At 75.0% G+C, this 57,671-nt stretch carries 33 protein-coding genes (1 of these 33 running past the window's edge); 16 read left to right on the top strand and 17 right to left on the bottom strand.

Going from position 1 to position 57,671, the window contains the following annotated elements; genetic code table 11:
- The 7 genes from Sfr03f_RS26440 to Sfr03f_RS26410 all read left to right on the top strand — a co-directional run.
- Nucleotides 1-1,569 carry the 3' end of a non-ribosomal peptide synthetase gene (locus Sfr03f_RS26440; protein ID WP_108956696.1) on the top strand. Its footprint begins 17,265 nt before the window's first position, so only the last 1,569 of its 18,834 coding nucleotides appear in the window; its start codon lies off the left edge, out of view; it ends in the stop codon at nucleotides 1,567-1,569.
- A 14-nt stretch (nucleotides 1,570-1,583) separates the two neighbouring features.
- On the top strand, nucleotides 1,584-21,773 hold the full coding sequence (locus Sfr03f_RS26435; RefSeq protein ID WP_108956695.1) for a non-ribosomal peptide synthetase: 20,190 nt from the start codon (nucleotides 1,584-1,586) through the stop codon (nucleotides 21,771-21,773).
- Nucleotides 21,774-21,872: 99 nt separating this feature from the next.
- On the top strand, nucleotides 21,873-22,076 hold the full coding sequence (locus tag Sfr03f_RS26430) for an MbtH family protein (RefSeq protein ID WP_042166983.1): 204 nt from the start codon (nucleotides 21,873-21,875) through the stop codon (nucleotides 22,074-22,076).
- Nucleotides 22,077-22,185: 109 nt separating this feature from the next.
- Nucleotides 22,186-22,719, top strand: a complete 534-nt coding sequence (locus tag Sfr03f_RS26425) for a GNAT family N-acetyltransferase (RefSeq protein WP_108956694.1) — start codon at nucleotides 22,186-22,188, stop codon at nucleotides 22,717-22,719.
- 95 nt (nucleotides 22,720-22,814) lie between these two features.
- On the top strand, nucleotides 22,815-23,606 hold the full coding sequence (locus Sfr03f_RS26420; protein ID WP_108956693.1) for a thioesterase II family protein: 792 nt from the start codon (nucleotides 22,815-22,817) through the stop codon (nucleotides 23,604-23,606).
- Nucleotides 23,607-23,735: 129 nt separating this feature from the next.
- Nucleotides 23,736-24,785, top strand: coding sequence for an LLM class flavin-dependent oxidoreductase (locus Sfr03f_RS26415; protein ID WP_108956692.1), 1,050 nt, complete (start codon nucleotides 23,736-23,738; stop codon nucleotides 24,783-24,785).
- Nucleotides 24,786-24,872: 87 nt separating this feature from the next.
- Nucleotides 24,873-25,928: an SLC5/6 family protein gene (locus tag Sfr03f_RS26410; RefSeq protein ID WP_108956691.1), complete on the top strand. Its 1,056-nt coding sequence runs from the start codon at nucleotides 24,873-24,875 to the stop codon at nucleotides 25,926-25,928.
- Nucleotides 25,929-26,168: 240 nt separating this feature from the next.
- On the opposite strand, the gene Sfr03f_RS26405 is transcribed toward Sfr03f_RS26410, so the two are convergent.
- Genes Sfr03f_RS26405 through Sfr03f_RS26390 form a run of 4 tightly spaced genes read right to left on the bottom strand, consistent with a single transcriptional unit; the run spans nucleotide 26,169 to nucleotide 29,913 of the window.
- The gene (locus tag Sfr03f_RS26405; protein WP_108956690.1) at nucleotides 26,169-27,566 is read right to left on the bottom strand and encodes an NAD(P)/FAD-dependent oxidoreductase; all 1,398 of its coding nucleotides are present in this window, start codon (nucleotides 27,564-27,566) and stop codon (nucleotides 26,169-26,171) included.
- Nucleotides 27,563-28,702: an MAB_1171c family putative transporter gene (locus Sfr03f_RS26400; RefSeq protein ID WP_108956689.1), complete on the bottom strand. Its 1,140-nt coding sequence runs from the start codon at nucleotides 28,700-28,702 to the stop codon at nucleotides 27,563-27,565. The genes Sfr03f_RS26405 and Sfr03f_RS26400 overlap by 4 nt, the downstream gene beginning before the upstream one ends.
- A gap of 27 nt (nucleotides 28,703-28,729) precedes the next feature.
- On the bottom strand, nucleotides 28,730-29,302 hold the full coding sequence (locus Sfr03f_RS26395) for a toxin-antitoxin system, toxin component (protein WP_372514398.1): 573 nt from the start codon (nucleotides 29,300-29,302) through the stop codon (nucleotides 28,730-28,732).
- Nucleotides 29,299-29,913, bottom strand: coding sequence for a hypothetical protein (locus Sfr03f_RS26390; RefSeq protein ID WP_159105740.1), 615 nt, complete (start codon nucleotides 29,911-29,913; stop codon nucleotides 29,299-29,301). The genes Sfr03f_RS26395 and Sfr03f_RS26390 overlap by 4 nt, the downstream gene beginning before the upstream one ends.
- A 93-nt stretch (nucleotides 29,914-30,006) precedes the next feature.
- On the opposite strand from Sfr03f_RS26390, the gene Sfr03f_RS26385 reads away from it, so the two are divergent.
- Nucleotides 30,007-30,837 (top strand): barstar family protein, encoded by an 831-nt coding sequence (locus Sfr03f_RS26385; RefSeq protein WP_245967773.1) that lies wholly within the window; start codon nucleotides 30,007-30,009, stop codon nucleotides 30,835-30,837.
- A gap of 34 nt (nucleotides 30,838-30,871) precedes the next feature.
- Here the strand turns inward: Sfr03f_RS26385 and Sfr03f_RS26380 are convergent, their stop codons facing one another.
- A complete protein-coding gene (locus Sfr03f_RS26380) occupies nucleotides 30,872-31,570 on the bottom strand; it encodes a hypothetical protein (RefSeq protein WP_108956686.1) in 699 nt (232 codons plus the stop codon).
- A 526-nt stretch (nucleotides 31,571-32,096) separates the two neighbouring features.
- On the opposite strand from Sfr03f_RS26380, the gene Sfr03f_RS26375 reads away from it, so the two are divergent.
- Nucleotides 32,097-33,494 carry a glycoside hydrolase family 43 protein gene (locus Sfr03f_RS26375; protein ID WP_108956685.1) on the top strand — a complete coding sequence of 466 codons (1,398 nt, stop codon included), beginning with the start codon at nucleotides 32,097-32,099 and terminating at the stop codon, nucleotides 33,492-33,494.
- A 112-nt stretch (nucleotides 33,495-33,606) separates the two neighbouring features.
- Nucleotides 33,607-35,937, top strand: coding sequence for a beta-L-arabinofuranosidase domain-containing protein (locus Sfr03f_RS26370; RefSeq protein ID WP_108956684.1), 2,331 nt, complete (start codon nucleotides 33,607-33,609; stop codon nucleotides 35,935-35,937).
- A gap of 255 nt (nucleotides 35,938-36,192) precedes the next feature.
- On the opposite strand, the gene Sfr03f_RS26365 is transcribed toward Sfr03f_RS26370, so the two are convergent.
- The gene (locus Sfr03f_RS26365; protein ID WP_108956683.1) at nucleotides 36,193-37,116 is read right to left on the bottom strand and encodes a GNAT family protein; all 924 of its coding nucleotides are present in this window, start codon (nucleotides 37,114-37,116) and stop codon (nucleotides 36,193-36,195) included.
- Between the two features lie 430 nt (nucleotides 37,117-37,546).
- Here Sfr03f_RS26365 and Sfr03f_RS26360 point away from each other — a divergent pair, with 430 nt between their 5' ends.
- Nucleotides 37,547-38,089, top strand: a complete 543-nt coding sequence (locus tag Sfr03f_RS26360; RefSeq protein WP_108956682.1) for a hypothetical protein — start codon at nucleotides 37,547-37,549, stop codon at nucleotides 38,087-38,089.
- 52 nt (nucleotides 38,090-38,141) lie between these two features.
- On the opposite strand, the gene Sfr03f_RS26355 is transcribed toward Sfr03f_RS26360, so the two are convergent.
- The 5 genes from Sfr03f_RS26355 to Sfr03f_RS26335 form a co-directional block, all read right to left on the bottom strand.
- Nucleotides 38,142-38,966 (bottom strand): DUF1684 domain-containing protein, encoded by an 825-nt coding sequence (locus tag Sfr03f_RS26355; RefSeq protein WP_108956681.1) that lies wholly within the window; start codon nucleotides 38,964-38,966, stop codon nucleotides 38,142-38,144.
- A gap of 135 nt (nucleotides 38,967-39,101) precedes the next feature.
- Entirely contained in the window at nucleotides 39,102-40,025 is a 924-nt protein-coding gene (locus Sfr03f_RS26350) for an LLM class F420-dependent oxidoreductase (RefSeq protein WP_108956680.1), read from the bottom strand.
- Nucleotides 40,026-40,215: 190 nt separating this feature from the next.
- A complete protein-coding gene (exaC, locus tag Sfr03f_RS26345; protein WP_108956679.1) occupies nucleotides 40,216-41,739 on the bottom strand; it encodes an acetaldehyde dehydrogenase ExaC in 1,524 nt (507 codons plus the stop codon).
- Between the two features lie 62 nt (nucleotides 41,740-41,801).
- Nucleotides 41,802-43,112 (bottom strand): GAF domain-containing protein, encoded by a 1,311-nt coding sequence (locus Sfr03f_RS26340; protein WP_108956678.1) that lies wholly within the window; start codon nucleotides 43,110-43,112, stop codon nucleotides 41,802-41,804.
- 153 nt (nucleotides 43,113-43,265) lie between these two features.
- A complete protein-coding gene (locus Sfr03f_RS26335; protein ID WP_159105739.1) occupies nucleotides 43,266-45,170 on the bottom strand; it encodes a hypothetical protein in 1,905 nt (634 codons plus the stop codon).
- A 22-nt stretch (nucleotides 45,171-45,192) separates the two neighbouring features.
- On the opposite strand from Sfr03f_RS26335, the gene rpmG reads away from it, so the two are divergent.
- Nucleotides 45,193-45,357, top strand: coding sequence for a 50S ribosomal protein L33 (gene rpmG / locus Sfr03f_RS26330; RefSeq protein ID WP_108956676.1), 165 nt, complete (start codon nucleotides 45,193-45,195; stop codon nucleotides 45,355-45,357).
- Nucleotides 45,358-45,451: 94 nt separating this feature from the next.
- Here rpmG and Sfr03f_RS26325 read toward each other — a convergent pair whose 3' ends face one another.
- Both Sfr03f_RS26325 and xylB read right to left on the bottom strand, forming a co-directional pair.
- Nucleotides 45,452-46,639, bottom strand: a complete 1,188-nt coding sequence (locus Sfr03f_RS26325; protein WP_108956675.1) for an ROK family transcriptional regulator — start codon at nucleotides 46,637-46,639, stop codon at nucleotides 45,452-45,454.
- Nucleotides 46,640-46,744: 105 nt separating this feature from the next.
- Complete coding sequence (xylB, locus tag Sfr03f_RS26320) at nucleotides 46,745-48,172, bottom strand: xylulokinase (protein WP_108956674.1); 1,428 nt, start codon at nucleotides 48,170-48,172, stop codon at nucleotides 46,745-46,747.
- A gap of 210 nt (nucleotides 48,173-48,382) precedes the next feature.
- On the opposite strand from xylB, the gene xylA reads away from it, so the two are divergent.
- Together xylA and Sfr03f_RS26310 are read left to right on the top strand one after the other, a co-directional pair.
- Entirely contained in the window at nucleotides 48,383-49,549 is a 1,167-nt protein-coding gene (xylA, locus tag Sfr03f_RS26315; protein ID WP_108956673.1) for a xylose isomerase, read from the top strand.
- 241 nt (nucleotides 49,550-49,790) lie between these two features.
- Nucleotides 49,791-49,970 (top strand): tail-anchor membrane protein, encoded by a 180-nt coding sequence (locus tag Sfr03f_RS26310; protein ID WP_108956672.1) that lies wholly within the window; start codon nucleotides 49,791-49,793, stop codon nucleotides 49,968-49,970.
- A 10-nt stretch (nucleotides 49,971-49,980) separates the two neighbouring features.
- On the opposite strand, the gene Sfr03f_RS26305 is transcribed toward Sfr03f_RS26310, so the two are convergent.
- From Sfr03f_RS26305 to Sfr03f_RS26290, 4 genes are all read right to left on the bottom strand, one after another.
- Nucleotides 49,981-51,366 carry a tannase/feruloyl esterase family alpha/beta hydrolase gene (locus Sfr03f_RS26305; protein WP_108956671.1) on the bottom strand — a complete coding sequence of 462 codons (1,386 nt, stop codon included), beginning with the start codon at nucleotides 51,364-51,366 and terminating at the stop codon, nucleotides 49,981-49,983.
- Between the two features lie 644 nt (nucleotides 51,367-52,010).
- The gene (locus Sfr03f_RS26300; protein ID WP_170145165.1) at nucleotides 52,011-52,937 is read right to left on the bottom strand and encodes a hypothetical protein; all 927 of its coding nucleotides are present in this window, start codon (nucleotides 52,935-52,937) and stop codon (nucleotides 52,011-52,013) included.
- Nucleotides 52,938-53,021: 84 nt separating this feature from the next.
- Entirely contained in the window at nucleotides 53,022-53,294 is a 273-nt protein-coding gene (locus Sfr03f_RS26295) for a hypothetical protein (RefSeq protein WP_290429711.1), read from the bottom strand.
- Nucleotides 53,295-53,456: 162 nt separating this feature from the next.
- Nucleotides 53,457-54,077 carry a class I SAM-dependent methyltransferase gene (locus Sfr03f_RS26290; protein ID WP_108956891.1) on the bottom strand — a complete coding sequence of 207 codons (621 nt, stop codon included), beginning with the start codon at nucleotides 54,075-54,077 and terminating at the stop codon, nucleotides 53,457-53,459.
- Nucleotides 54,078-54,238: 161 nt separating this feature from the next.
- Here Sfr03f_RS26290 and Sfr03f_RS26285 point away from each other — a divergent pair, with 161 nt between their 5' ends.
- Nucleotides 54,239-55,060: an MHYT domain-containing protein gene (locus tag Sfr03f_RS26285; protein ID WP_108956670.1), complete on the top strand. Its 822-nt coding sequence runs from the start codon at nucleotides 54,239-54,241 to the stop codon at nucleotides 55,058-55,060.
- Nucleotides 55,044-57,671, top strand: a 2,628-nt coding sequence (locus tag Sfr03f_RS26280; RefSeq protein ID WP_108956669.1) for a sensor histidine kinase, incomplete at its 3' end; no start/stop codon positions are given. The genes Sfr03f_RS26285 and Sfr03f_RS26280, both read left to right, overlap by 17 nt.

The following is a 57,671-nucleotide window of genomic DNA, read 5'->3' as shown; positions in this document are numbered from 1 at the left end:
CTGCCGGTCGACCCCGGCTACCCCGAGGAGCGCATCGCGCTGATGCTGCGCGACGCGGCGCCCGCCGTCACCCTCGACGAGGCCGAGGTGGAAGCGCTGCTCGCCGCCGGGCCGTCGGGGTTCCCCCCGGACGAGGCGCCCGGGGGAGGCGCCCGGGACCACCGGCCCACCGACGCCGACCGCGCACGCCCCCTCGACCTCGCCGACCCGGCGTACGTCATCTACACCTCCGGCTCCACCGGCACCCCCAAGGGCGTCGTGGTCACCCACCGCGGCCTCGCCGCGTTCTCCGCCGCCGAGGCCGCCCACTACCGGGTCGAGGCGGGCGACCGGGTGCTCGCCTTCTCCACGCCCAGCTTCGACGCGGCCGTCCTGGAGCTGTGCATGTCCCTGCCGCACGGCGCCCGGCTCGTCGTCCCGCGGCCCGGGCCGCTGCTCGGCGGCGAGCTCGCCGAGGTGCTGCGCGGGGAGCGGATCACCCACACGCTGCTGCCGCCGGCCGCACTGGCCACCCTGCCGCCGGACGCACCCGGCACGCTGCCCGACCTGCGGACCCTGGTGGTCGGCGCCGACGCCTGCCGCGCCGAACTGGTCACCCGCTGGGCACCGCACCACCGGATGATCAACTCCTACGGGCCGACCGAGGCCACCGTGGTGGCCACCTGGTCCTCTCCGCTGGAGCCCGACGGCTCCGCCCCGCCCGTCGGCCGCCGCCTGCCCGGCACCCGCGCCTACGTGCTGGACGCGCGGCTGCGCCCCGTCCCGGACGGGACGCCCGGCGAACTGTGGCTGGCCGGCGACGCGCTGGCGCGGGGCTACCTGGGCCGGCCGGGCCTGACCGCCGCCCGCTTCACCGCCGACCCGTTCGGCCCGCCGGGCAGCCGCATGTACCGCACCGGCGACCTGGTGCGGCGCGACGCCCGCGGCGAACTCCACCACCTCGGGCGTACCGACCACCAGCTGAAACTGCGGGGCCACCGCATCGAGGCGGGCGAGGTCGAGGCCACCCTGGTGCGCCACCCCGCCGTCCTGGACGCCGTGGTGAGCGTCCGGGAGGACGAGCCGGGACTGCCGCGGCTGGTCGCCCACGTGCTCACCGCCCCCGGGACCGAACCGCCCGGCGCCGCCGCCCTGCGGGCGCACGCCGCCCGGACGCTGCCCGGCCCCATGGTGCCGTCCGCGTTCGTGGTCATGGACAGCTTCCCGCTGACGGAGAACGGCAAGACCGACCGGTCCGCGCTGCCCGCGCCCGCGCCCGCGCCCGCGGCCGAGGAGACGGCCGGGCGGATCGCCCCGCGCACCCCCACCGAGGAGGCGCTCGCCGCCGTCTGGGAGGAGGTCCTGCAGGCGCCGGTCGGCGCCGAGGACGACTACTTCCTGCTCGGTGGCGACTCCCTGCGGGCCCTGCGGATCGTCTCCCGCGCCAACGACGCCTTCGGCGTCACGCTCACCCCCCGTGACGTCCTGGTCTCCCGCACCGTCGCCGCGCTGGCGGAGCTGGTGGAGGAGCAGGTGCTCAGCGAACTCGAGGCCGCCGCCCGTGGCGCCGGCGAATCCCACGAACGGTGAAGGACCGGACGACGATGACGTCTTCGAAGCGAAACCGCGCCGAGGCCCTGCCCGAGGACCTCAAGGAGGCCCTGCGCCGCCGGCTGGCCGGCCGTGCCACGGCCGCACCCGGTACCGCCGCCCGGCCGGAGCTGCCCCGGGCCGACCGCGACCGACCGCTGCCGCTGTCCTACGCCCAGCAGCGCCTGTGGTTCCTGGACCGGCTGCGTCCCGGCGACGCCCGCTACAACAGCGCCGTCGCCCTGCGCCTCACCGGTCCGCTCGACCAGGACGCCCTGCGCCGTGCCCTCGACCTGGTGGCCGCCCGGCACGAGGCGCTGCGCACCACCTTCGAGGAGGGCGAGGACGGCCGCCCCGTGCAGCGGGTCCACGAGCCGTCACCCGTCGCGCTGACGGTCCGTGAGAGCGCCCCGGCGCAGACGGACGCCCTGCTGCGGGCCGAGTACGCCCGCCCCTTCGACCTGCGCACCGGGCCGCTGCTGCGCGCGCTGCTGCTCCGCGAGGCGGCCGAGGAGCACGTCCTGCTGCTCACCGCCCACCACGTGGTCACCGACGGCTGGTCCACGGGTGTCGTCCTGGAGGAGATCTGCGCCGCCTACGAGGCCCTGGCGCACGGCGAGCCGGTGGAGCTGCCGCCGGTGGCGACGCAGTACCCGGACTTCGCCGCCCGGCAGCGCGACCAGCTCTCCGGCGACCGCCTGCAGCGTGAACTCGACTTGTGGGCGCAGAAGTTGCGCGGGGCGGTGGCGCCCGCGCTGCCGCTGGACCGGCCACGCCGCGGTGAGGAGTCCGGAGCGGGCGCGGTGCACCGGTTCACCGTGCCCGCGGACGTCACCGCACGGCTCCGCGCCCTCGCCGCGCAGCAGCACACCACCCTGTTCACCGCCCTGACCGCGGCCGGCCAGGCGTTGCTGGCCCGCTGGTCCGGGCAGGACGACATCACCATCGGCTCCCTCACCCCCGGCCGCCCCCGCACCGAGCTGGAGCGGACCGTCGGCTTCTTCGCCAACACCGTGGTCCTGCGCACCCCGGTCGACGCGTCCGGGTCCTTCCGCGACCTGCTGGCGGCCGCCGCGGACACCGTCAACGACGCCTTCACGCGCGCCGACACACCGTTCGAGCGGATCGTGGAGGCCGTCGGCGCGCCCCGGGAGGCGGGCCGCAACCCGCTGTTCGACGTGATGGTCCTGCTGCACCCGGCCCCGCCCACCGCTCCCGCCCTGCGCGGCCTCGCCACCACCCCGGTCGCCGTGGCCCGGCAGGCCGCCACCTTCGACCTGAGCATCGAGTTCGTGCCGGACGGCGAGGCCCTGACCGGCCTCCTCGAGTACCGCACCGACCTGTTCGACGCGGACACCGCCCGCCGCGCCGCCGACCAGCTCGGGCGGCTGCTCGCGGGCGTCGCCGCCGAACCCGACCGGCCCCTCGGCGCGCTCCCGCTGCTCTCCGGGGCCGAACTGCACCAGGTCACCCAGGACTGGAACGACACCGCCCGCCCGGTCCCCGACACCCTGCTGCCCGAGCTGTTCGAGGCACGGGCGGCCCGCACCCCGCACGCCACCGCGCTGGTGGCCGGCGGCGAGCGCCTCGACCACGCCGCCCTCGACGCCCGCGCCGACCGGCTGGCCCGCCACCTGGCCGCCCGCGGCGCCGGCCCCGAGCGGCTGGTCGCCCTGCGGCTGCCCCGCACCGCCGACATGGTCACCGCGATCCTCGCCGTGTGGAAGACCGGGGCCGCCTACCTGCCGCTCGACCCCGCCCTGCCCGAGGACCGCGTCCGGTACCTCCTCGACGACGCCCGCCCGGCCCTCGTCCTCGACGAACCGGCGGTCCGCGCCGCCCTCGCCGACGGAGACGCCCGCGATGGAGACGCCTCCGACGGAGTCACCCGCGACGACGCCGCCCACGACGACGCCGCCGCCCCGCACACCGGGCCCGCCGCCCCCACCCGGCCCGTCACCCCGGACCCCGACCGCCTCGCCTACGTCGTCTACACCTCCGGATCCACCGGCCGCCCCAAGGGCGTGGCCGTCACCCACCGCTCCGTGGCGAACCTGCTCGCCGCGCACCGCGAGGGCTTCGTCGCCGACGCCGGTGGAGGGCCGCTGAACGTGGCGCTCACCGCGTCTTTCTCCTTCGACACCTCCCTCGAGGGCGTGCTGCTGATGGCCGACGGCCACCCGCTGCACCTCGTCGACGAGACGACCCGCCTGGACCCGGCGGCGCTGGTGGAGTACGTCGTCGAGCACCGCGTCGACTTCCTCGACCTCACCCCCTCCTACCTCCGCCAGCTGCTGCCCGCCGGGCTCCTCACCGACCCGCGCCACCACCCGCGCGTGCTGATGATCGGCGGGGAGGCCCTGGACGCCGGCCTGTGGCGCGAGCTGGCGGCGCGGCAGGACGTCGCCGCGTACAACTTCTACGGCCCCACCGAGTGCACCGTGGACGCGCTCGCCTGCCGCGTCGAGGGCGGCGACCGTCCCCTGGTGGGCCGCCCGCTGCCCAACGTGCGGGCCTACGTCCTGGACGACCGGCTGCGCCCGGTGCCGCCCGGCGTCGGCGGCGAGCTGTACCTGGCGGGCGCGCAGGTGGCCCGCGGCTACGCCGGACGGCCCGGCCTGACCGCCGCGCGCTTCGTCGCCGACCCGTACGGGGCGCCGGGCACCCGCATGTACCGCACCGGCGACCTGGCCCGCTGGACCGCCGACGGCCGCATCGACCACCTCGGCCGGGTCGACGACCAGGTGAAGGTGCGCGGCCACCGCATCGAGCCCGGCGAGATCGAGGCCGCCCTGCTCGCCCTGCCGGAGCTGACCGCCGCCGCCGTGGTCGCCGCCGCCGACGACCGGGGCCACACCCGGCTCGCCGCCTACGTCGTCCCCGCGCCCTCGGCCACCGCCCCCGCCGGGCCCGCGCTGCGCGAGGCGCTGCGCCGGGTGCTCCCGGAGCACATGGTGCCCTCGTCGTTCACCGTCCTGGACGCGCTGCCCCTGACCACCAGCGGCAAGCTCGACAAACGCGCGCTGCCCGCGCCGGACTTCGGCGCCGGCCGCGACGGGCGCGAGCACGTCGCCCCCCGCACCGACGCCGAACGCGCCCTCGCCGGGATCTGGGCCGAGGTGCTGGGCGTGGACCGGGTCGGCGTGAGCGACAACTTCTTCGAGCTGGGCGGCGACTCCATCCTCGGCATCCAGGTCGTCTCCCGCGCCCGCGCGGCAGGGCACGACCTGCACTCGCAGGACGTCTTCCGCCACCAGACCGTCGCCGACCTCGCCGTCGCCGCGGCGGGCCGCAGGCCGGCCGCGCCCGCCCCCCGGCCGGCGCCGGTGAGCGGACCGGCCCCGCTGACGCCCGTGCAGGAGTGGTTCCTCGCCACCCACGGCCCGCTGCGCCACTTCAGCATGTCGGTCCTCCTCGACCTGCCGTACGACCTCGACGAGGCCGCACTGGAACGCGCGGTGGAGGCGGTGGCCGCCCGCCACCCGGCGCTGCGCACCCGCTTCGAGCGCACCGGCGACACCTGGCGGCAGCACCCCGGCGAGGGCCCGGCCACCGGCCTGCTCACCCGGCACGACACGGGCCGGGCGTCCGACGCGCGGGCCGCCCGCGAGGAGGCCGCCGACGCGGCCCGCGCCGCCCTCGACCCGCTGACCGGCGCCCTGTTCCGCGCCGCCCTGCTGCTGCCCGCCCCGGGCGGGCGCCCCCAGCTGTTCCTGACCGCCCACCACCTCGCCGTGGACGGCGTCTCCTGGCGCGTCCTGCTCGCCGCGCTGGAACAGGCCTACCGGCAGGCGGCCGCCGGCGGGACGGTCCGCCTGGAACCGGAGGCGACCGGGCACGCCGCCTGGGCCGCGCACCTGTCCGGCCTGGTGCGGGCCGGCGCCTTCGACGACGACCTGCCGCACTGGACGGCACAGGCCGCCGAGGAGCGGACCCCGCTGCCCGTGGACCGCCCGGGCACCCCGCGAGCCGCCTCGGTGCGCACCGTCCGCACCCGGGTCGACCACGCCACCACCGAGGCGCTGCTGCGCCGGGTGCCCGGCGTCTACCGCACCCAGGTCAACGACGTCCTGCTCAGCGCCCTGGGCCGGGTGCTCGCCGACTGGACGGGCTCCGGACGCGTCACCGTCGCCCTGGAGGGCCACGGCCGCGAACAGGTGAGCTCGGGGGAGGACGGCGCACCGCTCGACCTCTCCGGGACGGTGGGCTGGTTCACCAGCCAGTACCCCGTCACCCTCACCCCCGCGGGACCGGCCGGCGCGCCCGACTGGGGCGCCACCCTGAAGGCGGTCAAGGAGGAACTGCGCGCCGTGCCCCGGCGCGGTCTGAGCCACGAGGCACTGGCCCGCCTGGCCCCGCCCGCCCACACCGCCGCCCGCGCCCTGCGACGCAGCCCGCTGCCCGAGGTGTCCTTCACCTACCACGGGCAGTGGGAGACGCCCGGCTCCGGCGACTTCGCCCAGGCCGACGGCACCCTGGGCCGGGAGGTCGCCGGCGACGAGCCCCTGGACCACCTCCTCGACGTCTCGGCCGCCGTCACCGACGGCGCCCTGGAGATCACCTGGCACTACAGCGAGGACGTCCACGACGAGCGCACCGTGCGCGGCCTCGCCGACGGCATGACGGACGCGCTGGCCGCGATCGCCGACCACTGCGCCCGCCCCGGCGCCGGCGGCCGCACCCCCTCCGACTTCCCGCTCGCCGGCCTCGACCAGGCCGCCGTGGACCGGCTGGTGGGCGACGGACGCGGCGTGGAGGACATCTGGCCCCTGACCCCGCTGCAGGAGGGCATGCTCTTCCACCGCCTGGCCGGCGACGCCGACGACGTCTACGTGGACCAGGCGGCGCTGCTGCTGCGCGGGGTCGCCGACCCGAAGGCCTTCGCCCTCGCCTGGCAGCGGGTGACCGACCGCACCCCCGCGCTGCGCACCTCGGTGGTCTGGGAGGACGTGCCCCGGCCGCTGCAGATCGTGCACCGGGACGTCGAGGTGCCCATCGCCCACCTGGACTGGCGGGACACCGCCCCCGCCGACCGCGAGCGGCTGCTGCGCGAGTGGTGTGAGCGGGACCTGGCCCGCGGCGTGGACCTCGCCACCGCCCCGCTGATGCGGCTGACCATGATCCGGCTGCCGGACGCCGAACTGCGCCTGGTGTGGACCTCCCACCACCTGATCCTGGACGGCTGGAGCCTGGCCCAGGTGCTCACCGAGGTGTGCGAGGAGTACGCCGCCCTCACCACCGGCGCCGAGAGCCGGCCGCCGGTGCGCCGCCCGTTCGGGGACTACGTGCGCCTGCTCGCCGAGCAGGACGCCGGCGCCGCCCGCGACCACTGGCGCGGCGTGCTCGCCGGCTTCGCCACGCCGACCCCGCTGCCCGCCGACCGCCCGCAGGACCGCACCCGGCAGGCCCGCTCGGCCGCCGTGCACACCACCGCCCTGTCCGAGGACCTCTCCGAACGGCTGGCCCGCACCGCCCGCACCGCCGGACTCACCCTGGGAACCGTCGTGCAGGGCGCCTGGGCGCTGCTGCTCTCCCGGTACGCCGCCGAGGACGACGTGGTGTTCGGCACCACCGTCTCCGGCCGCCCCGACGACCTGCCCGGCGCGGAGTCGATGGTCGGCATGTTCATCAACACCCTCCCCACCCGGGTGCGGGTGGACCCGCGCCGCCCCGCCGCGGACTGGCTGCGCACCCTCCAGCAGGAGCAGGCCGAGGCGCGCCGGTACGCCGCCGTGTCCCTGGCGGAGCTGACCTCGCTGAGCGACGTGCCGCCGGGCAGCCCGCTGTTCCACTCCATGGTGGCCTTCGAGAACTACCCCTTCGACGAGGCCCGCACGGCCACCTCGGGCGTACGCCTGGCCGAGGTCGACTCCCGGGACGCCACCAACTACCCGCTGGTGCTGCGCGCCTACCAGGGCGGGCGGATCGGATTCGACGTCGCCCACGACCCCGGCCTGTTCGACGAGGCGACCGTGCGCGCGCTGGCCGGCCGGCTGCGCCTGCTGCTGGCCTCCATGGCGGACGGCCTGGACCGTCCGCTGCGCGACCTGCCGTGGACGACGCCCGAGGAGCGCCGGAGCCTGATCGCCGGGGCGGACGGCGGCGGGCGGCAGCGCCCCGCCGAGACCCTGGTGGACCTGTTCGAGGCACAGGCCGCCCGCACCCCCGACGCGCCCGCCGTCACCTGGGCGGGCGAGCACCTGGACTACGCGACCCTCGACGCCCGCGCCGGCCGCCTCGCCCACCGCCTCGCCGAGGCCGGGGCCCGCCCGGAGACCTTCGTCGCCCTCGCCCTGCCCCGCGGCGCCGACCAGGTCGTGGCGATCCTCGCGGTGCTGAAGACCGGCGCCGCCTACCTGCCCGTGGACCCCCAGGTCCCCGACGAGCGGCTGACCGCCGTCCTCGACGACGCCCGGCCGGTGACGCTGGTGACCACCACGCACATCGCGCCCCGCGCCGAGGGCGCCGGCGTGCCCGTGCTGCCGCTGGACGACCCCCGGGTCGCCGCCGACCTCGCCGGCCGCCCCGCCACGGGCCCCGGCGACCGCGCCGCGCGCCCGCTGCCGGACCACCCCGCCTACGCCATCTACACCTCCGGCTCCACCGGCCGCCCCAAGGGCGTCGTCGTGCCGCACGCCAACGTGGTGCGCCTGTTCACCCGCACCGCCCACTGGTTCGGCTTCGGCGCGGACGACGTGTGGACGCTGTTCCACTCCTACGCCTTCGACTTCTCGGTGTGGGAGCTGTGGGGCGCGCTGCTGCACGGCGGCCGGCTCGTCGTCGTCCCCGACGACGTGGCCCGCTCGCCCGAGGACTTCCTGCGGCTCCTCGCCGACGAGCGGGTCACCGTCCTCAACCAGACGCCCTCCGCGTTCCACCCCCTGGTGCGCGCCGACGCCCAGGACCCCGCGACCGGCGACCGCCTGGCCCTGCGCACCGTGGTCTTCGGCGGTGAGGCGCTCGACGTGTCCCGCCTCGCCCCCTGGTACGCGCGGCACCCGCAGGACGCGCCCCGCCTGGTCAACATGTACGGCATCACCGAGACCACCGTGCACGTGACCCACCACCCGCTGGACGGCGCCCGGGCCGCCGCCGGCGCCGCGAGCCCCATCGGGGAGGGCATCCCGGACCTGCGGGTGTACCTTCTCGACGACACCCTCGCGCCCGTGCCGCCCGGCGCGGTCGGCGAGATGTACGTGGCGGGGGAGGGGCTCGCCCGCGGCTACCTCGGCCGGCCCGGACTCACCGCGACCCGTTTCCCCGCCGACCCGTACGGGGCGCCCGGCACCCGGATGTACCGCACCGGCGACCGGGCGCGGCGGCGGGCCGACGGGACCCTGGAGTACCTGGGCCGCGCCGACCAGCAGGTCAAGATCCGCGGCTACCGCATCGAGCCGGGCGAGATCGAGGCCGCGCTGCACGCACACCCGGGCGTCGGCTCCGCCGCCGTCGAGGTCCACGAGGACGCCTCCGGCACGCGGCGGCTCGTCGCCTACGTGGTGCCCGCCGCCGGCGGCACGGCCGTGCCCGCGGCCGAACTGCGCGCCCACCTGGAGCGGTCCCTGCCGTCCTACATGGTGCCCGCCGCCTACGTGCCCCTGCCCGCGCTGCCCCTCACCGTCAACGGCAAACTCGACCGGCGCGCCCTGCCCGCGCCCGGCCCGGACGGCTTCGCCGCCCGGGGCGAACGCGTCGCGCCGCGCACCCGGGCCGAGCGGCTGGTGGCCGCCGCCTGGGCGGACGTCCTGGACGTCGCCGAGCCCGGGGCCGAGGACGACTTCTTCGCCCTCGGCGGCGACTCCCTGCTCGCCGTACGGGTCACCGCCCGGCTGCGCGCCGCCTTCGGCCAGGACGTCTCGCCCCGGCTGCTGTTCACCCACCCCACGGTCGCCGCCCTGGCCGCCGAACTCGGCGACCCTGCCGGCGCCGCGTCCGCGCCCATCCCGGCCACCGACCCCGGCGCGCCCGCCCCGCTGTCGTACGCGCAGCAACGCCTGTGGTTCCTCGACCGGTTCGAGCCGGGCGGCACGGAGTACGCGACCTTGTCCGTGCTGCGGCTGCGCGGCCCGCTCGACGAGAACGCCCTGCACACCGCGCTGGACGCGCTGGTGGCCCGGCACGAGACGTTGCGCACCACCTTCACCGAACTGGACGGCGCCGCCCGCCAGGTGGTGCACCCGCCGCACCCGGTCGCGCTGCCGCTCGACGACCTGACCGGCCAGGCTCCGGCGGCCCTCGACGCCCTGCTGGACTCCGAGGCCGCCACCCCCTTCGACCTGGAGAGCGGCCCGCTGCTGCGCGCCCGCCTGATCCGCACCGGTGCCGACGAGCACGTGCTCGTCCTCGCCGTGCACCACATCGTCACCGACGGCTGGTCGGTCGCCGTCCTCGGCCGCGACCTGGCCGAGCTGTACGCGGCGGCCCGCCTCGGACGCGACCCACGGCTTCCCGAACTGCCGGTCACCTACCGCGACTTCGCCACCTGGCAGCGCGAGCGCACCGACCGCGCCGAGGCGGACCTCGCCCACTGGCGGCAGGTCCTGGAGGGCTTCACCCCGCTGGACCTGCCCACCGACCGCCCCCGGCCCGCCGTCCGCAGCCGGGACGGCGCCCTCCTCACCTTCGAGCTGCCGGCCGCGCTCACCGACCGCCTGCGCGAGACGGCCCGCGCCGCCGACGCCACCTTGTACATGGCCCTGCTGACCGCCTGCCAGATCCTGCTCGCCCGCTGGGCCGAACAGGAGGACATCACCGTCGGCACCGTCACCGCCGGCCGCGACAGGTCCGAACTGCACGACGTGGTCGGCATGTTCGTCAACACGCTGGTGCTGCGCGCCCGGGTGCGCCCCGAACTGTCGTTCCGGGAACTGCTCGGACAGTCCCGGGACACCGTCCTCGACGCCTTCGCCCACCAGGAGGCGCCCTTCGAGCGGCTGGTGGACGCGCTGCAGCCGGAGCGGGACACCAGCCGCACCCCGCTGTTCCAGGTCATGGTCGCCCTGCACAACCTGGGCGCCGAGGCCCCCGCCCTGCCGGGACTGGACGTCGAGCCGGTCACCCCGCCGGTCCGGCACGCCACCTTCGACCTGTCCTTCGACTTCGTCGAGCACGACGGAGGCCTCACCTGCCACCTCGTCCACAGCACCGCCCTCTTCGACGAGGACACCGCGCGGCGCCTGGCCGCCCGGCTCCGGCTGCTCGTCGAGGCGGCGGTGCAGGACCCCGACCTGCCGGCCGGCGCGCTGCCGCTGCTCACCGAGACCGAGCGGCGCCGCATCCGGCGGGAATGGCAGGGCGCCCCGCTGCCGGTGCCGGACACCACCTTCACCGCGCTGTTCGAGGCACAGGCCGCCCGCACCCCCCACGCCACCGCCCTGGTGGCCCGCGACGCCGCCCTCGACCTCGGCACCCTCAACCGCCGCGCCAACCGGCTCGCCCACCACCTCATCGGCCTCGGCGCGGGCCCGGAGGACGTCGTCGCCCTGCGGCTCCCGCGCACCAGCGACCTGCTCGTCGCGCTGTTCGCCGTGCTGAAGGCCGGCGCCACCCTGCAGTGCCTGGACCCCGACCTCCCCGAGGAACGCGTCGCGGCCCTGCTGGAGGACACCGGCGCCCGCTGGGTGCTCACCCGGGACGCCCTGCGCGGCGTGCCGTGGGAGGAGCTGCCCGCGCACGACCCCACCGACGCCGACCGCCGCCGCCCGCTGGACCCCCGGAACACCGCCTACGTCATCCACACCTCCGGCTCCACCGGCCGGCCCAAGGGCGTCGCCGTCGAACACCGGCAGCTGGTCAACCTCTGCCTCGACCACCGCGACGGCCTCCTCGCCCCGCACACCGCGAACGGCCGCCGGCTGCGCGCCGCGCTCAGCGCCTCGTTCTCCTTCGACACCTCCTGGGAGGGCCCGCTGCTGCTCGCCCTCGGCCACGAGGTGCACCTGATCGACGAGGACACCCGGCTGGACCCGCAGGCCTTCCGCGCGCGGATCGACGAGCACCGCCTGGACCTCGTCAACGTCACCCCGTCCTTCCTGCGCGAACTCCTCACCGCCGGTCTCCTCGCCCCCGGCCGCCACCGCCCGGAGCTGCTCCTCGTCGGCGGCGAGGCCGTCGACGCCGCCACCTGGCGCGAACTGTGCGCGGCGGCCGAACTCGGCGTGACGGCGTACAACGTGTACGGACCGACCGAGACCACCGTCGACGCGGTCTACGGCCGCTGCGCCGACAGCCCCGCCCGGCCGGTCGTCGGCCGGCCCGGCCACAACCTGCGCGCCCACGTCCTGGACCGCGCCCTGCGGCCCGTGCCGCCCGGCGTGCCCGGCGAGCTGTACCTGGCCGGAGCGCAGGTGGCCCGCGGCTACCTGAACCGGCCCGGCCTGACCGCCGCCCGCTTCCTGCCCGACCCCTTCGAGGCGCCGGGGGAGCGGATGTACCGCACCGGCGACCGCGTCCGGTGGGACGCCCGGGGACGCCTGGAGTTCCTCGGCCGGACCGACGACCAGGTCAAGATCCGCGGCTTCCGCATCGAGCCCGGGGAGGTGGAGGCCGCGCTGCTCGCCCACCCGGACGTCGCCGACGCGGCCGTTGCCGCCCGCGACCACGCGGGCCGCACCATGCTCGTCGCCTACCTGACGCCCACCGCGGACCGCGGCGTCCCGTCCGCCGACGAACTGCGCGTCCGGCTGGGCCGGACGCTGCCCGCCCACATGGTGCCGGCCGCCTTCGTGCCGCTCGCGCGCATCCCGCGCACCAGCAGCGGCAAGACCGACCGGCGGGCCCTGCCCGCGCCGCCCGCCCAGCCCGCCGGCGGAGCGGAGTACGTGGCGCCGCGCCCCGGCGCCGAGGAGCGGCTGGCCGGCATCTGGGCGGACGTGCTGGGCGTCGAACGGGTCGGCGCGCAGGACAACTTCTTCAACCTGGGCGGCGACTCCATCCTCAGCATCCAGATCGTCTCCCGCGCCCGTGAGGCCGGCCTCGCCCTGAGCACCAAGGACGTCTTCCGCCACCAGACGATCGCCGAACTCGCCCTGTGCGTCACCGAACAGGACGCCCCCGCGGCCGCCGCCGAAGCCCCCCTGGAAGCGCCGCTCACCCCCATCCAGCACCAGTACCTCGACGGCCGCCGCCCCGGCGACCCGCTGCGCTTCACCATGACCCAGCGGCTGCGCCTCGCCCCCGGAACGGACCCGCGGGCACTGCGACAGGCGGTCGAGGCGCTCGTCGCCCACCACCCGGCCCTGCGCACCCGGTTCCCGCGGACGCCCGACGGCCGGCGCCAGGAGGTCCTGCCCAGGGCCCCGCACGACGTCCTCAGCCACCACGGGCCCGCCGACGAGGCAGAGGTCCAGCGCCTCGTCGACGCGGCGCAGCGGTCCCTCGACCCCGCCGAAGGACGCGTGGTGCGCGCCCTGCTCTTCGACGGCGACCCGCAGCAGCTCGTGCTGACCGTCCACCACCTGGCGATCGACGGCGTCTCCTGGCGCATCCTGCTCGCCGACCTGGAGAACGCCCACCGCGCCGCCGCGGCCGGCCGGCCCGTCGAACTCCCGGCGCAGGGCACGGCGTACACCACCTGGGCCACCCGCCTGGAGGAGCACACCCGCGCCGGCGCCCTGGACGCGGACCGGGAGTACTGGACGGCGGCCGGCTCCGCCCCGGCCGCCCTCCCGCCCGGCCGGAGCGGCCCCAACACCTACGGCGACGCCGCCACCCTCACCGTGACGCTGGAGCGCGAGGAGACCGAGGCGCTGCTGCGCCAGGTGCCCGAGGCCTACCGCACCCAGGTCAACGACGTGCTGCTGAGCGCCCTGGGCCGCACCCTGGCCCGCTGGTGCGGACGCGACACCGTCCTGATCGGCGTCGAGGGACACGGCCGCGAGGAGCTGTTCGACGACGTGGACCTGTCGCGCACGGTGGGCTGGTTCACCGCCGAGTTCCCGCTCGCGCTGGGCGTCGCCCCCGACGCCGGCTGGCACGACACGCTGCGCTCGGTCAAGGAACAGCTGCGCGCGGTGCCCCGGCACGGCCTCAGCCACGGCGCCCTGCGCCACCTCGTGCCCGCGGACCCGGTCCCCGCCGGCAACCGCCCCCAGGTCGGCTTCAACTACCACGGGCAGTGGGACGCGGGCGGCGGGGCCGACGACGGACTGCTGAGGGGCGCGCTGCCCCCGGCCGGCCGGGACACCGACCCGGACGAGGAGCGCCCCTACCTGCTGGACGTCACCGGAGTGGTCCAGGACGGCCGCCTCGAGCTCGGCTGGACCTACCCGCCGGCCGTCTACGACGAGTCCCTCGTGCGCCGCCTCGCGGAGGAGACGGCCGCCGCGCTGCGGGAGATCGCCGCACACTGCGCCCGGCCGGAGGCCGGAGGCCGCACGCCCTCCGACTTCCCGCTCGCCGGCCTCACCCAGGAACAGCTGGACCGCCTCGTCGGCGACGGCCGGCACGTGGCCGACGTGCTGCCGCTGACCCCGTTGCAGGCCGGCATGCTCTTCCACGGCCTCGTCGACACCGCCGACGCCTACGTCGACCGCGTCGCGGTACGGCTGTCGGGCGTCGCGGACCCGCTCGCCTTCGCCGGCGCCTGGCAGGAGCTGACCGCCCGCACCCCCGCCCTGCGCACCAGCGTCCACTGGCAGCAACTGCCGCACCCGGTCCAGGTCGTCCACCACCACGTGGAACTCCCCGTCACCCACGTCGACCTCAGCGACCTGGAGCCGCGCCGGCGGGACGAGGCGACCGCGCGGCTGCTCGCCGACGACCGCGCGGCCGGCCTGGACCTCACCCGCGCGCCGCTCACCCGCCTCACCCTGGCCACCCTGCCCGGCGACGAGGTGCTGCTGGTGTGGTCCACCCACCACATCGCCCTCGACGGCTGGAGCACCGGCCAGCTGCTCACCGAGGTGTGCGAGCTGTACGCCGCGCGCACCGGCGGGCCGGCCGCGACGCCGGTGGCCCGGCGGCCGTTCGCCGACTTCGTGCGCTGGCTGGCCGAGCGCGAGGAGTCGGACGCCGCCGCGGCCGAGGCGTACTGGGCGGGCGTCCTCGCGGGCTTCGCCGAGCGCACCCCGCTGCCCTACGACCGCACCCCCGCCCAGGCGCACCGCGCCCGCTCCGCCGCGGCCGTCCACCGGGAACTGGACGAGCGAACGACACGCAGGCTGCGGGAGGCGTCCGCCCGCGCCGGGATCACCGCCGGCACCCTCGTGCAGGCCGCGTGGGGACTCCTGCTGGCCCGCACCGCGGGGCGCCAGGACGTGGTGTTCGGCACCACCGTCTCCGGCCGCCCGGCCGAACTGCCCGGTGTCGAGACGATGATCGGCATGTTCATCAACACCGTGCCCACCCGCGTGCGGATCCCGTCCGGCGGCGTGCGGCAGTGGCTGCTCGGCGTGCAGGACGAACAGAGCGAGGCGCGCCGTCACGACTTCCTGGCCCTGCCGCGCATCCAGGCCACCGGCGCGGTCCCCGCCGGTGAGGCGCTGTTCGACAGCATGGTGGTCTTCGAGAACTACCCCGTCGACGAGACCGCCACCGCCCGCACCGGCGTGGGCGTCGAAGAGGTCCACCCGGACGACGCCACCTCCTTCCCCTGGTGCCTGAAGGCCCATCTCGGCGACCGGCTCGGCCTCGACCTGGCCTACGACCCCGCCCTGTTCGACGCCACCACCGTGGAACGCGCGGCGGCCCGCCTCGCCGTCCTGCTGACCGCCCTCACCGACGCGCTCGACGGGCAGGACGACGTCCCGGTGGCCGCCCTCGAACCGCTGACCGCCGAGGACCGCGGGACGCTCGAGCGGTGGAACGCCACCGCCCGCAGCGTCCCGCCGGGCAGCCCGGTCGGCCTCTTCGCCGAACAGGTCCGCCGGACCCCCGAGGCGACCGCGGTCGAGGACGGCGGCCTCACGGTCACCTACCGCCGGCTCGACGCCTGGTCCGACCGCCTCGCCGGCCGCCTGCTCCGCGACGGACTGACCCCCGAGGGCCGGGTGGCCCTGCTGATGGAACGCGGCGCCGCCCTCGTCGTCGCCCAGCTCGCCGTGCTCAAGGCGGGCGGCGCCTACGTCCCGGTGGACGCCCGCGCGCCCGAGGAGCGGCGCCGGACACTGCTGGAGAGCGCGGGCGCGACGGTCCGGCTCACCGCCGAGGACGTCGCCGCCTGCGAGCGGGAGGAGACCGGCGTCCCGCTGCCGCCCCTCCCGCCCGCCGATCCCGACCGCCTCGCCTACGTCATGTTCACCTCCGGCTCCACCGGCCTGCCCAAGGCGGTCGCCGTCCGCCACCGGGACGTGGCCTCGCTCGCCACCGACAGCCGCTTCGCCGACGGCGTGTGCGCGCGGGTGCTGCTGCACTCGCCGGTGGCGTTCGACGCGGCGACCTTCGAGGTGTGGACGCCGCTGCTGACCGGCGGCACGGTGGTCGTGGCCCCCGGCGACGTCGTCGACGCGCCGCTCCTGCGCCGGCTGGCCACGACCGGCGGCGGCCTGAGCGCCCTGTGGCTGACGGCCGGCCTGTTCCGCCTGCTCGCCCAGGACGCCCCCGACTGCTTCACCGGCCTGCGCCAGGTGTGGACCGGCGGCGACGTGGTCCCCGCGGCCGCCGTGCGCCGGGTCCTGACCGCCTGCCCCGGCCTCACCGTCGTCGACGGCTACGGGCCCACCGAGACCACCACCTTCGCCACCGCGCACGCCCTCGACGACGCCGCGGCCGTCCCCGCCACCGTGCCGGTCGGCACCCCCCTCGACGACCTGCGCCTGCACGTCCTCGACGCCCGGCTGCGCCCCGTGCCGCCCGGCTGCCCGGGCGAGCTGTACGTGGCCGGCGAGGGGGTCGCCCGCGGCTACCTCGGCCGCCCCGGCGACACCGCCGCCCGTTTCCCCGCCGACCCCTACGGACCTCCCGGCACGCGCATGTACCGCACCGGCGACCTCGTCCGGCGCCGGGCCGACGGCGTCGTCGAGTTCCTCGGCCGCGCCGACGACCAGGTGAAGATCCGCGGGTTCCGCGTCGAACCCGGCGAGGCGGAGGCGGCCCTCGCCGCCCACCCCGGCGTCACCGACGTCGCGGTCGTCGCCCGCCAGGACGGACCCGGCGCCAAACGGCTGGTGGCGTACGTCGTCGGCGAGGCCGGCGAACACCCCGACGAGCTCGTCGAGTTCGCCCGCCGCACGCTGCCCGACTACCTCGTCCCCTCCGCCGTCGTCCCGCTCGCGGCGCTGCCGCTCAGCGCCAACGGCAAGGTGGACCGCACGGCGCTGCCCGCACCCGCTGGCGACACGCGGCCGGCCGGCCGCCCGCACGTCGAGCCCCGCACCGACGCCGAACGCCGCGCGGCGGAGGTCTTCGCCGACGTGCTCGGCGGACAACGGCCCGGCGTGGAGGACGACTTCTTCCTGCTGGGCGGCGACTCCATCCTCTCCATCCGCCTGGCCGCGCGCCTCGCGGAGACCTTCGGCACGGGCGTCTCCCCGCGCGCCGTCTTCGACCACCCGACCCCGGCCGCGCTCGCCGCCCTGCTCACCGCACCCGGCGCCGGCCCGGCGCGCCCCGCCCTCACCCCGGCGCCCCGCGACACGGCGACCCCCATGTCGTACGCGCAGCAACGGCTCTGGTTCCTCGAGGAGTTCACCCCCGGCGGCGCCGAGTACGTCACCGCGCTCGCCCTGCGCCTGCGCGGCGCCCTGGACACCGCCGCCCTCACCAGGGCACTGGGGGCCCTGGTGGCCCGGCACGAGTCGCTGCGCACCACCTTCGACTCGGTCGACGGCCACGGCGTGCAGATCGTGCACCCGCCGCAGGACGTGCCGCTGCCGCTGCACGACCTGTCCGCGCTGCCCGAACCCGCACGCGAGACCCGGCTCGCGGAGCTCCTCGACGAGGACCGCACCCGCCCCTTCGACCTGCGCCGCGGACCGCTGCTGCGCCCGGCCCTGGTGCGGCTGTCCGCGGACGACCACGTCCTGGCCCTGGCCACGCACCACATCGTCACCGACGGCTGGTCCAACGCGGTCCTCACCGGCGACCTGTTCCACCTGTACCGCGCCGAGACCGGCGACGGCGCCGCCGCACTCCCGCCGCTGCCCGTCCAGTACGCCGACTACGCCCACTGGCAGCGCGGCATCGCCGACACCACCACCGCCGGGCACCTGGCGTACTGGAAGGAGCGCCTCGCGGACGTCGAGCCGCTCGAGCTGCCGGCCGACCGGCCGCGCCCGGCGGTGCGCAGCGCCGACGGCGCCACCACCCGCCTGGTGCTGCCGCCGCACACCGCCCGCCGGCTGGCCCGAGCCGGGAAGGAACGCGGCGCCACCCTGTTCACCACGCTGGTCGCCGCCACCCAGGCGCACCTGGCGCGGCTGTCCGGCGGACAGGACATCGCCGTCGGCACCGTGGCCTCCGGCCGCGACCTGCCCGAGACGCAGAACCTCGTCGGCTTCTTCGTCAACACGCTGGTCCTGCGGTCCCAGGTGCGCCCCGAGCAGCCCTTCCCGGAGTTCCTCGCCGATGTCCGGCAGACCGTCCTGGACGCCTTCACCCACCAGGACGTGCCGTTCGAGCGGGTGGTCGACGAGGTGCGGCCGGTGCGCGACACCAGCCGCACCCCCCTCTTCCAGGTGATGGTGGTCCTGCAGAACACCCCGACCGCCCACCCCGACGTCCCCGGCCTGGAGATCACCGACGCCGAGACGGAACTGCGGCACGCGGCCTTCGACCTGACCTGGGAGTTCGCCGAGGCCGACGACGGCGCCCTGCACGGCCTGCTCACCTACAGCACCGCCCTGTTCGACGAGGCGACCGCCGACCGCATGGCCCGCCAGCTCGCCACGCTGCTCACCGCCCTCGCCGAGGACCCGCACCGCACCCTGGGCGCCCTGCCGCTGAGCACCGACGAGGAGCGGCGGAAACTGCTCCGGCTGGGCCGGGGCAGTGCCCCCGTGGTGGCGGCCGCCACCCTGCCCGAGCTGTTCCAGCGGCAGGCGGCCCGCACCCCCGACGCCGTCGCCCTGACCGAACACGACCGGCGGTGGACGTACGCCGAGACGGAGCGGGCAGCCAACCGGCTCGCGCACCGGCTGGTCGGCCGCGGCGTCGGCCCGGAGACGGTGGTGGCGCTGGCACTGCCCCGCGGCGCGGCCTCGGTCGTCGCCCAGCTCGCCGTGAGCAAGGCGGGCGGCGCCTTCCTCCCCGTCGACCCGGACTACCCCGCCGAGCGCCGGGAGTTCATGCTCCGCGACGCGGGCGCCGCGCTGGTCCTGGACGACCCCGCCGAGGTGTGGGCCGCCGACGGCCCGGACACCGCCGTGACCGACGCCGACCGGCTCGCCCCGCTCTCCGTCGGCCACCCCGCCTACGTCATCTACACCTCCGGCTCCACCGGCGTCCCCAAGGGCGTCGTCGTCACCCACACCGGCCTGGCCGCCTTCGCGGCGGCGGCCGCCGAGCGCTACGCCGCGGGCCCCGGCGACCGGGTGCTGCAGTTCGCCTCGCCCAGCTTCGACGCCTCCGTCCTGGAGCTGTGCGTGTCCCTGCTGTCCGGCGCCACCCTGGTCGCCGGTGAGGAGGGCCCGCTGGTCGGCGAACGGCTGGCCGAGGTGCTCGAGGGACGGCGGATCAGCCACACGCTGATCCCCCCGGCGGCCCTCGCCACCCTGCCCGAGGCGACCGCCGCGGCCCTGCCCTGCCTGCGCACCCTGATCGTCGGCGCGGAGGCCTGCCCGGCCGACCTGGTCGACCGGTGGGCGCCCGGCCGCCGCATGATCAACTCCTACGGGCCCACCGAGGCCACCGTGGTCGCGAGCTGGACGGGCCCGCTCACCCCGGACGCGGGGGCGCCGCCCATCGGCGGTCCGGCCGGCGCCACCCGGGTTTACGTCCTCGACGCCGCGCTGCGGCCCGTGCCGGCCGGCGTGCTGGGCGAGCTGTACGTCGCGGGCCCGGGACTGGCCCGCGGCTACCTGGGCCGGCCCGGCCTGACCGCGGCACGGTTCCTGCCCGATCCGTTCGGCGCGCCCGGGGAGCGGATGTACCGCACCGGCGACCTGGTGCGCCTGGGGGCCGACGGGCAGCTGCGGTTCGCCGGACGCGCCGACGAGCAGGTCAAGGTGCGCGGGCACCGCGTCGAGCCCGGTGAGGTCGAGGCCGCGCTGCGGCGTGACGCACGGGTGCGCGACGCGGTGGTCGTGGTGCGCGACGACGGGAGCGCCGGCAGGGCCCAGCTGGTGGCCTACGTCGTGCCGGCCGCCACGGGCGACGAGCCGTCCGGGCCCACGGGCGACGGACCGACAGCCGCCCACACCGCCGCCGTCGACCCCGCCGGCACCGCCGCCGTCGACCCCGCCGGCACCGCCGCCGTCGACACCGCCGCGCTGCGCGAGGAACTGGCCCGCCGCCTGCCGCCGCACATGGTGCCCTCGGCGTTCGTGACCCTCCAGCGGCTCCCGCTCACCCCGAACGGCAAGCTGGACCGGCGTGCCCTGCCCGCCCCCGGCCCGGCCGTCCCCACCGGACCGCGCGTCGCCCCGCGCACGGACACCGAGCGACGCGTCGCGCGGATCTGGGCGGAGGTCCTCGGGGTGCCGGAGGTCGGCGCCGAGGACAACTTCTTCCACCTGGGCGGGGACTCGATCCTCAGCATGCAGGTGGTGTCCCGGCTGCGCCGCGAAGGTCTGCACCTCACCACCCGCGACCTCTTCGCGCACCAGACCGTCGCCGCCCTGGCCGCCGTCGTCCGCACCGGGCCCGAGCGCCCCGGTGAGGGACCGGTCAGCGGCGAGGTGCCGCTCACCCCCATCCAGGAGTGGTTCCTGACCACCCCGCGCGCCGCCCACCACCACTTCAACCAGTCGCTCCTCCTCGAACTCGAGGGCACGCCCGACGTGGCGGCCCTGGACAGGGCGCTCGCCGCCCTGCTCGACCACCACGACGCGCTCCGGATGCGCTTCACCCGGGGCGCCGACGGCTGGCGTCAGTTCAACCCGCCGCCCACCGGGGCGCAGGAGGTCCTGGTCCACCACGACCTGACGGGCCTGCCCGACGACCGGGCCCGCCGCGTCATGGAGCGGGCCGCCGACACCCTGCACGCCGGATTCGACCTCGAGCGGGGGCCGTTGCTCGGCGCGGGCCTCTTCACCGGCGGCCCGGGCCGCCCCGCCTTCCTCCTCCTGGTCGCCCACCACCTCGTGGTGGACGCCGTGTCCTGGCGGGTGCTGGGCGACGACCTGGAGACCGCCTACCGGCAGGCGGTCCGTGGCGAACCGGTGGACCTGGGGGAGCGCACCACCTCCTACCGGGACTGGGCCCGCGGACTCGCCGCCCACGTGCGGGCCGGCCACCTCGACCAGGAACTGCCGCACTGGGAGGAGGCGCTGACCGCCGAACCCCTGCCCGGCCCGGCGCTCCCCGACGCGGAGGGCGCGGAAGGCGCGGAAGGCCCGGAGGGCGCGGGGAACGCCGAGAACGCGCGGAACGCGCAGGACGCCGGCGACGCGGGCGGGACCCGGACGCTCGCCGTCGAACTCGGCGAGGAGGACACCGAGGCGCTGCTGCGCTCCGCCCCCACCGCCTACCGCACCCGCGTCAACGACGTCCTGCTCGCCGCCCTGGCCCTGGCCCTGGCCCGCTGGACCGGCGGGAAGCGGGTCCGGCTCGACCTGGAGAGCCACGGCCGTGAGGACCTGCTCGACGGGGTGGACCTGTCGCGCACCGTCGGCTGGTTCACCACCGTCCACCCGGTCGCGCTCAGCGTCGACACGCCCGACGACCTCGGGCCCGACCGCGACTGGCGCGCGCTGGTGAAGTCGGTGCGCCGCCAGCTGCGGGCCGTGCCGGGCAACGGCATCGGGTTCGGTGCCCTGCGCGCCTACGGCCCGCCCGAGGTGCGCGAGCGGCTCGGCGGCGAGAGCGCGCTCGGCCAGGTCGTGTTCAACTACCTCGGCCAGCTCGACGACCGCCCCGCCGAGGACGCGGCCCCGGGCGTCGGACTGATCCGCGCCCAGCACGGCAGCCTCGGCATGGACCACGACCCCCGCGACGGCGGGTCCCACCTGCTGGAGGTCGGCGGCGCGGTCCGCGACGGCCGCCTCACCGTCACCTGGAACCACCGCCCCGCCGTCCACGACACGCGAACCGTCCGGCGCGTCGCCGAGGACTTCGCCGAGGCGCTCCGGCAGATCGCACGTCACGCCCGCCGGACGGCGGGCCGGTGAGGACCGCCGCCAGGGCGCGCTGCCCGCCCCCGGACCCGGGTCCGCCCACCGCGGATCCACGACCGCACACCACCCACGCTGACGACGGAAGGCACGGACATGGACGAGAACACCCGCTACCAGGTGCTGCGCAACGACGAGGAGCAGTACTCCCTGTGGCCCGTCGACGTCGAGGTACCCGCCGGCTGGCAGCCGGTCGGCAAGGAGGGCACCGAGGCGGAGTGCAGCGCCTACGTCGACGAGGTCTGGACCGACATGCGGCCGCGCAGCCTGCGGGAGCGCATGGAGAACGCCGAGGCCTGACCCGGCGCCGCACCCGGGGCGCGCGGGCACGACGACCGTGCCCGCGCGCCCCGGGGCCCGCCGCCGTGAAACCCGCGCGGAGATGCGTGACCGCCGTGAAGGACGCCACATGAGCCAGGGGGACCTCGTGAAGACGCCCGTTCTGTACACCGAACGACTGCAGTTCCTGCCCTACCGCCCGGCCGACGAGGACCTCTTCGTCGCCCTCCTGCGCGACGAGGCGGTATGCCGCTGGATGGGGCAGGAAAGGGTGCCCGAGGAGGACATCCGCGCCCTGTTCCGGTCCATCCTCACCGAGGTCTACCCGCGACAGCTGTTCGACGTCTGGGGCCTGTGGCTCGACGGGACGTACGTCGGCCACGCCGAGGCGAAGAGGACCGGCAACGTCGATGGTCACGAGCTCGTCACCGCCCTCGCCCCGTCCTACTGGGGCAAGGGACTGGGCACCGAGACCGTCCGCGGCCTGGCCCGGCACGCCGCCGACAACCTCGGCCTGACCGAGGTCTACGGCATGATCGGCGCGGACAACACCGCCAGCCTGGCCATGAGCCGCAGGCTCGGCTTCCGCCCGCTGCGGGAAGTGGTGGCCGAGGACGGCTCGGTCACCGTGGTGATGGTGCTGCCGGTCACCCCCTCCGCATGACGGGAACCGCCGGCCGGGAAGGCGGCCGGCCCCCGCGGACCACCGAGGCTCCGGGCGGAGCACCGCCCGGAGCGACACGAAAGGGCGGAACAGCGATGACCCTCCGCGGACACGGCGCCGCGCCGGCATGGACCGGCACCAGCAGCCGCTGGCTGCGCCACCACCCGGTTGAGGACCCCCGGCTGCGGCTGGTGTGCCTCCCGCACGCGGGCGGCACCGCCACGGCGTACTCCGGCTGGCCGCCGCTGCTGCCCGCCGGGGTGGAGCTGCTGGCCGTCCAGTACCCGGGCCGGCAGGACCGCCTCGCCGAACCCTGCGAGACGTCCATGGCCGCCCTGGCCGACGCGGTCACGGACGCCCTCACCGACCGTCTCGACCTGCCCGTCGCCCTGTTCGGGCACAGCATGGGCAGCGCCGTCGCCTACGAGGTGGCGCTCCGGCTGCGCGACCGCGCCGACGCGGAGGTCGTCGCGCTGCTGGTGTCGGGGCGGTGCGCCCCGCACCGTCGGCGCCCCACGCCGTTCCCGCTCGACGACGCCGGGCTGCTCGCGTCGGTCGCGCGCCTGGCCGGTCCGGAGGCCTGGGCCTACGAGCATCCCGACCTGCGCGACCTGCTCCTGCCGTCCCTGCGGGGCGACCACCGGCTGCTGGACGCCTACCGCCCCGACCCGCCGGCCGAGCGCCTGCGGACACCCGTCACGGCCTACGGCGGCGACCGCGATCCCGTCTGCCCGGAGGCGGACCTGGGCACCTGGGCCGAGGTCACCGACGGCGGCCTGGAGACCGTCGTCCTGCCCGGCGGCCACTTCTTCCTCCGCGAACAGCAGGCGGCGCTCCTCGCCCACCTGGGCTCCCGCCTGGCCCCGCACCTCGGGAGCCGCCGCTGATGCCCGCCGGGGGAGACCCGCCGGCGCGGGGAGAGCCACGGGCGCGGGGAGACCCGCGGGCGCGCGGAACAACCGTGCCCCGCGGGGGGTTCGCCCGGGTGACGTCACCCGAACGAAGCGAGGAGTCCCATGCCCCCCGTCCCGGACACCGGCGCCGGCCCCCGGCCGCTGCGCAAGCTCGGCTTCCTGACCATCGGGCTGTTCGACGAGGCCGATCCGCGCGCCGGCCACGAGGACACGCTGCACCTGATCGAACTGGGCGAGCGCCTCGGCCTGGACAGCGCCTGGCTGCGCCACCGCCACCTGCAGCACGGCATCTCCTCGCCGGTGGCGGTGCTGGCCGCCGCCACCCAGCGCACCCGCCGCATCGAGCTGGGCACCGCCGTCACCCCGCTGGGCTGGGAGAACCCGCTGCGCCTGGCCGAGGACCTGGCCACCGTGGACATCCTCTCCGGCGGCCGCCTCAACCCCGGCGTCAGCGTCGGCCCGCCGGTCCACTGGCAGGACGTCAAGGACTCCCTCTACCCGGACACCGGCGACGCCGAGGACTTCGGGTACGACCGGGTGCGCCGCCTGCTCGACCTGGTCGCCGGGCGGCCCGCGTCACGCTTCAGCGGGACGGAGGGCATCGAGGTCTACTCCGACCGGGTCCAGCCCCATTCCCCCGGTCTCCGTGAGCGCCTGTGGTACGGCGGCGGCAGTCTGCGCTCCGCGCGGTGGGCGGGGGAGCAGGGCATGAACTTCCTGACCAGCAGCGTCGTCAAGGCCGAGGGACCGGACGCCGGCGACCTGGACTTCGACGCGGTGCAGCTGTCCCACATCCGTGCCTTCCGGGCCGCCCACCCGCTCGGCGGGGCGGCCCGCGTCTCGCAGGGACTGGTCGTCGTGCCGACCGACGGCGCGTCCGCCGCCCAGCGCGAGCGCTACGAGGAGTACGCCCGGGCGCGGCTCCCCCGCACCCGCTCCCCGCAGGGACCTGCCCGGCTCATGTTCGCGCCGGACCTGGTCGGGCCCAGCGAGCAACTGGCCGAACGGCTCCTCTCCCTGGCCTCGTACCGGGCGGTGGACGAGGTGGCCTTCGCCCTGCCGTTCACCTTCGCCCGGGAGGACTACGAGCAGATCCTCACCGACCTCGCGACCCGGCTGGGCCCCCTCCTCGGGTGGCGTCCGGCCGGCTGAGCCGGACGCACCTGGGCGGCCCCACCCGTTCCCCCACCCGGCGGCCCCGGCCTGCGGACCGACGGCCCGACGCCCAGGCTGGGGATCATGAGCAGCAGTGGTGGAGCGCCCGGCAGGTCCACGTTCGCCGAAGAGGTCAAGGACGCGGTGCGGCCGCGGTCGGCACTGCTCGTCCTGGGCGTGCTGGCGCTCGGGGTGCTGTTCATCGCCTCGTACGCCGGCGCCTTCCACGAGCCGAGACCCCGGGACATCGCCTTCGGCGTCGTCGCCCCGCAGGGCGGCGACCGCCTGGCGCGGCAGCTGGACGCGCTGCCCGGCTCCCCCCTCGACGCCCGGCCGCTCGCCTCGGCCGAGGAGGCGCGACGGCGGATCGAGGACCGGACGATCTACGGCGCCCTCGTCGTGGACCCGCGCGGCACCACCGACCGGCTGCTGGTCGCGAGCGGGGGCGGCGCCCCGGTGGCGGACGCGCTGGAGGAGGTGGTCGGCCGCGCGCAGGCCCGCCAGGGACGCCAGGTGCGCACCGTGGACCTGGTCCCCGTCGAACGGGGCGACGCGCGCGGGCTGTCGTCGTTCTACCTGGTCGTCGGCTGGTGCGTGGGCGGCTACCTGTGCGCCGCGATCCTCGCGGTGAGCTACGGCGCCAGGCCCGCCAACCTCCGCCGTGCGGTGATCCGGCTGCTGACGCTGGCGGTGTACTCGGTGCTGCTCGGGCTGCTGGGCGCGGTGGTGATCGGCCCCGTGCTGGGCGCGATGCCGGGCAGCACGACGGGGCTGTGGTGGCTCGGCGCGCTGGTGGTGTTCGCCACCGGCGCGGTCACCTTCGCCTTCCAGGGGGCGCTGGGCGTCATCGGCATCGGGCTCACCGTCCTGGTGGTCGTCATCGCCGGCAACCCGAGCGCGGGCGGCGCCTACCCGTACCCGCTGCTGCCCCCGTTCTGGCGGGACATCGGCCCCGCCCTCATCCCCGGAGCCGGCACCTGGACCGCCCGGTCCATCGGCTACTTCGGCGGCCGGGCCGTCACCGGGCCGCTGCTGGTCCTCGGCGCCTGGGCACTCGCCGGGACCCTGCTGACGCTGCTCTTCTCGGTGCTGCGCGTCGGACGCCGCGCGGTGGAGGAGAGCGAGGCCCCGCAGCGCTGACCGGAGCGTCGGCCGCGCCTGCGGGGACGGGGGGACAGCCGTGATCGTGCGGTCGTCGGACAGCTCATCGACGACCCCCACCCGCGACGACCGCCCGCCGGTGATTCCACCGCCGGCACCGTCCCCGCGGTGCGACCGGCGCGTACGATCGGCGCACTCAGGGGGTAGGGCCCCGCACTTCACTCGTAAGGGGCCCGAGAGGCTTGCACAATTGGGCAAGAACGATCTTGCGGCTGGTCCCTAGTTCCGGATGGCCTGCCATTCCTCGGCGGTGAGCGGGGGGTGCTGCAGCGAGGGCTTGAGCGGGCCGCGGGCGGCAGCGATCAGTGTGTCGGGGCTGAGCAGTCGGGCGGGTCCGGCTTCCAGGGTCATGACGTCGGTGACAGCGCGTGCCACACGGCCGGATCCGGTCGCGGTGTGGATGAGACGGTCGATGTACCGCGCGGCCAGGCGCTCGACGACGGTCGGGCCGTTCTCCGAGGCGCCGGGGAAGAAGACGTCGGATCCGGTGGCGAACGTCCATGCCGTCTCGAGGTGCCGGGTGATGCCCTTCTGGACGTGCCGGGCGAGGTCCGGGGCGGCCCAGCCGCGTCGGCGGAGGGTGTCGCGGAGAGTCAGGGCGCTCTGTGCGGCGACGGACATGCCGTGGCCGTAGGTCGGGTTCGTCGCGGCGACGGCGTCGCCCAGGACGAGCAGACCGCGCGGCATGCGGGTCTTCTCGTAGTAGCGGCGCTGGTTCACCGTCGTGCGGCTGAGCGTCACGTCCGTGAGCGGCTGGGCGTGCACAAGCGCCTCGGCGATCAGGGGGTGCCGCAACTGCTGGGCGAACTCCTCGAAGCCCTTGGGGTCCCGGGGCGGTTCGGCGCCGCGGGTCCCGGACAGGGTCACCAGCCACCGGTCGTCCTCGATGGGCTGGATGGCTCCGCTGCGGGCGGGCCCGCCGCTGCGGGGGTCGGCCTGGATGTTGATGATCGGCCACACCGCGGGCGTCTTCGGAGGTGCCTGGTAGGTGCGGCTCGCATAGACGAGGCCGGAGTCGACTTCGCGGGCTGTGGGCCCGTCGAGCCCGAGGTCGAGCAGCCAGTGGGGGGTGCGTGAGGCGCGGCCGCCGGCGTCGACGACCAGGTCGGCGTTCAGCGTCTCCTCCTCGCCGGCGGCGTTCCGGATCCGGACGCCGGTCACGGCGGCAGCATCACCGACCAAGCCTAGGACCTGGGTCCGCTGCAACACCGTGATCGCAGCCGCGTTGCCGGCGAGGACCTGACCGCGGATGACCCAGTCCAGGAGGTCGCGGCTGCAGCTGATCGAGTAGTGGCTGTCGTCCCACCGGCGATACCAGCCGGCGGGGCTGTAGGCGACCATGCCGGAGGTGAGCGGTATGCGGCGCGCGCCGTGGGCCTGCAGCTCGGCCAGCGTGCCCGGCAGGAGCTGCTCCACGGCGCCGGCCCCGCCGGACCACAGGTTGTGGAGATGGCGTGCCTGGGGCAAGTTCTTGCGGGGCTCGGGCACCGTCGGCAGGGTGTCGCGCTCGACGATGGTGACGGCCGCGTCGCCGGCGAGGGCCCGCGCGGCAAGGAAGCCCGCCAGGCCCCCTCCGATGACCACGGCTTGACGGGTGCTGCTGGCTCTGCCGCTCATGGCGTGCTCTTTTCCGGTACGGGAGGGATGCCGACGGGCCGGCGCAAGGCCCTGGATATGGCCGTGAGATCGTGCAGCCCGTCGTACGCCGTCCGGCCGGTCCGCGGCTGTCCGGGGGTGGAGGTCTGCATGGTGGCGACGGCCGCCACGATGGCGGCCGCGTCGCCCTGGGCGTCGGCCTCGGCCGGCGTGCTGCCGGCGGCCAGACAAGCCGCGCGGGTGCGCTCCCGCAGGCCGGCGTCGAGGAACGGGGCGAGGTGGCGCAGGGCGTCCCGGATGACGGTCTGGCGGCGCGTGAGACGCAGGTCGATGGGCGACCACCGGCCGAGGGCCACGGGGGCGCTCGCGGTGGGGACCGGGCCGAGGGCCTTGGCCAGCGGGCCGAGAGCCCGATGGTCGCGGCGTACCGTCAGCCGGTGCGAGATGTGCGCGCCGAGGTGGGGCAGGATGAAGCCGAGTGCGATCAGCACGCCGACGAGGGCGGCGATGAGCGGCGCCAACTGCGTGTTCATCCAGTCCAGGCGGCTGTTGCCGAACCAGTGGGCGACGACCGGTGTGAGCTTGGCGAAGTCGTACGCCAGGTTCGCGGCGTAGCCGACGCCGAGGAGGACGACGCCGGGGTGCAGCCACCCTGTGCCCCTGACCCGGTTCTCCCACGTCCACAGCAGTCCGGACGTGATGACGACCGCCACCATGTGACCGGTCAGGTAGAGCACGATCATCTCGCGGATGAACGGGGTGGTGGCGTAGTAGGTGTCGAAGTCCTGGAGGCGTTCGACGTCGGCGTCGCCGAGGGCGAACAGCACCCACAGCGCGACCAGGACAGCGCCGTATCCGGCGTACACCCAGTAGCCGGCGCGTCGGACGGTCCGGGGTGTGCCGCCGCGCCACCGGATGATGAGCAGCAGGCAGACGGCGCAGAACCCGGTGAGCAGGCTGTATACCCACGGGGCGGACACGTTGGTGATACCGACCGTCTCGTTGACGACCGCGATGGTGGCGGGCTGGGCGAAGATGAAGACGCCGCAGGCGGCGGCGAGCAGGCCGCCGACCTGCCGCAGCAAGGGGTTGCGGCCGGCGCGGATGACGGTCGGGAGCTTGTAGAGCAGTGAGGCGACCAGGATGATCGCCGTCACTGCGTACGGGTGCGTAAGGACCACTGCCTATCCCTTGGGACCGGGGTAGCCGAGGGACGTGTCGATGCGCTGGGCGATGTCGTCCAGTGGAGTGGCACCGGTCCCTTCGTCGAGCCAGTTCCGCATGCGGGTGCCGAGGAGGAGTCCGAAGCCTTCAGCGTCCCGCTCGTCGGCGGCGTGGGAGTGGCTGCGCGCGGCGACCCGCCGGACGGCTTCGAGCAATGCCGGTTCGGAGGTCAGGACGGTGCGGGCGGCTACTGCGGCCTCGCCGACCTGGTGCCCGCAGTGCCCGGCGACCATGTGCCACAGCTCGTGCCCGAGCACGACCAGTTGGTGGTCGGCGTCGAGGCCCTCCTCGATGACGATGACGTCCTGGTCGGCCAGGTCGAGCCACAGGCCGGTGGTGTCGGCGATCTCGGGAGGAAACGGCCGGACGGCGAGTGCGACCGGGCGGCCGCGGCGCTCGCTCATGGCGTCGCAGAGCGCCCGGAAGACGACTTCGGGAGCGGCCGGCACGTCGACGCGCGCTACGACGGCCTTGCTCAGCTCGGTCATCAGCCGACGCTGCGCCTTGCTCGTGGTCCTGGGGGTGGACCTCATCCGCCTTCTCCTCCTTCCAGCCGGGCGAGGGGCTCCTCGACCGTAGCCAGGCTCTCGCGGATGCCGGCCACCATGTGGGCGACGGCGCCCAAGTGGTCACCGCCCCAGTTCGGGCCGCGGCCGGCGACGTGCCGCACACCGAGGGCCGCGAGGATCCGCTCCGGGTCGGCCTTGACCTCGAGGTCGAACACGATCTTGCCGAGCTCGCGGTTGAGGGCGTCGGCTGGCGTCGCGGTGAGGAAGTCGGAGGGGACTCCGTAGTACTGGCAGAGGACGTGCCCTGCGGTGAGGCTCGGGTTGGCCTGCCCGGCGACGATCTTCTTCGTCCAGGTCGGCGTCGCGTTGAGGGCGGCCGCGATGTCTCGGATGTCCGCCGGCCGTCCGTCGAGGTCGGTCCGCGATTCGTACAGGTGGCAGACTCGTCGTCTCACCCGGTCGTCCGGGTCGTCAAGGGGGACGTGCTCCCCGTTGAGCAGGGCCCGGACATCCGGCTCGGAGACGCCGGTGTTGGTGACCAGGCCGGGTATGTGAGTCTCGGTGTCGAGGCCGCACTCGGCCAACAGTTCGCGGTAACGCACTCGCGTGCGGTCCAAGGGGTGTGGCTCGCTCAAGGCGATTTACCTTCCAGGGCACGGCATCTGACGAAGGGTCGAACGGGTTTACGGGTCGAACCTATGGCTTACGGTAGGCGCAGAACCAGGATCGTGAATGAATCACCAGGCCACGACGGCGGGGGATACCGCTACGCGCTGACCTCGGACGAGGACGACGCCGACTTCTGGGGCCCCTCCCACGAGGCCCAGGGGCTGTTCACGCCGCTCCCGGGCGAGGAGGATGGGGCGCGTCAGGTGCTCCTCGCGGGCTGTCGCCCGCGAGGAGGCCTGCTGAGGAGCACCGGTCACCTCGGCCGCCAGCGCGCCTCGGCCGGCAACGCCGACCTCGATCTCCTCGACGCGGACGGCACGGTCATGGGGTCGTACTTCGTCAACGACGTCACCGTCGTCGACGCCCGGCCCTCCGCCCGCGGAGCCGATCTCCTCGACCTCACGGTCACGCTGTGGTGCGAGAACGCCCTGCCCGGAGCGGAACCGGTGTGGGACCTGATCCGTGAGGGCCGGCTGGACCGGACGGGCCTGTGGCGCGACCTCACCCCCGAGGGCCGACACGCCTGGCTGTCGGTGGCGCTGTGGTCCCGGGAGTACCGCCACCGGGGGAGGCCCGACGCCCCCGCGGGCCAGGTCCTCACCCTCGACGGCCGGGACATCGTCGACGAGGAGAGCTTCTACTGCGCGCTCGGCGAGGCCGTCAACGGACCCTGCGGCTACTTCGGCCGGAACCTCGACGCTCTGGACGACTGCCTGCGCGGCCGCTGGGGTGCCACCGTGCCGTTCACCCTGTATTGGGACCACTCGGCCGAGTCCGTGGCCCGCCTGTCGACACCCCGGCCGACCCCGCAGGGCGACAGTGGCGTGGTCCCGTTCCCCGTCATCCTGGAGATCTTCGCGGACCATGGCGTGGAGGTCGTCCTCCGTTGACGTCACCGAACCAGGGCTTCCGGCGCTGCGACGGTCAGGGGCGGCCCAGCTCCGGGTAGTAGGTCCTCTGGTAGGCCGACAACTGGGAGAGGGCCAGCTCCCCCGCGCCCCCGCAGACGGGGCACACGCGCCGCGCGGCGCACTGGGGGCAGCGGCTGCGCCCGTGCGGCTCACTCGGCAGCCACCCGCGGCCCCCGCAGCAGTCGCAGGCACCGAGGCCGTCGCATTCGTAGCAGAGCAGGTGGCCGGGCGTGAGGGCCGCGGCCGTCCGGACCGGCTCCGGCCACCGGAACGCCTGCGCCTCGTACAGGGCCGTCACCGGGGTCCGCCCGATGAACAGCACGGCGGAGCCGTACGCGTCCACGCGAACCTCGATGAGGTTGCCGTCGGGGTGGCGGGCGGTCAGGAGATACCGGTCACCCGTGTCGTCGGTGGCCCACTCCAGCTCCGCGTACTCCTCCGGCTCCGGGACGTCCCAGCCGGCTCGGGCGAGCAACCTCGCCGCACGCGGCACGATGCCGGCGGCGGCGATCCCGGCGGGGCGGTGCCCGCGGAACGAGAGGGAGTACCGGTACCCCAGGGGCTCGTGCCAGTCGACGACCGCGGGCTCGCGGAGTACGAGCGAGTCGAGGTCGGCGCCCGGAGTGAGGGTCTGGACCAACGACGCCAGCTGCGCGCGAAGGTCCCGCCCGAGCCGGTCCAACTCCGCCCGCGCGCCGGGTATGTCCGCCACGGGAGCCTCTTCCCTCAGTCCGGAAGGGGCATCCTACGCAAGGGGGAACGACCGGTACACCGGTTGAGGCGCGCCGCCGACCGCCGCTACGCCGTGCGCGCCGACCGGACGAGGTCCCCCCGCTGAGGGCGGGGGACGGGAGAAGGAAACGGCCGCACGACGCTATTCGGCCGGGACTGAGCTCCGCTCACCCTTGTGAGCGCTAACATGCGGCCCCGCTTGAGCTGGAGTGATGGCCTGTCCCGTGAGTGATGGACGGTTGCCCCTGCGCCACCCCACCGGCCCGTCTTGACGCACGACCCTTGCCCCGCGGAACTGTTAGCGCTCACACTGACTGCCGGACGCCCCACCGCGCTCGAGGTCACTCTCGGGCGCGGCCTGTCGTGACCGCGTCACAAGCTGCGCGACCCCGCTCCCTCCCACCGCACCGGCTCTCCCGTGCCGGCTCCTCGTGCGTGCGTGTGTCTGTGTGTATGCGCGAACCGAGAACCGACCGGACCCGAGCCCGACAACGACTGGAGAGCGCATGAATCTCAGCAGGCGATCGTTCGGTCTGGCCGCGGCGGGCGCCGCGCTCGGAGCCCTCGCGCCCGTCGCCCGCGCGACGGCCGCGACGCCCTCCGCCGCGGCAGCGGCCAACACGGCCTACGCCATGGTCTACTTCACCGAATCCCCGAACGGCCAGGGCGCGGACTACGGCCTGCACCTGGCGGTCAGCCGGGACGGACTCAACTGGACCCCGCTGAACCAGAACCGTCCCGTCGTCACCCCGACCGCCGGCGAACAGGGCCTGCGCGACCCGTTCGTCCTCCGCAAGCAGGACGGCACCTTCGTGGTGCTCGCCACCGACCTCAAGGGCACCGACTTCACCCGCTGGAGCCAGTACCTGCACGTGTACGACTCGACGGACCTGAGCGCGTTCACCGGCTACCGCCGCCTCCGGATGCACACGTCGAGCAGCCACACCTGGGCGCCGACCGCCTTCTGGGACGCCCCGAGGGGCCAGTACGGCATCGTCTACTCGGCGGTCGACGGCGGACGCGACGTCCTGATGGCCAACTGGACGACCGACTTCCGCTCGGTCGGCCCGCCCCAGGTGTACTTCAGCCCCAGCTTCGGCGTCCTGGACGGCGATGTCGTCGTCGACGGGGGCACCACCTACCTGTACTACAAGAACCTCGCCGACGGTCTGCTCTACGGGGCGAGGTCCTCCACCGGTGCGCCCAACAGCTTCACCACCTACACCAGCGGGCTCAGGCAGGGCAACGCCATCGAGGCGCCCCTGCTCGCCAGGAACAACGACGGCGGCTGGCGGCTGTGGGGAGACTCGTTCAGCCCGGTCAACAACGACTACTACGCCTGGTCGCAGGCGAACATCGGCTCCAACTCCTGGGCGCCGATGAACCAGCGCGACTACACGCCTGCGCTGAACTCCAAGCACGGCTCCGTCATCGGCATCACCGACGCCGAGTACACGGCCGCCGTCAGCCGCTGGGGCGCTCCCGCGTGGGTGCGGCTGAAGTCCTACAACTTCCCCGACCGCTTCGTACGCCACGCGGACCGGGCGGGACGCCTCGACGCCTACCCCTTCGACCCGTACCAGGACCAGATGTGGCGGATGGTCCCCGGGCTCGCCTCCTCCTCGGGCGTCTCCTTCGAGTCCGTCAACTATCCCGGCAACTACCTGCGGCACTACGACTACGCCGTGCGTCTCGACCCGGACGACGGCACCGCCACCTTCCGGGCGGACGCGACCTTCCAGCGGACGGCGGGCCTCGCCGACTCCTCCTGGACGTCGTTCCGCTCCCACAACTTCCCCACGCGCTACCTGCGGCACAGCGCCTACCAGCTGCGCATCGACCCGATCGACTCCGCGTCCAGCGCCTCGGACCGGCAGGACGCGACCTTCCGCGTCACTCCGTAACCCGGAGCACTCCTCTCCTGCCAGGAGAGGTCCGAACCACCGGGACTCCACCTTCAACCACCAGGAATTCCGACGACCAGGAATTCCGACCACCAGGAAAAGAGGTCGCACGGTGTCCTTACCCGTCAGCAGACGGTCCCTCCTGCGGACCGCCGGGGCGGCGGCCGTCGCGGCGGCCGCCCAGCCCTTCCTCGGCGGCTCACCCGCACAGGCGGCCGTGATCCCCCCGGTGCGTGCCGACATCGGGGTCTCGGCCCATCCCTTCGCACTGGGCCAGGTCCGGCTGACCGCGAGCCGGTGGCTGGACAACCAGAACCGCACACTGAACTACCTGCGGTTCGTCGACGTCGACCGGTTGCTGTACAACTTCCGTGCCAATCACCGGCTGTCCACCAACGGGGCCTCGGCCAACGGCGGCTGGGACGCCCCGTCCTTCCCCTTCCGCACCCATGTGCAGGGGCACTTCCTCACCGCCTGGGCGCAGTCGTACGCGGTGACCGGCGACACGGTGTGCCGGGACAAGGCGACCCGCATGGTCGCCGAGCTGGCCAGGTGCCAGGCCAACAACGGCGCGGCCGGATTCGGCGCCGGATACCTCTCCGGGTTCCCCGAGTCGGACTTCACCGCGCTCGAGCAGCGCACCCTGTCCAACGGGAACGTGCCCTACTACGCCATCCACAAGACGCTCGCCGGCCTGCTGGACGTCTGGCGCCTGATCGGCAGCACGCAGGCCCGTGACGTGCTGCTCGCCCTCGCCGCCTGGGTCGACCGGCGCACCGGCGCGCTGAGCACCGCGCAGATGCAGGCGATGCTCGGAACCGAGTTCGGCGGCATGAACGACGTGCTGGCCGACCTGTACCAGCAGACCGGCGACGCACGGTGGCTCACGGCCGCGCGACGCTTCGACCACGCCTCGGTGTTCGACCCCCTGGCGTCCAACCAGGACCGGCTGAGCGGACTGCACGCCAACACGCAGGTCCCCAAGTGGATCGGTGCGGTACGGGAGTTCAAGGCCACCGGCACCACCCGTTACCGGGACATCGCCAACAACGCCTGGAACATCTGCGTCGGCGCACACACCTACGTCATCGGCGGCAACAGTCAGGCCGAGCACTTCCGCGCCCCGAACGCCATCGCCGGCTACCTGAACCAGGACACCTGCGAGAGCTGCAACACCTTCAACATGCTCAAGCTGACCAGGGAACTGTTCACGCTCGACCCCAGCCGGGGCGAGTGGTTCGACTACTACGAGCGGGCCTGGCTGAACCACATGATCGGCCAGCAGAACCCGGCCGACAGTCACGGACACGTCACCTACTTCACCCCGCTCAACCCGGGCGGCAGGCGGGGTGTGGGACCGGCCTGGGGCGGGGGGACGTGGAGCACGGACTACAACTCGTTCTGGTGCTGCCAGGGAACCGGCCTGGAGATGCACACCCGGCTGATGGACTCGGTGTACTTCCACAACGGCGACACCCTGACCGTCAACATGTTCGTGCCCTCGGTGCTGGACTGGTCGCAGCGCGGCATCACGGTCACCCAGACGACCTCCTACCCGGTGGGCGACACCACCACCCTGCAGGTCACCGGAAACGCCGGCGGCACCTGGCCGATGCGCATCCGCATCCCGGCCTGGACCCAGGGGGCCACCGTCAGCGTCAACGGCGCCGTCCAGAACATCCCGACCACGCCCGGCGGTTACGCCACCCTCACCCGCTCGTGGAGCGCCGGCGACACGGTCACCGTGCGCCTGCCCATGCGGGTCGTCCTGCGTGCGGCCAACGACAACCCGGACGTCGCCGCGGTCACCTACGGCCCGGTCGTCCTGTCCGGCAACTACGGCAACACCGCGCTCAGCTCCCTGCCGCGCCTGGACACGGCCACGATCAGGCGCACCGGCAGCACCTCGCTGGCCTTCACCGCCACGGCCAACGGCTCCACCGTCAACCTCGGACCGTTCCACGACGCGCACGGCCACAACTACACCGTCTACTGGAACACCGGATCGTCCGGCGGACCCTCGGGATCCGTCCGGCTGGCCAACGCGGCCAGCGGCATGGTCCTGGGCATCCAGGACATGTCCACGGCGGACGGTGGCCGCGCCCTGCAGTGGGACGACTCGGGCACGGCCGACCACGACTGGGAGGTGATCCCCGACGGTGACGCGGTCCGCCTCCGCAACGTGCACAGCGCCAAGGTGCTCGGCGTGCAGAACATGTCCACGGCCGACAACGCGACCGTCCTGCAGTGGGCCGACAACGGAACCGCCGACCACCGGTGGACGCTGCTGGCCCAGGGCGACGGGACCTACAAGATCCGCAACGTCCACAGCGGCAAGCTCCTCGGCATCGCCGGCAACTCCACCGCCCGCGGCGCCTTCGCGGTCCAGGCCCCCGACGACGGCTCCGCCGACAACCGCTGGCGCATCGTGAACAACACCTGAGGCGGCCTCCCGGCGGCCCGGGGCGCCCGGCGGCCCGACCCGCCCAGGCCACCCGAGGCGCCCGGGCCGCCCGAGGCGTCCGGCCGCCCATGGCGTCCGGCCGCCCATGGCGTCCCGGGACGCTCCCGTGGGCGCTGCCCCACCGGCTCGCGAACGAGCACCGCGGGGCGGCGCCGACACGGCGGCGCCGGTTCGGCGCGGGTCAGCCGCGGCGTCGCGTCCCGGTCCTCCCCACCGCTCCCGCCGGGCGTGGTCTCACAGCGGGCGGGTGAACATCTTCCGGTTGGCGAAGTTGCGGTAGCCGGCGCGCCGGAACGCCTTGCACATGCCGATGTTGCCCGCGTCGCAGTCCCCGCGGATCTCGCCGAAGCCCGCGTCGACCAGCACGTGCGTACCCCGGGCGACCACGGCACCGGCGTAGCCGCGGCCCCGGCCGGCCCTCGCGACCGCGACCAGACCGATCACCGCCGAGCCGGGCGTACGCGCCGGCATGCTGATCGCCACGGGCGTCTCCGCCGCGTCGTAGCCGATCTCGAACCAGCCGGGCCGGTGGTCCAGCTCCAGCATGTCGGCGACGTTGCGTTCGGCGGCGCCGCGCAGGCCGTGCTCGGCGACCTCGGCCTGGAAGATCGCGTCCGAGGTGTCGGCGAACGCGTCGGCCAGCAGCTCCACGAACGGCTCTTCGCCCAGGTCGGTCAGGGAACGCCAGTGCAGCCGCTCGTCCTGGGCCGGTATCGGGTCGCCCACGGTCCATGCGAATCGGCAGCCGTCGCGTGCGACGGTGAACCCGGCGCCGACGAGCAGCGTCTCGCGCAGCTGTGGATCCCGCTGGAACTGGGGAGCCTGCGCCGGCGTGTCCAGCACGTGCCCCTGGGTCCGCGCGCCGAGCTCGCGGGCCAGCCGGCCGGCGTACGTCAACAGCGCCCGGCCGGTGTCCGCGTCGCCCGGCTCCAGCAGCACGAGGTCCATCGGAACGTCCCGTCCGGGGATCGTCCACAGCACCACGTTGCCCGCCAACCGGCCGTCGCGCTCGGCCACCAGACACCACTCCGGCCGGGTGCACCCGCTCTCCAGCAGGCCCGTCAGGTAGGCGGCTGTGGCGGCATTGCGTTCGCCGTCGCCCGGAAAAACCGTCAGCGCGGGTAGCTCGTCGGGCCGCGCGGTACGGATCGTCAGCATGTTCGGTTCTTCCTTCATCGTCGCTCTTCGGCAGCGCATGCAGAGTACGTAGGAAATGCCGGCATGCCTGGGACGAGGCGAACACCGTTCTCGCCGGAATTCACGCAGGTGTGGATGACGGTGAGTCACGAGTCGGTCGGCCAATAGGTGAGCAAAAAGGACGTGCGCCGCAGCGGTGCCCGACCTCGGGCACATCGCCGATTCGGGAGGGCGCCGAACCGGGTTTCGCGCACCCCGGAGGTGGATTTGTCGGGACGCCCGACTCGGGGGAGACCGACGGCGGAAGCGCTCACGGTCCGTCGCCATGAGCACCGGCCTGAAGCCGTGCACGCGGCTGGTTTTCGAACATGATCTTTGACCGGAACGGCGGCCCGATGTTGACTCGCCGCTCGCCCCATTCCGACCGACCGGTTACAGCAAGGAGCAACGCATGCGTGCGTTCACCCGCTCGACATCCGTCATCACGACAGCACTCGCGGCGGTCTTCTTCACGGTGGGCGCGGCGCCGTCGTCCGCGCAGACGCAACCGCTCGTCTCCGCCAAGGCGAGCTCCCAGACCAAGGCCTTCGCGGAGGACAACGCGGAACTGGTCTCCGCGATGGCGACCGTGTGCGGTTCGGGGTACAGCCTCACCGCCGCCGACCCCATGCCCCTGGGCGTCGATCCCGGCATGCGTCTGGGCACACTGTTCAACTACGAGAACTCCGGCAGCACCTCGGCCTGCGCGATCCTCGACAACAACACCGGCGCCACCAGGTACATGGTGCTGGAGTCCTGCCCCTCGACCGGGCCCGAGCACTCCGACTTCTGTGATGTCGACAAGGGCGACTTCAGCCAGTACGCGGGTCCCACGTACACGAGCACCCAGGGGATCAACGGCAGATGCTGGTCGCACTTCACCTACATGAAGAACAGGACGACAGGCGTCACCGTCTTCAACAGCGGCATGACGTACGGGTGGATCTGCCCCTGAGCGAGGTCCGCGGCCATCGGCGGTCCGGCCGGCCGCCGATGGGCGAGGCGGTTCAGGAGCCGCCGCGCTCACGGGGGATCTTCTGGCCCGCTTCGACGGCCACCGGCAACCGGTTCTCGGCCGGCGGCAGCGGGCAGGTCGCCAGGTCCGTGTAGGCGCACGGCAGGTTCGTGGCGCGGTTGAAGTCCACGAGGACGGTGCCGTCGGCGGCGGGCGGCTCGACGATCAGAGACCGGTTGGCGGCGTAGGTGGTCACCCCGGAGGTCGCGTCGGTGAACAGCACCATCAGTCGGCCCGCACCACCGCCGGGGAACGCGGTCAGGGACAGCGTGCGCCCGTCGAGCGTGAACTCGATCCTGCCCGGTGCGTCGTAGACGTGCTCGAGGCCCTCGACCGCGGCACCGACGGTGGTCGGCCTGGGGGTGTCGAACGGGATGTACCGGCCCGTCACGGCCCAGCGCGGGTGGGGGGCGTAGGCGGGCGTTCCGCTGAAGGCGGTGCGCAGCGGGGCGTCCGGGTGCCGGGGGCGCAGGATGTCGTGGCCGCCGCGCCGTGCGATCTCGATGACGGCGTCTCCCCAGATCGCGTCGACGCCGCCGCGTTCGGGAAGTGCCCCGAAGCGGTGCTCACCCCGTACCGGGGTCCCGTCGACGACCAGTTCCTCGCCGTCGTCCAGTGCGACGACGACCCCTTCGGCGCCGGTGTGCCAGGCGCCGGGCGCGTCCGGGAAGCGCTGGGGCCGGTCGTCGAGCCAGTGCAGGCCGGTGACGGCCAGGAACCCGTGCGGGGCGGCGAGCCGGGCCTCCTGGGCGCGGTGCCACTCCCGCCAGCTCTCGGTGAAGGCGTGGAGCTCCGTCGACGTCGCCTCGGTGGTCATGCGTTTCTCCTTCGGTCGGGCGAGGAGGAACCTCGCGCAGGGGTGCGGGGGCCTGTCCGGCCACGGGCCGACGGATCGACGGGTGGACGGGCCGTCCAGCTGAAGGGCTGAGCGGCTGAGGGGCCGAGAGCGTACTCAGCCCGCCAGTTGGCCGAGGAGCGCCCAGGTGCGTCGCCGGTCCGCTTCTCCCGCGATCTCGGTGCTGGTGAACACGACCTCGGTGGCGCCTGCGTCGCGGTAACGCCGTATCCCGGCCTCGACCGCCTTCTCGTCACCGATCACGGCCACGTCGGCGGCCCGCCGGCCGCCGGAGAGTTCGATGGCGCGGGCGTAGGACGGGAACTGCTCGTAGAAGGCGAGGTTCTCGACGGCCTTCGCCCGCACCGTGTCCACGTCGTCCGTGACCACGCCGGGAACCAGGGCCACGACCCTGGGCGCGGGACGGCCGGCGGCCTCGGCGGCGGCGGTCAGGGCGGGAACGATGTGCTCGGCCAGGGCGCGCGGTCCCGCCAGGTAGGGGAGGATCCCGTCCGCCAGCTCACCGCTGGCCCTCAGGGCCTGTGGCCCCATCGCGGCGACGAGCAGGGGGACACCGCTCTCGGCACCCGGTACGCGCGCGGGGACGGGAGTGGTGGCGGTGAGCAGCTCACCGTGGAAGTCGGCCGTGCCGGTCTCCGTCAACTGCCGCAGCGCGGTCAGGAATTCGCGCAGACGGGCGATGGGGCGTGTGAAGGGCAGGCCGAAGGCGGTCTCCGTCAGCAGCTTGGTGCCGAGCGCCAGTCCGAGGTGGTAGCGGCCGTGGGTCGCGGCCTGGACGGTCTGGGCCTGGCCGGCGACGAGCAGGGGGTGGCGGCCGAAGACGGGGATCGCGGAGGTTCCGACGTGCAGTCCGGGGACCGCGCGTCCGACGATCGCCGCGAGCTGGGGTGAGTCCGCGCCGAGGGTCTGCCCGAACCAGGCGGATCGCAGGCCGAAGTCCGCCGCCTCCGCTGCCAGTTGTACGGTCGCGTCGACCTGGTTCGGCGCGTCGGACGCGTTGAGCGCTACTCCAACAGTCATGTCTGTCAGAACGGGCGTCGGCCGAGCCCGCATTCCGCGGTACGTGTGACAGCTTCTTGTCAGTCGTGTGTACGAGGACGGCCGGGGAGCCGGCGACGGCGCGGTCGGCCGAGGCCGCCGGCCCGTACGGCGGGGACGCGAGGGTGCCCGGCCCGCGCTCCGGCGGGCCGGGCGGTCCCCCCCGCGGGCCTCAGAAGAAGCCGACCTCCTTGGCGGAGTAGGAGACCAGGAGGTTCTTCGTCTGCTGGTAGTGGTCCAGCATCATCTTGTGCGTCTCGCGGCCGATGCCCGAGCCCTTGTAGCCGCCGAAGGCGGCGTGCGCCGGGTAGGCGTGGTAACAGTTGGTCCACACGCGGCCCGCCTGGATGGCGCGGCCCGCCCGGTACGCGGTGTTGGCGTCGCGGGTCCACACGCCGGCGCCGAGGCCGTAGAGGGTGTCGTTGGCGATCTTGACGGCGTCGTCGAAGCCGTCGAAGGAGGTGACGGAGACGACCGGACCGAAGATCTCCTCCTGGAAGATCCGCATGCCGTTGTCGCCCTCGAAGATGGTCGGCTGGACGTAGTACCCGCCCCGCAGCTCGCCGCCGTGCTCGACGCGTTCGCCGCCGGTGAGGACCTTGGCTCCCTCCTGGCGGCCGATGTCGAGGTAGGAGAGGATCTTCTCCAGCTGGTCGCTGGAGGCCTGGGCGCCGATCATCGTGTCGGTGTCCAGCGGGTGGCCCGCGACGATCCTCTCGGTCCGCTCGACGGCCGCGGCGAGGAAGTCGCCGTAGTGGCCGCGCTGGATCAGCGCGCGGGAGGGGCAGGTGCAGACCTCGCCCTGGTTGAGGGCGAACATCGCGAAGCCCTCGAGCGCCTTGGTGTGGAAGTCGTCGCGGGAGCGCGAGACGTCGTCGAAGAAGATGTTCGGCGACTTGCCGCCCAGTTCCAAAGTGACCGGGGTGATGTTCTCCGAGGCGTATTGCATGATCAGCCTGCCGGTGGTCGTCTCGCCGGTGAACGCGACCTTGGCGACCCGCGGGCTGGAGGCCAGCGGCTTGCCGGCCTCGACGCCGAAGCCGTTGACGATGTTCAGGACGCCCGGCGGGAGGAGGTCGGAGACCAGGCTCAGCCAGTAGTGGATCGAGACCGGCGTCTGCTCGGCGGGCTTGAGGACGACCGCGTTGCCCGCCGCCAGCGCGGGGGCGAGCTTCCAGACCGCCATCAGGATCGGGAAGTTCCACGGGATGATCTGGGCGACCACGCCCAGCGGCTCGTGGAAGTGGTAGGCGACGGTGTCCTCGTCGATCTCCGCGAGCGTTCCCTCCTGGGCGCGGACCGCGCCCGCGAAGTAGCGGAAGTGGTCGATCGCCAGCGGGATGTCGGCGGCCAGCGTCTCGCGGACCGGCTTGCCGTTCTCCCAGCTCTCGGCGACCGCCAGTTTCTCCAGGTTCGCCTCCATCCGGTCCGCGATCCTCAGCAGGATGTCGGCGCGCGCCGCCGCGGAGGTGCGGCCCCAGGCCGGTGCTGCGGCGTGCGCCGCGTCCAGGGCGCGCTCCACGTCCTCCGCGGTGCCCCGCGCGACCTCGGTGAACGACTGCCCGTTCACGGGGGACGGGTTCTCGAAGTACCGGCCGCGGGCGGGCGGCACGTACGCGCCGCCGATGAAGTGGTCGTAACGCGTCTGGTAGGAGACGATCGCGCCCTCGGTGCCCGGTGCTGCGTAACGGGTCATCTGTCTGCCTCCCGGAGATGGCCGTCCGCGCCGGACGGCTCGATCAGCTCTGGTCGCGCAGGCTAGGGGGAGCGACGTTGCACGGACGTTGCGTGCCGGGGCCGGGCCGCGAACGGCTGTCGGGGGAGGCCGAGTTCGCGTTCCAGGGCGCCGAGCCGGGAGCGGACGGCGGGGGTGGGGCGGACCGCGGCGAGGGCGCGCCAGACGTCGAGGTCGTCCTCGCCCCACGGAGCGTGCGCCCAGTCGGCCAGCAGGTCCGCGTCACCCCGGGCGATCAACGCGGCGCGCAGCGCGTCAGCCGTCCGCCGCCGCAGCCGGATCACCGCCGGGGCCTGCGAGGACGGCAGCAGCGGTCCCGGGTACGCGGCCGCCGCGGCGGCGATCGCGCCCGCCTCCAGCCGCCGTTCCACCAGGTCCAGGTCCGTCTCCACCGGCGGGGTCAGCCGGTACGGCCGTGAGGCCAGCACGTCGGGGCCCAACACCCGCCGCAGGCGCGTCAGTTCCGCTCGCAGGGTCACTGGGGGCACGGTCTCCTGCGGGTACAGCGCGCAGGCCAGCTCCTCGCCGCCCAGGCCCTCGGGGTGGCGGGCGAGCAGCACCATGATCTCCGAGTGCCGCCTGCTCAGGCGCAACCGGCGTCCGCCGCCCGCCCGCAGCAGGGCCTCGTCCCCGCCCAGCGCGGTGAGCTCCAGGGCGCCGTCACCGCGCGGCGGCGGCTCCAGCAGGGCCAGCTGCGACTCGACGGCGCGGGCGACGGCCTGGACGAAGCCGAGGCTGTGCGGGTGGGCCAGCCCGTCGCCGCCGGTGATGTCGACGGCGCCGAGGATCCGCCCGGTGCGCGGATCGTGGACCGGGGCGGCCGCGCAGGTCCACGGCTGGACCCGGCGGGCGAAGTGCTCGGCGGTGAAGACCTGCACGGGCCGGTCGACGGCGACGGCGGTGCCGGGGGCGTTGGTGCCGACCGCGCTCTCCGACCAGCGGGAGCCGGGCACGAAGTTCATGGCGTCCGCGGCCCGTAGGGTCGCCGGGCAGCCCTCCACCCACAGCAGCCGGCCGTGCGCGTCGCAGACGGCCAGCAGGTGGCCGCCGTCGTCGGCGAAGGTGCCCACCAGCTCCCGGATCAGCGGCATCGTCCGGGAGAGCGGGTGCCCCGCCCGGTAGGCGCCGAGGTCGGCGTCGGTCAGCTCCACGTCCGCGGTGCGGTCCGGCGCCACGCCGGCCCGGGCGGACCTGCGCCAGGAGTCCGCCACCACGGGGCGCACCGGTCGGGGCACCGTGCCCGCGCGGGTGAAGGTCTCGTGGGCCCGCCGCAGCGCCCGCGTCCGCTCCGCCGGATCGGCGCCCGGTTCCAGGGCCACCCATGGATCGGTCAACTCGGTCTCCCCGCGAGGCGACGGTGACGTGCGGTCTCCGCCCCATCGTCGTGCGGGGCGGGGAGGGCCACAAGGCGTCGCGTCACGGGGAGTCGCGGGGATCCGGGAGTGACCCGGCGCGGGAGCGCGGTGGACTCCGCCGCGGTGCGCGGGTCAGGGCGCCGGTTCCGGCCCGGCCCCGTCGCGCACCAGCCGCCAGGCCCGCCCGAACAGTTCGGGAAGGGTGTCCGGGAGGGGCGGCAGGTGGGTCACCTTCCCGTCGTGGCTCAGCTCGGCGCCCAGCAGCGGGACCTTCCAGCGCTCCAGCGGAGGCGGAGGCCTCAGCCCCCACGTCGGCCGGCCGCTTGGCGCCCACGCCCCCGGCAGGAACAGCTCGCGGCCCGCCCTGGGGCGCCGGTCGCGCACCACCAGGCGCGTGCCGGCCAGTTCGCCGACGGCCTCGCGGTGCTGCCGGGCGGTCCAGCCGTTCCAGCGGCGCACCTGCCGGTCGGTGGGGGCGGGCAGGGTGAGCAGCTGAAGGTACAGGGCCGCCGCGTCCTCGGACAGCCCCGTCCGGCGGACCACCTGCGCCACCAGCTCCGGCGCGCTCGCGCGCGGGTCCGCCTCGTACGCGCCCTCGGGCAGGGCGCCCGAGCCGATCCGGGCCGTCATCCGGTCGCACGCCCCGCCGGTCAGCCACAGCCGCGCGGTGTCGGCGCGGCGGACGCCGTGGGCCAGGCCGTCCCGCAAAAGGCGGCCGGGTGAGTCCGTGCGGGTCAGCGTCGCGCGCAGGTGCCGGACCAGTTCCGGGGCGCCCTCCCGCACCGCGTCACCCGCCGGCAGCTCCGCGTAGGCCCACGGCACCACGGTGAGCAGTGTGTCCAGCAGCAGGGACGCGTCGCCCTGGTTCCGGACGTCCCAGACGGTGGGCAGCGCGCGGTACGCGGGCTCCAGCCAGCGCGGGTTGACGCCGATGATGCCCACCGAGGGCACCCGCGCGGGGTCGAGGAAGAGGCGGCACAGGTCCGCCGCCGACAGCTGCCGCTCCAGCGGCAGCGCGGCCTGCCAGGCCGTCTCGGACGCCCGGGGCCACACCCCGAACCGGTCGGCCCAGGCCGCGGCGAGGCGGGACGCCACCTCCCGCAGGCCTCCGGGCCGCCACAGGTCGCCCGGGTCGTCCGGCAGGACGTCGGCCGTCACCGCGATCAGGTCCGCCGCCGTGCGGGCGCGCACATCCCTGAGGCCGTCCTCGGCCTCCGCGGTCTTCAGCCCGAGCGCCTCGCGCTCCTCGGCGGTGAAACGGAACGGGGCCGGTGCGCCCGCCAGCAGCAGGGCCGCGGTGGCCCGGCTCAGACCGGTGGCCCGGCTGAGATCCGTCACCGCGGCGGGGTCCCACGGCATCGGTCCGCGCTCGTGGACCGCCGTGACCAGTGCCAGGAGCCGGTCGCGGGTGTACCTGCCGGGGCTGGTCCGCGCCACGTGGATCACCTCGCCCGGCAGCGCGGGGCCCATGACCCGGTCCGGGGACCCGGCATCGGACCGGGTCTCCGTCGCCACGAACCGGTGCCGGCCGTCGACCGGCCAGTACACGCTCGTGGCGGCGCCCCGCTCGTCACGGACGCCGAAACGACGGTCCGGTCCCTGCAGGACGCCCACCAGGAAGCGGCGGTCGGGGTCCGCGAACGATGTCCCCGCCCACATCCGCAGGAAGTCCAGGAGCACCTCGCGGTGCTCCGGCCGGGTGGAGGGAGCCGCCGCGCGCAGCGCCATGACCCCCGGGCGGCCGATGAACCGGGTCCAGGAGCCGTCGCCGGCCGGTCGGGGAGCGTCCTCGCCGGGGTCCGGGGTCCAGGTTCCGTCGAGGAACGCGGCGGTGCGGGCGATGCCGAGGAACGCGTCCTCCCCCCACATGCCCGACCCGGTGATGAGGTTGCCGAGGGCGGCGGTCATCTCGTGGCGCGCCCATGCCCGGGGCGGTGAGGGCTGGTGGGCGCTGATCGTCCGGTCCATGCCGCCGATCTTGACCCATGCCACCGACAGCCGGGCGGGGAATGCCGGGGCCTCCCACGCCGTTGGCACGACCAGAACGGAAGGAGGTCCCATGGCACGTAGTACCGCGCGTCCCGTGGTGAAGCTGAGGTCGACGGCCGGCACCGGTGTCACGTACGTGACGCGGAAGAACCGGCTGAGCGACCCGGACCGGATGACCCTGCGCAAGTACGACCCGGTGGCGCGGGAGCACGTCCTGTTCCGCGAGGAGCGCTAGGCCCACGCACCGGAGGGGGCGGTTCCGCGACGGCGGGGCCGCCCCCTCGGCGTGCGTGCGGCCGGCGCCCGTCCGGACTGGGGGAGCGGGACTCTCAGGCGTCCCGCTCGGCCACCGAGGCCGGGTCGTCGAGCACGCCGCGGATGACCGAGTGCGCGGCGCCCAGCAGGGGCCCCTCGGGGCCCAGGCGCGAGACCGACACCTCGCAGGAGCGCCCGGCCGTGCGGGCCGAGAGCTCCTCGCGCAGTGCCGGCAGCACCCACGGCGCCAGGGCCGACAGCTCGCCGCCCAGCACCACGGCCTGCGGGTCCAGCAGGTTGACGGCCCCGGTCAGGGCGATGCCCAGCGCCGACCCCGCGTCGCCGAGCGCGGCCCGGACCGCCTCGTCGCCCGCCCCCGCGCGTTCCGCCAGCAGCCCCACCCGGCCCTCGCCCGGATCGAGGCCCACCTTGCGCAGCACCGCGTCCTCGCCGGCGTACTGCTCCAGGCAGCCCACGCCGCCGCAGCCGCACGGCGGCCCGTCCGGACGCACCGGAACATGGCCGAGCTCACCCGCGAAGCCCCGGACACCGCGCAGCAGCCGGCCGTCCACGACCAGGGCCGCGCCGATGCCGATCTCGGCCGACACGTGCAGGAAGTCGGGCGGGGTGTCCTTGCCGAGCCACAGCTCGGCCAGACCGCCCAGGTTGGCCTCGTTGTCGACGCTCGGCTCGAGCCCGCAGGTGAGCAGCGCGCCCAGATCCGTCCGGTGCCAGCCCAGGTTGGGGGCGCGGACCACCGTCCGCGAGTCCCGCGCCACCAGACCGGGCACCGCGACCTTGAGCCCCGCGGGCCACAGCCCCTCGCCCTCGGCCTCGGCCACCACCTGGCGGACCAGGCCGCCGAGCTCCTCCAGCACCGGCTCCGGCGCCCGCCCGCGGTTGGGCCCGTAGCGGACCGCGCGGGACCGCACCTCGCCGCGCAGGTCCACCGCGCACACCGCGAGGTGGTCGACGCCGACCTCGGCGCCGATGCCGGCCGGGCCGTGCGCGCTCACCGTGAGCGCGGAGCCGGGCCGGCCGCGGCCCGCCGTGCCGTTGCGTTCGGGCCCCAGCTCCTCGAGCAGCCCCCACCGCACCAGGTCGTCGACGAGGGTGGAGACGGCGGCCCTGGTCAGGCCTATGCGCGAGGCCACCGCGGCGCGCGAGAGCGGACCCTCGTCGCGCACGGTGTGCATCACCCTGCCGAGGTTGCGCCGGCGCATGCCGGCCTGGGTGTCGGGGAGCTGCTTGCGTGCGGTCATACCTCTTCCTGGGCCCGGCCCCGCGCGTCCAACCGACGTGAGAGGCCGGGCGGTCGTCCGCCCCATGATCTCCGACCGCGGTTCCGTGCGGAACCGCGGGTCGGGTCAGGCGCCCTCCAGCAGGGGGGTGGCGGCCGAGAGCACCGAGCCGATGCGCTCCAGCGCGGCGTCGTCGCGCTCCACGGCGTCCAGCACCGGGCCGTCCGCGGTGTTCCAGCGGCGGGCGACGGCGGCCGGGTCCTCGCCGGTCAGCAGCCCGGCGGCCTGTGCCGCGGCGCCCAGCGCCACCAGCTCCTGGGCCTGCGGGATCTGCACCGGACGGCCGGAGAGGCGGCGCACCGTGTCGCGCCAGGCGGTGCCGCGCGCGCCGCCGCCGATCAGCAGCAGCGGCGTGCTGCGGTCGGCGTCCTCGTCCAGGACCAGGTCGAGCGCGGCCAGCAGCGAGTGCACCGCCCCGTCGTAGGCGGCCTGCAGCAGCTGGCCCGGCGTGGTGTCGTGGCGCAGGCCGTGGATCAGGCCGGAGGCGTGCGGCAGCGCGGGCGTCCGCTCGCCGTCCAGGTAGGGCAGCATCGTCACGCCGGAGCCCGGCTCCACGGCCTGCCGGTCCAGGCCGAGCAGCTCGGCCATGCGGTCGACGGCCAGGGTGCAGTTCAGCGTGCAGGCCAGCGGCAGCCAGCCGTCGTTGGCGGCGGCGAAGCCGGACACCGTGCCCGTCGGGTCCGCCGGACGGCGGCCGGTCACCGCGTAGACAACGCCGGAGGTGCCCAGGCTCATCACCGGGGTGCCAGGACGCACGCCCAGGCCGAGCGCGGCGGCGGCATTGTCGCCCGTGCCGGGCGCGACCAGCACGCCCTCGGCCAGCGGCAGGCCGGAGCGGACCGTGCCGGCGGCCTCGCCCGGGCGGACCACGCGCGGGAGCAGCGCCGCGTCCAGGCCGATGTGCTCGAGGGTCTTGGCGTCGTACTCCTCCGTCGCCGAGGCCCACCAGCCGGTGCCCGAGGCGTCGCCGCGGTCCGTGGTGCCCTCGCCGGTCAGCCGCTCGGTCAGGTAGTCGTGCGGCAGGCGCACGGCGGCGACCCGGGCGGCGGCCTCCGGCTCGTGCTCCGCCAGCCAGGCCCACTTGGTGACCGTGAACGAGGTGCTGGGCACGCTGCCGGTGCGCTCGGCCCAGGCCTCCGGGCCGCCGAGCTCCTCGATCAGGCGGCGGGTCTGCGGGGCGGAGCGGACGTCGTTCCACAGCATCGCGGGGCGCACCGGCTCGCCGGCGGCGTCCAGGGTCACCAGGCCGTGCTGCTGACCGCCGACCGAGATCGCCTTCGCCTCGCGGACCACGTCGCCGCACTGCTCCAGCGCCGAGCACAGCGCGTCCCACCAGCCGCGCGGGTCGCTCTCGCGGCGGTCGCCGCCGGTGACCGTGTGCTTGGCCTGGCCGCTCGCCACGACGCGCCCGGTGGCGACGTCGACGACCAGCGCCTTGGTGGACTGGGTGGACGAATCCACGCCGACGACGTACGTACCCTCGCTGGCTGACATCGGGCTCTCCCTGTGGTTCCGCGGCATGCGGATTCTGCCTGGTGGACCGTGGTACCCGCGACCCCGTCGGCCGCAGCGCCACGCTTCGTCGCCCGGCCGGATCCGTTTCACGGATCACAGCCCCGGGTTGTCTCTTCCCAGCGACGTGGTTGCATACTAATTTGTAAACCGGCCTGACGAAATAGTCGATCCCGAGCAAGGAGCCATGCCATGAGCATCCAGCCCACCCCCGAGGACAAGTTCACTTTCGGTCTTTGGACCGTCGGCTGGCAGGGCAAGGACCCCTTCGGCGACGCCACCCGTCCCGCCCTCGACCCGGTGGAGAGCGTGAACCGCCTCGCCGAGCTCGGTGCCTACGGCGTGACCTTCCACGACGACGACCTGATCCCCTTCGGCTCCTCGGACGCCGAGCGTGAGGCCATCGTCAAGCGCTTCCGGGACGCGCTGGACGCCACCGGCATGAAGGTGCCGATGGCCACCACCAACCTCTTCACCCACCCGGTCTTCAAGGACGGCGGCTTCACCGCCAACGACCGCGACATCCGCCGCTACGCGCTGCGCAAGGTCATCCGCAACATCGACCTGGCCGTCGAGCTGGGCGCCACCACCTACGTCGCCTGGGGCGGCCGTGAGGGTGCCGAGTCCGGTGCCGCCAAGGACGTGCGCGTCGCCCTCGACCGGATGAAGGAGGCGTTCGACCTCCTCGGTGACTACGTCGTCTCCCAGGGCTACGACCTGCGCTTCGCCATCGAGCCCAAGCCGAACGAGCCCCGCGGCGACATCCTCCTCCCGACCATCGGCCACGCCCTGGCGTTCATCGAGCGCCTCGAGCGCCCCGAGCTGGTCGGCGTCAACCCGGAGGTCGGTCACGAGCAGATGGCCGGTCTGAACTTCCCGCACGGCATCGCCCAGGCGCTGTGGGCGGGCAAGCTCTTCCACATCGACCTCAACGGCCAGTCCGGCATCAAGTACGACCAGGACTTCCGCTTCGGCGCCGGTGACCTGCGCCAGGCGTTCTGGCTGGTCGACCTGCTGGAGAGCTCCGACTACGCGGGCCCGAAGCACTTCGACTTCAAGCCCCCGCGGACCGAGGACATCGACGGCGTCTGGGAGTCCGCCGCGGGCAACATGCGCAACTACCTCCTGCTCAAGGAGCGTGCGCTGGCCTTCCGCGCCGACCCGGAGGTCCAGGAGGCGCTGCGCGCCGCCCGCCTCGACGAGCTGGCCCAGCAGACCGCCGCGGACGGCCTCGAGGGCCTGCTCGCCGACCGCTCCGCCTTCGAGGAGTTCGACGTCGACGCCGCCGCCGCGCGCGGCATGGCGTTCGAGCGCCTCGACCAGCTGGCCATGGAGCACCTGCTCGGCGCCCGCGGCTGATCACCGCCCCGTCAGGCAGTGCCCCGCACCGCCCCGCACCGCTTCGGCGGTGCGGGGCGGTGCGCGTCCGCGGGGCAGGGGGCCGTGCCGCGTGATCGCCCGGTCGGCCTAGGGGAGGCGTCTCAGGGTTTTCTCAGGGGCGGGTCGGGGGGCGGTGGGGGGCCCGGGAGGAACCGTCCGGGAGCCCCAGGGCGTTCACTGGAGGAAGAGCGGCAACGCGCCGCGAAGGAGGCGACCGAAGATGTCGAGGAACGCGAAGATCGCCGCAGGGGCCACGGCGGCCGGACTGGTCCTGCTGTTCTGGCTGCCGTGGTGGGTGTCCCTGCTCATAGTGCTCGGAGTCCCCGCCGCCTACTTCGCCCTGGACCCGGGGCAGCGGAGCCGGCTCCGCCGGGTGTCCCGCAAGCAGCTCGGGCGCTGATACCCGGGCCCTAGCGGTTCAGCGGGCAGCTGTTCGCCACGTCGCCCTCGGCGGGGCGTGCCACGTCGTGGTCGGCGGGCGGCTCCACGCCGTCCTCGACCCAGGCGGTGAGCGCGTCGAAGGCGGAGCGGTGGCAGGGCAGGATCGGGCGCAGTGCCGTCGGGTAGGTGTCGTACAGCCCGTCGACGTGGGTGCCGCCCTCGATGCCGTAGTAGCGGTGCAGGGCTCCGCGTCCGGCCTTGTCGATCATCCGGGCGTACACGTCGGAGTCCGCCGCCTTGGGCAGCAGGGTGTCCAGGTCGCCGTGGAGCGTGATCATCGGGCGGCCGATGCGGCCGGTGAGGGAGACCCGCTTCACGGCGTCGTGGACGGCCCGCGGGCGCGAGGCGTAGTCGTACGCGGCGTCCGAGGCGCACGGGGCGAGGATCTCCGCGACGGTGGAGCCCGCCGAGGGGCCGGGGCAAGCGGCGTCGTACGCCGGGTCGAACTCGGCACGGTAGGTCTTCTGCGTCACGCCCCAGTACGCGGTGGCGTGGTAGGGCCACAGGAACTCCGAGCCGTGGGCGAAGCCCGCGGAGTACAGGTCCTGGTCGTCGGCCTCACCGCGCATGTGCGCGACCGTCGTCGGCAGGGAGGTGAACATGTTGGGACCGTCCGCGGTCCACAGCGTGCCCTCCCAGTCCACGCCGCCGTCGTACAGCTCGGGGTGGTTCTCCAGCTGCCAGCGGGTGAGGTAGCCGCCGTTGGAGATGCCGGTGACGTACGTGCGGCGCGGGGCCTTGCCGTACCGCTGGGCGACCGTCGCCCTGGCGGCGCGGGTCAGCTGGGTCACCCGCCTGTTCCACTCGACGACCGCGTCGCCGGGGCGCCTGCCGTCGGTGTAGAAGTTCGGCGTGCTGTTGCCCTTGTCGGTGGCGGCGTAGGCGTAGCCCAGGGACAGCACGTGGTCGGAGATGGCGGTGTCCGAGGCGTACTGCTTGCGGGTGCCGGGCGCGCCGGCGACCACCAGTCCGCCGTTCCAGTCGTCGGGCAGGCGGATCACGAACTGGGCGTCGTGGTTCCAGCCGTGGGTGGTGTTGAAGGAGGAACTGTCGGGGAAGTAGCCGTCGATCTGCACGCCGGGCACGCCGGAGGGCTTGAGGGTCTTGACGGAGGTCAGTCCGGCCTGGTCGGCCATGTCGGTGTACGCGGTGCCGGCCAGACCGGTGGTCGTCAGGTCGTCGAGGCAGGCGCTCTCCTGATGGTCCGCGGCGGGCACCCTGAGGTGCTGATGGCGGGCGCAGTGGCCCGACGCGCCGGTGGCCTGCGTCGAGGCGGCCGCGGTGGGCGAGGCGCCGAGAGCGGTCACGGCCAACAGGGTCGCGGCGACCCAGGGGATGCCCGGGGACAGACGCATGTACGGCCTCCAGAGGCTGAGGAGCGGTAGGGCGGCCGCCGGACGCCGCAGCGGCGCGCACCCGTGGGGGTGCGGCTGCGGCTGTGGCGCGGCAGGGCCGCGGGCTGCCTCATCGTGGTGGCCTGGCGCGCTGTCAACCATGTGGCGGGGGGCCAGGGATGGTCGGTCGCGAGTAGCGGTCCGCCACATGCATCACGGGGCCGCGCAGCACGGAGCGTTCGGGGACCGCCGTCCGCGGGTCCGGTCGGCGCGCGCCCGCGCGACCGCGGTGGCGACGCCCCCCTCCGCGGCGGAGCGGTCCCGGGGCCCCTGCCTGAGCGGTTGAGGGCCGGGGCCCGCCTGAGCGGTCGACGGCCGGTCCCAGCCTGAGCGGTCGGGGGGCAGGTGCCTTCGTCTGATGGTCGGAAGCCGCGTCTCGTCTGAGCGTTCGGGAGCCCTCGCCTGAGCTGTCGAGGGCCGGAGCTTACGCCTCGGCGGTCGGGAGGTGGGCCCTGCCTGAGTGGTTAGGGGCCGGAGCGTTAGCCTGGGCGGTCGGGAGCCGGCCCCGTCTGAGCTGTCGAGGGCCGGAGCTTTCGCCTCGGCGGTCGGGGCCGGGGCGCTGCCCGAGCGGTCGAGGCCCGCCCCGGGGGCGGGCCTCGCGCGGATCAGACCGGCTCGGCGGCGAGGCCGGCCAACCCCTTCAGCAGCGCGGGCAGTTCAGGGCCGCGGCCCACCGGGATGATTTCCCGGGGCTGAGCGTCGAGGAGGACGAACGCTATGTCGTCGGTCCGTGCCACCAGCGACCAGTCCGGCCCGTCGGCCCGCACGGTGTGCGCGTCGCCGCCCGCGAAGAAGGCGCGGACCCGGCCGGGCGGGGGAGGGGACGCGAGGTACGCGCGGGCCTCGTCGAGGACCTGGCGGACGCCGGGACGGACCGTGCCGCCCGCCACCCCTGTCGCGTCCGCGGTTCCCGGGCTCCCCGCCCCCGCGGCGCCCGCGGTACCTCCGACACCCGCGGCACCCTCCGTGCCCGGGAGGACGGCGAAGTCGTCGTCGTTCACCTGGGTGCGCCAGTGGGCCCAGTGGGCGGCTATTTCGTCGGCGCCCAGCCGCCGCTGCGCGGGACCCCACTCGCCGGTGTCCGGCGGCGCCAGTGAGGGACCGGCCTCCTCGGGGTCGGGGTCGTGCGGCGCGGGCAGGCCCGGCGCCTTGACGGCCACCGACAGCGGCCATCCCGGCAGGGCGACGACCATGGACCGCTCGTCGGGGGAGAGGTCGTACTCCATGCCGCAGTCCCAGGACGCGATGGCCGTGGCGACCAGCGGGACGTCGTCGACCACGACCGTCCACCGGGCGCCGCCGCCGTCCTGGCCGAAGACCAAACCGTAGCCGCCGGGCGTCGGGTCCAGCCCCAGCACGGCGCAGGCCTGCGGGTAGTCGTCGCCCAGCACGCCGGGGAAGCGCGCCGGGGTCAGCAGGACAGCGGTCAGCACCGACAGCGCGTCGTCGTCCGTCACGCCGTCCGCGGACGCGCCCGCGGCGCCGTCCTGGGGGCCGTTCGCGCCGACGGCGGACCCATCCGTTCCGGCCATGCCGGCAGCCTCCTTCGTCACAGGTCGTCGGCGCGCACCCTAGACCGGCGGCGGCGCCCTTGTCACCTGCGCGGGAACGCCGTCTCACGCCCGGGGCGCGGGCAGGCCCAGCAGCTCGCGGGCCACCGCGTCCGGGCTCGTGCCGTGCTCCCTGGACAGGGTGAGCACCGCGCGGCAGGCGAGTTCGGTCACGCCGAAGGACAGCGCCTCGGGGGAGACCCACGAGGCGGCCTCGTCCTTGGCGTCCTCGTCGTCGGTCGCCGAGGCGGCCACATAGGCGGCCGCCGCGTCGAACAGGTTGTGGTTGCGCGGCCTGGGTCCCGGGGCCGACGGGGCGGGTGTGGCGGGGCGGGTCAACCGGGCGAGCACCGTGCGCAGCTTGCCGAGCACTGCGGACCACCTTCTTCCGGGTCTGTCCGTTGCGTGTGTGCCTCGCGTTCGGTCTTCCCTCAGGGACGTGGGATCGAACAGCCCGGCCCGGTAAAGGGTCTTGGGGACGCGCCGACCTCGGGCGCCGGGTCACCCACCCTTTCGTTCCGCCAGTGCCAGGAAGCGCGCGGGCTCGTCCACGTAGCCGGTCATCCGCCAGCCCGCCGCGCTCAGCAACGGCCGCAGGTTCTGCTCGGCCCGCAGGTCGCCGGAGCTCAGCTCGCGACCCTGCCGGGCGGCCAGCGCCGCCCGGCCCACCGGGTGGAAGAGCGCCAGCACGCCACCGGCCCGGACCGTCCGCCCCAGCGCGGCGAGGCCGCGCCCCGGGTCGGGCAGGTGCGCGATCAGACCGGCCGCGAACACGGCGTCCAGGGAGCCGGGGCGCACCGGGGGAGCGGCCGCGTCGCCCAGCACCAGCGCCCCGTCCCGGCCGCGGCCGGCGCGCGCCGCCGTGCGCAGCATCTCCTCGGTGAGGTCGAGGCCCAGCACCACCCCCGAGGGGCCCACGGCTGTTCGCAGCGCGGGCAGCGCGCGCCCCGTGCCGCAGCCCGCGTCCAGGACCCGGTCGCCCGGGCGCAGCCCCATCGCGGCCACCGCCGTGGCGAAGGCGGGGCCGTCGTCGGGGAACTTCCGGTCCCAGTCGGTCGCCCGGGCGGCGAAGAAGTCACGCACATGATCACGGTCGTACGGGGAGGTACGGTGCTCGCTCATGACGGCATGATCGCCCGTGACCGCGGCGTCCGGAACCACCGTCACGGTAGGTGCTGGTTCGATCGCATGAGGGCCCGGCCGGAAAAGTGAAGTGTCATGTTCCGGCACCTTTCGAAACCCTCCGCCCCGTGCGCCGGGCACCTGACTAGCGTCCCGGTCCCATGGGACACCTGGACCACGCCGCCTTCGGCTGGCTGACCCCGGTGCTGTCGTACGCGATGGCCTGCACCGGCGCCGCCCTCGGGCTGCGCTGCACCGTCCGCGCGCTCGAGGCGACCGGCAGCTCGCGCCGCAACTGGCTGCTCACCGCCGCCTCCGCCATCGGCACTGGCATCTGGACGATGCACTTCACCGCCATGCTCGGTTTCGCCGTCCGCGGCACCGACCTCCGCTACGACGTACCGCTGACCGTGGTCAGCCTGGTCGTCGCCATGATCGTGGTCTGTGCCGGAGTGTTCGCCGTCGGCTACGGCCGGGACCGCACCCGCGCCCTGATCCTGGGCGGACTGACCACCGGCCTCGGCGTCGCCTCCATGCACTACCTCGGCATGGCCGCCCTGCGCCTGCACGGTGAGGTCTCCTTCGACCCGCTGATGGTCGCGGTCTCCGTGGTGATCGCGGTCGTCGCCGCCACCGCGGCCCTGTGGGCAGCCCTCAACATCACCTCCCCGCTCGCCGTGACCGTCGCCTCCCTGCTGATGGGCCTGGCGGTGAGCAGCATGCACTACACCGGGATGCACGCGGTGAGGGTGCGGCTGATCCCGTCCGCCGAACCGCTCGCCGGAGCCACCGCGATGCAGTTCGTCTTCCCGCTCGCGGTGGGCCTGGGGTCCTACCTCTTCCTGACCTCGGCCTTCGTCGCGCTCTCCCCCACGGCGCGCGAACGGGCCGCGGAGGAGGCGGCGCGGCGCGCCTGGCGGAGCGCTCCGGCCCTCACCGAGCAGACCCCCGACCGACGAGGGAGCCATGCGTACATCCCCTAGGGCCGGCGGTCCCGGGACCCCGCCCCCGGCCCGAGGCCGAAGGGCGCACGCCGGACCCCCGGCCGACGAGACGGCGGAGGAACTCGCCGCCCTCGCCGCGGGCGCGGCCCCCGACGCCCACCGGCCCCCCGCGCCCTCCGGCCCGGCCGGCTCCGGCCGCCGGCTGAGGCTGCGCCCCCGGACGGTCCGCGCCAAGGTGGTCAGCCTGCTGATGGTGCCGGTGATGTCGCTGCTGGCCCTGTGGGGCTACGCCACCGTCACCACGGCGCGCGAGGTCACTGCCATGAGCCGGGCCGAGCGGGTGGACGCACAGTTGCGCGCACCCGTCGCCGAGGCCGTCTCCGCGCTGCAGGCCGAGCGCGCCTCCGCGGTGCGGCACGCCGCGGCCGGGGGAGGGGCGCCGCACGGCGAGTTCGGCGCGCTGGCCGACACCACCGACCGCGCCGTGGGCCGGCTGCGGCTCGACGGGGCGGGCACCGTCGCCGACAGCGGGGAGCTCCCGCCCGACGTGCCCCGGCGGGTGCGCGCCTTCCTGGCCGCCGCCGACGCCCTGGACGCCCTGCGGGACACCCTGCTCGACGGGGACGCCGGCTGGACGGAGGTCTACCGGGCGTACACCGGCGTCATCGACGACGCCCTCGCCGTCGAGGGCTCTCTCACCCGCATCCCCCACGTGCGGGCCGGTTCCGAGGCACGCGTCCTGCTGGAGCTCGACCGGGCCGGCGAGGCACTGGCCCAGGAGGACGCCCTGCTCGCCTCCGCGCGGCTCGACGGCTCGCTCGACGGTGAACGGCTCGCGCTGTTCACCTCCGCCACGGCCGCCCGCCGCGCCTTCACCGACGCCGCCGTCCCCGACCTGCGCGAGCCGCAGGCCGGGGCCTGGGATTTGCTCATCCGCGACGGAGGCCACCAGGCGCTCGCCCGTGCGGAGGACGCCGTGCTGCGGGCCGACGCCGGCGAGGCGGCCGCCCGCGCCGTGTCCGCCCACGACTGGGCGAGGGCCCACGACCCGGTCCGCGACACCCTGGGCCGGATCTCCGACCACGCCTCGCACGCCGGCCCCGAGGGCGCGGGGCCGCTGGTGCGCGGCCTGTCGAGCCCCGCAGGCGGCGCCGTCCTCCTCGGCCTCCTCGCGGTCGCGGTCTCCCTGCTGATCTCCGTGCGGATCGGCCGCGGCATCGTCGCCGACCTGGTAGGGCTGCGCAACAGCGCCCTGGAGATCGCCCGCCGCAAGCTCCCGCAGGCCATGCGCAAACTCCGCGCCGGCGAGGAGATCGACGTCCGGGCGGAGGCGCCGCACGGTCCGCCGGCCGAGGACGAGACCGGGCAGGTCGCCGAGGCGCTGGGCACCGTCCACCGGGCCGCCCTGCGCGCCGCCGTGGAGCGCGCCGAGCTCGCCAGCGGGATCTCCGGTGTCTTCGTCAACCTGGCGCGGCGCAGCCAGGTCCTGGTGCACCGCCAGCTGGCCCTGCTGGACGGCATGGAGCGCCGCGCCGAGGACCCCGACGAGCTCGGCGACCTGTTCCGGCTCGACCACCTCACCACCCGCATGCGCCGGCACGCCGAATCCCTGATCATCCTCTCCGGCGCGGCCCCCGGCCGGGTCTGGAGCAGGCCGGTCTCGCTCACCAACGTGGTGCGCGCCGCCGTCTCGGAGATCGAGGACTACGCGCGGGTCGACGTGAGCCGGCTCGCCGAGACCTCGGTGACCGGGGCGGCGGTCGCCGACCTCACCCACCTGCTCGCCGAACTCGTGGAGAACGCCGCCCAGTTCTCGCCTCCGCACACCAAGGTGCGGGTGACCGGCGAGGCGGTCGGCAACGGGTACGCGGTCGAGGTCGAGGACCGGGGGCTCGGCATGGGCCCGGAGACCCTCGCCGAGGCCAACCGGCGGATCGAGCAGTCCGAGGCGCTCGACCTGTTCGACAGCGACCGGCTGGGCCTGTTCGTGGTCAGCCGCCTGGCGGCCCGGCACGGCATCAGGGTCCACCTGCGGCCCTCGCCGTACGGCGGCACCACGGCCGTGATCCTGCTGCCGAAGAACCTGCTGCACCAGGAGCGCGACGGAGCGGACGGTGGGCCCGCGAGGCTCGGCGGCCCGGCCGACCCGGCCGGTGCGGGGGCGCAGGGCGGGGCCCTGCCGGCGTCGGACGGGGCGCGGTCGGGGCTGCCCGCGCAGGCGGGCGGGACGCCGCCGCCCGCGACCGGCACCGGGGTGCGGCCCGTCGACGCGGCCGAGGCCCTTCCGCCGATGCCGCTCGATCCGCCGCCGGGGGTCACTGCGCTCCGCCCCCGCCGCACGGCCGGCGGCCCGCGCGACACCCGCACCACCCCCGGCCCCTTCCGCACTCCCGCCCCCGGCGCGGCAGGCACCCCCGCCCCGGGCGGCCCGCGCACCGCGGCCCCGGACGCGGCGCGCGCTCCGGCCTTCGGTGCCCGCGGACACGACACCGGCGTGTCCGGAACGGCGGCCGACAGCCCGACCGGCGGGACGCTCGGCACGGCCTGGGGCGACCCGTCCGACGGGGCACGGGGCGGACACGCCGGCACGACACCGGGCGGCCACCTCGGCGCGAGGCAGGGCGGGTCGTCCGGTTCGGCGTCGGGCGGG

This window comes from Streptomyces fragilis (assembly GCF_003112515.1).
Classification (GTDB): Bacteria; Actinomycetota; Actinomycetes; order Streptomycetales; family Streptomycetaceae; genus Streptomyces; species Streptomyces fragilis.
The sequence above is the reverse complement of the archived record's forward strand: the minus strand, read 5'-3'. Positions and strand labels throughout refer to the sequence as shown.

What these genes read in the sequence shown, in the direction of transcription:
- Sfr03f_RS26435 (WP_108956695.1), top strand. Translation starts at nt 1,584, where the DNA reads ATGACGTCTTCGAAGCGAAACCGCGCCGAGGCCCTGCCCGAGGACCTC.
- Sfr03f_RS26430 (WP_042166983.1), top strand. Translation starts at nt 21,873, where the DNA reads ATGGACGAGAACACCCGCTACCAGGTGCTGCGCAACGACGAGGAGCAG.
- Sfr03f_RS26425 (WP_108956694.1), top strand. Translation starts at nt 22,186, where the DNA reads ATGAGCCAGGGGGACCTCGTGAAGACGCCCGTTCTGTACACCGAACGA.
- Sfr03f_RS26420 (WP_108956693.1), top strand. Translation starts at nt 22,815, where the DNA reads ATGACCCTCCGCGGACACGGCGCCGCGCCGGCATGGACCGGCACCAGC.
- Sfr03f_RS26415 (WP_108956692.1), top strand. Translation starts at nt 23,736, where the DNA reads ATGCCCCCCGTCCCGGACACCGGCGCCGGCCCCCGGCCGCTGCGCAAG.
- Sfr03f_RS26410 (WP_108956691.1), top strand. Translation starts at nt 24,873, where the DNA reads ATGAGCAGCAGTGGTGGAGCGCCCGGCAGGTCCACGTTCGCCGAAGAG.
- Sfr03f_RS26405 (WP_108956690.1), bottom strand. Translation starts at nt 27,566, where the DNA reads ATGAGCGGCAGAGCCAGCAGCACCCGTCAAGCCGTGGTCATCGGAGGG.
- Sfr03f_RS26395 (WP_372514398.1), bottom strand. Translation starts at nt 29,302, where the DNA reads ATGAGGTCCACCCCCAGGACCACGAGCAAGGCGCAGCGTCGGCTGATG.
- Sfr03f_RS26375 (WP_108956685.1), top strand. Translation starts at nt 32,097, where the DNA reads ATGAATCTCAGCAGGCGATCGTTCGGTCTGGCCGCGGCGGGCGCCGCG.
- Sfr03f_RS26365 (WP_108956683.1), bottom strand. Translation starts at nt 37,116, where the DNA reads ATGCTGACGATCCGTACCGCGCGGCCCGACGAGCTACCCGCGCTGACG.
- Sfr03f_RS26360 (WP_108956682.1), top strand. Translation starts at nt 37,547, where the DNA reads ATGCGTGCGTTCACCCGCTCGACATCCGTCATCACGACAGCACTCGCG.
- Sfr03f_RS26355 (WP_108956681.1), bottom strand. Translation starts at nt 38,966, where the DNA reads ATGACCACCGAGGCGACGTCGACGGAGCTCCACGCCTTCACCGAGAGC.
- Sfr03f_RS26350 (WP_108956680.1), bottom strand. Translation starts at nt 40,025, where the DNA reads ATGACTGTTGGAGTAGCGCTCAACGCGTCCGACGCGCCGAACCAGGTC.
- exaC (WP_108956679.1), bottom strand. Translation starts at nt 41,739, where the DNA reads ATGACCCGTTACGCAGCACCGGGCACCGAGGGCGCGATCGTCTCCTAC.
- rpmG (WP_108956676.1), top strand. Translation starts at nt 45,193, where the DNA reads ATGGCACGTAGTACCGCGCGTCCCGTGGTGAAGCTGAGGTCGACGGCC.
- Sfr03f_RS26325 (WP_108956675.1), bottom strand. Translation starts at nt 46,639, where the DNA reads ATGACCGCACGCAAGCAGCTCCCCGACACCCAGGCCGGCATGCGCCGG.
- xylB (WP_108956674.1), bottom strand. Translation starts at nt 48,172, where the DNA reads ATGTCAGCCAGCGAGGGTACGTACGTCGTCGGCGTGGATTCGTCCACC.
- xylA (WP_108956673.1), top strand. Translation starts at nt 48,383, where the DNA reads ATGAGCATCCAGCCCACCCCCGAGGACAAGTTCACTTTCGGTCTTTGG.
- Sfr03f_RS26310 (WP_108956672.1), top strand. Translation starts at nt 49,791, where the DNA reads ATGTCGAGGAACGCGAAGATCGCCGCAGGGGCCACGGCGGCCGGACTG.
- Sfr03f_RS26305 (WP_108956671.1), bottom strand. Translation starts at nt 51,366, where the DNA reads ATGCGTCTGTCCCCGGGCATCCCCTGGGTCGCCGCGACCCTGTTGGCC.
- Sfr03f_RS26300 (WP_170145165.1), bottom strand. Translation starts at nt 52,937, where the DNA reads ATGGCCGGAACGGATGGGTCCGCCGTCGGCGCGAACGGCCCCCAGGAC.
- Sfr03f_RS26290 (WP_108956891.1), bottom strand. Translation starts at nt 54,077, where the DNA reads ATGAGCGAGCACCGTACCTCCCCGTACGACCGTGATCATGTGCGTGAC.
- Sfr03f_RS26285 (WP_108956670.1), top strand. Translation starts at nt 54,239, where the DNA reads ATGGGACACCTGGACCACGCCGCCTTCGGCTGGCTGACCCCGGTGCTG.